At 61.0% G+C, this 55,096-nt stretch carries 61 protein-coding genes (1 of these 61 cut by a window edge); 24 read left to right on the forward strand and 37 right to left on the reverse strand.

Translation table 11 applies throughout. From position 1 onward, the window contains the following. From AC2VNM_RS09745 to cysM, 14 genes are all read right to left on the reverse strand, one after another. On the reverse strand, positions 1-332 hold a 332-nt coding region (locus tag AC2VNM_RS09745), incomplete at its 3' end, for a PqiC family protein (protein ID WP_486913238.1). A 2-nt stretch (positions 333-334) separates the two neighbouring features. Beyond that, positions 335-1,993 carry a PqiB family protein gene (locus AC2VNM_RS09750; protein WP_483165698.1) on the reverse strand — a complete coding sequence of 553 codons (1,659 nt, stop codon included), beginning with the start codon at positions 1,991-1,993 and terminating at the stop codon, positions 335-337. Continuing rightward, a complete protein-coding gene (locus AC2VNM_RS09755) occupies positions 1,953-3,260 on the reverse strand; it encodes a paraquat-inducible protein A (RefSeq protein ID WP_483165697.1) in 1,308 nt (435 codons plus the stop codon). The genes AC2VNM_RS09750 and AC2VNM_RS09755 overlap by 41 nt, the downstream gene beginning before the upstream one ends. 67 nt (positions 3,261-3,327) lie before the next feature. Continuing rightward, positions 3,328-4,689, reverse strand: coding sequence for a replicative DNA helicase (gene dnaB / locus AC2VNM_RS09760; RefSeq protein WP_483165696.1), 1,362 nt, complete (start codon positions 4,687-4,689; stop codon positions 3,328-3,330). 24 nt (positions 4,690-4,713) lie between these two features. After that, positions 4,714-5,160 carry a 50S ribosomal protein L9 gene (rplI, locus tag AC2VNM_RS09765; protein ID WP_486913239.1) on the reverse strand — a complete coding sequence of 149 codons (447 nt, stop codon included), beginning with the start codon at positions 5,158-5,160 and terminating at the stop codon, positions 4,714-4,716. Positions 5,161-5,184: 24 nt separating this feature from the next. Then, the gene (gene rpsR, locus AC2VNM_RS09770; RefSeq protein WP_483165694.1) at positions 5,185-5,457 is read right to left on the reverse strand and encodes a 30S ribosomal protein S18; all 273 of its coding nucleotides are present in this window, start codon (positions 5,455-5,457) and stop codon (positions 5,185-5,187) included. A gap of 10 nt (positions 5,458-5,467) precedes the next feature. Next, on the reverse strand, positions 5,468-5,851 hold the full coding sequence (gene rpsF, locus AC2VNM_RS09775; RefSeq protein WP_483165693.1) for a 30S ribosomal protein S6: 384 nt from the start codon (positions 5,849-5,851) through the stop codon (positions 5,468-5,470). Positions 5,852-5,952: 101 nt separating this feature from the next. Continuing rightward, positions 5,953-6,990, reverse strand: coding sequence for a beta-N-acetylhexosaminidase (gene nagZ / locus AC2VNM_RS09780; RefSeq protein WP_486913241.1), 1,038 nt, complete (start codon positions 6,988-6,990; stop codon positions 5,953-5,955). Continuing rightward, positions 6,974-9,046 (reverse strand): APC family permease, encoded by a 2,073-nt coding sequence (locus AC2VNM_RS09785; RefSeq protein WP_483165691.1) that lies wholly within the window; start codon positions 9,044-9,046, stop codon positions 6,974-6,976. Before AC2VNM_RS09785 ends, nagZ begins: the two co-directional genes overlap by 17 nt. After that, positions 9,047-9,589, reverse strand: coding sequence for a L,D-transpeptidase (locus AC2VNM_RS09790; RefSeq protein ID WP_483165690.1), 543 nt, complete (start codon positions 9,587-9,589; stop codon positions 9,047-9,049). After that, a complete protein-coding gene (rlmD, locus tag AC2VNM_RS09795; protein WP_483165689.1) occupies positions 9,558-10,880 on the reverse strand; it encodes a 23S rRNA (uracil(1939)-C(5))-methyltransferase RlmD in 1,323 nt (440 codons plus the stop codon). The genes AC2VNM_RS09790 and rlmD overlap by 32 nt, the downstream gene beginning before the upstream one ends. An 18-nt stretch (positions 10,881-10,898) precedes the next feature. Next, a complete protein-coding gene (locus AC2VNM_RS09800) occupies positions 10,899-11,576 on the reverse strand; it encodes a DUF1318 domain-containing protein (RefSeq protein ID WP_483165688.1) in 678 nt (225 codons plus the stop codon). A 3-nt stretch (positions 11,577-11,579) separates the two neighbouring features. After that, positions 11,580-13,562, reverse strand: a complete 1,983-nt coding sequence (locus AC2VNM_RS09805; RefSeq protein ID WP_483165687.1) for an intermembrane phospholipid transport YdbH family protein — start codon at positions 13,560-13,562, stop codon at positions 11,580-11,582. 2 nt (positions 13,563-13,564) lie between these two features. Beyond that, entirely contained in the window at positions 13,565-14,449 is an 885-nt protein-coding gene (gene cysM / locus AC2VNM_RS09810; RefSeq protein WP_483165686.1) for a cysteine synthase CysM, read from the reverse strand. 109 nt (positions 14,450-14,558) lie between these two features. Between cysM and AC2VNM_RS09815 the strand changes: the two genes are divergently transcribed. Continuing rightward, positions 14,559-15,278 (forward strand): VIT1/CCC1 transporter family protein, encoded by a 720-nt coding sequence (locus tag AC2VNM_RS09815; protein ID WP_483165685.1) that lies wholly within the window; start codon positions 14,559-14,561, stop codon positions 15,276-15,278. Then, the gene (pgl, locus tag AC2VNM_RS09820) at positions 15,275-15,976 is read left to right on the forward strand and encodes a 6-phosphogluconolactonase (RefSeq protein ID WP_483165684.1); all 702 of its coding nucleotides are present in this window, start codon (positions 15,275-15,277) and stop codon (positions 15,974-15,976) included. Before AC2VNM_RS09815 ends, pgl begins: the two co-directional genes overlap by 4 nt. Before the next feature lie 28 nt (positions 15,977-16,004). On the opposite strand, the gene AC2VNM_RS09825 is transcribed toward pgl, so the two are convergent. From AC2VNM_RS09825 to AC2VNM_RS09925, 21 genes are all read right to left on the reverse strand, one after another. After that, positions 16,005-16,955, reverse strand: a complete 951-nt coding sequence (locus AC2VNM_RS09825; protein WP_483165683.1) for an SPFH domain-containing protein — start codon at positions 16,953-16,955, stop codon at positions 16,005-16,007. Next, positions 16,919-17,386, reverse strand: coding sequence for an NfeD family protein (locus AC2VNM_RS09830; protein ID WP_483165682.1), 468 nt, complete (start codon positions 17,384-17,386; stop codon positions 16,919-16,921). The genes AC2VNM_RS09825 and AC2VNM_RS09830 overlap by 37 nt, the downstream gene beginning before the upstream one ends. 3 nt (positions 17,387-17,389) lie before the next feature. Further along, positions 17,390-19,576, reverse strand: coding sequence for a 1,4-alpha-glucan branching protein GlgB (gene glgB / locus AC2VNM_RS09835; RefSeq protein WP_483165681.1), 2,187 nt, complete (start codon positions 19,574-19,576; stop codon positions 17,390-17,392). A gap of 60 nt (positions 19,577-19,636) precedes the next feature. Beyond that, positions 19,637-20,461 carry a twin-arginine translocase subunit TatC gene (gene tatC, locus AC2VNM_RS09840; protein WP_483165680.1) on the reverse strand — a complete coding sequence of 275 codons (825 nt, stop codon included), beginning with the start codon at positions 20,459-20,461 and terminating at the stop codon, positions 19,637-19,639. Positions 20,462-20,518: 57 nt separating this feature from the next. Further along, positions 20,519-20,911, reverse strand: coding sequence for a Sec-independent protein translocase protein TatB (gene tatB, locus AC2VNM_RS09845; protein ID WP_483165679.1), 393 nt, complete (start codon positions 20,909-20,911; stop codon positions 20,519-20,521). A gap of 3 nt (positions 20,912-20,914) precedes the next feature. Next, a complete protein-coding gene (tatA, locus tag AC2VNM_RS09850; protein WP_483165678.1) occupies positions 20,915-21,148 on the reverse strand; it encodes a Sec-independent protein translocase subunit TatA in 234 nt (77 codons plus the stop codon). 69 nt (positions 21,149-21,217) lie between these two features. Continuing rightward, positions 21,218-21,901: a bifunctional phosphoribosyl-AMP cyclohydrolase/phosphoribosyl-ATP diphosphatase HisIE gene (gene hisIE / locus AC2VNM_RS09855; RefSeq protein ID WP_483165677.1), complete on the reverse strand. Its 684-nt coding sequence runs from the start codon at positions 21,899-21,901 to the stop codon at positions 21,218-21,220. 36 nt (positions 21,902-21,937) lie between these two features. Then, positions 21,938-22,699, reverse strand: coding sequence for an imidazole glycerol phosphate synthase subunit HisF (hisF, locus tag AC2VNM_RS09860; protein ID WP_483165676.1), 762 nt, complete (start codon positions 22,697-22,699; stop codon positions 21,938-21,940). Further along, positions 22,689-23,429, reverse strand: coding sequence for a 1-(5-phosphoribosyl)-5-[(5-phosphoribosylamino)methylideneamino]imidazole-4-carboxamide isomerase (gene hisA, locus AC2VNM_RS09865; RefSeq protein WP_483165675.1), 741 nt, complete (start codon positions 23,427-23,429; stop codon positions 22,689-22,691). Before hisA ends, hisF begins: the two co-directional genes overlap by 11 nt. A 16-nt stretch (positions 23,430-23,445) precedes the next feature. Then, on the reverse strand, positions 23,446-24,117 hold the full coding sequence (hisH, locus tag AC2VNM_RS09870; RefSeq protein ID WP_483165674.1) for an imidazole glycerol phosphate synthase subunit HisH: 672 nt from the start codon (positions 24,115-24,117) through the stop codon (positions 23,446-23,448). Then, positions 24,114-24,710 carry an imidazoleglycerol-phosphate dehydratase HisB gene (hisB, locus tag AC2VNM_RS09875; protein ID WP_483165673.1) on the reverse strand — a complete coding sequence of 199 codons (597 nt, stop codon included), beginning with the start codon at positions 24,708-24,710 and terminating at the stop codon, positions 24,114-24,116. Before hisB ends, hisH begins: the two co-directional genes overlap by 4 nt. Next, positions 24,707-25,777 (reverse strand): histidinol-phosphate transaminase, encoded by a 1,071-nt coding sequence (gene hisC, locus AC2VNM_RS09880; protein WP_483165672.1) that lies wholly within the window; start codon positions 25,775-25,777, stop codon positions 24,707-24,709. The genes hisB and hisC overlap by 4 nt, the downstream gene beginning before the upstream one ends. Further along, positions 25,774-27,072, reverse strand: coding sequence for a histidinol dehydrogenase (gene hisD, locus AC2VNM_RS09885; RefSeq protein ID WP_483165671.1), 1,299 nt, complete (start codon positions 27,070-27,072; stop codon positions 25,774-25,776). Before hisD ends, hisC begins: the two co-directional genes overlap by 4 nt. Further along, positions 27,069-27,716, reverse strand: coding sequence for an ATP phosphoribosyltransferase (hisG, locus tag AC2VNM_RS09890; protein ID WP_483165670.1), 648 nt, complete (start codon positions 27,714-27,716; stop codon positions 27,069-27,071). Before hisG ends, hisD begins: the two co-directional genes overlap by 4 nt. Beyond that, entirely contained in the window at positions 27,713-28,987 is a 1,275-nt protein-coding gene (murA, locus tag AC2VNM_RS09895) for a UDP-N-acetylglucosamine 1-carboxyvinyltransferase (protein ID WP_483165669.1), read from the reverse strand. The genes hisG and murA overlap by 4 nt, the downstream gene beginning before the upstream one ends. 9 nt (positions 28,988-28,996) lie before the next feature. Next, on the reverse strand, positions 28,997-29,317 hold the full coding sequence (gene grxD, locus AC2VNM_RS09900) for a Grx4 family monothiol glutaredoxin (RefSeq protein ID WP_483165668.1): 321 nt from the start codon (positions 29,315-29,317) through the stop codon (positions 28,997-28,999). A 27-nt stretch (positions 29,318-29,344) separates the two neighbouring features. Beyond that, the gene (locus tag AC2VNM_RS09905) at positions 29,345-29,587 is read right to left on the reverse strand and encodes a BolA family protein (RefSeq protein WP_483165667.1); all 243 of its coding nucleotides are present in this window, start codon (positions 29,585-29,587) and stop codon (positions 29,345-29,347) included. Between the two features lie 43 nt (positions 29,588-29,630). After that, positions 29,631-30,467: an ABC transporter permease gene (locus AC2VNM_RS09910; protein ID WP_483165666.1), complete on the reverse strand. Its 837-nt coding sequence runs from the start codon at positions 30,465-30,467 to the stop codon at positions 29,631-29,633. A 1-nt stretch (position 30,468) separates the two neighbouring features. After that, the gene (locus AC2VNM_RS09915) at positions 30,469-31,872 is read right to left on the reverse strand and encodes a peptidylprolyl isomerase (protein ID WP_483165665.1); all 1,404 of its coding nucleotides are present in this window, start codon (positions 31,870-31,872) and stop codon (positions 30,469-30,471) included. Continuing rightward, a complete protein-coding gene (locus tag AC2VNM_RS09920) occupies positions 31,872-32,792 on the reverse strand; it encodes an LPS-assembly protein LptD (protein WP_486913243.1) in 921 nt (306 codons plus the stop codon). The genes AC2VNM_RS09915 and AC2VNM_RS09920 overlap by 1 nt, the downstream gene beginning before the upstream one ends. After that, positions 32,678-34,012 (reverse strand): LPS-assembly protein LptD, encoded by a 1,335-nt coding sequence (locus AC2VNM_RS09925; RefSeq protein ID WP_486913244.1) that lies wholly within the window; start codon positions 34,010-34,012, stop codon positions 32,678-32,680. Before AC2VNM_RS09925 ends, AC2VNM_RS09920 begins: the two co-directional genes overlap by 115 nt. A gap of 53 nt (positions 34,013-34,065) precedes the next feature. On the opposite strand from AC2VNM_RS09925, the gene AC2VNM_RS09930 reads away from it, so the two are divergent. The 16 genes from AC2VNM_RS09930 to tal all read left to right on the forward strand — a co-directional run bounded on the left by AC2VNM_RS09930 (position 34,066) and on the right by tal (position 45,425). Beyond that, positions 34,066-35,067 carry an aminoglycoside phosphotransferase family protein gene (locus tag AC2VNM_RS09930; RefSeq protein WP_483166500.1) on the forward strand — a complete coding sequence of 334 codons (1,002 nt, stop codon included), beginning with the start codon at positions 34,066-34,068 and terminating at the stop codon, positions 35,065-35,067. Continuing rightward, a complete protein-coding gene (locus AC2VNM_RS09935; protein WP_483166501.1) occupies positions 35,019-35,714 on the forward strand; it encodes a nucleotidyltransferase family protein in 696 nt (231 codons plus the stop codon). Before AC2VNM_RS09930 ends, AC2VNM_RS09935 begins: the two co-directional genes overlap by 49 nt. Continuing rightward, entirely contained in the window at positions 35,714-36,151 is a 438-nt protein-coding gene (locus AC2VNM_RS09940) for a hypothetical protein (RefSeq protein ID WP_483166502.1), read from the forward strand. The genes AC2VNM_RS09935 and AC2VNM_RS09940 overlap by 1 nt, the downstream gene beginning before the upstream one ends. A 28-nt stretch (positions 36,152-36,179) precedes the next feature. After that, positions 36,180-36,443 (forward strand): EexN family lipoprotein, encoded by a 264-nt coding sequence (locus tag AC2VNM_RS09945; RefSeq protein WP_483166503.1) that lies wholly within the window; start codon positions 36,180-36,182, stop codon positions 36,441-36,443. After that, positions 36,436-37,422, forward strand: a complete 987-nt coding sequence (locus tag AC2VNM_RS09950) for a KpsF/GutQ family sugar-phosphate isomerase (protein ID WP_483166504.1) — start codon at positions 36,436-36,438, stop codon at positions 37,420-37,422. Before AC2VNM_RS09945 ends, AC2VNM_RS09950 begins: the two co-directional genes overlap by 8 nt. After that, on the forward strand, positions 37,419-37,949 hold the full coding sequence (locus AC2VNM_RS09955) for a KdsC family phosphatase (RefSeq protein ID WP_483166505.1): 531 nt from the start codon (positions 37,419-37,421) through the stop codon (positions 37,947-37,949). The genes AC2VNM_RS09950 and AC2VNM_RS09955 overlap by 4 nt, the downstream gene beginning before the upstream one ends. After that, positions 37,946-38,491, forward strand: coding sequence for an LPS export ABC transporter periplasmic protein LptC (gene lptC / locus AC2VNM_RS09960; RefSeq protein WP_483166506.1), 546 nt, complete (start codon positions 37,946-37,948; stop codon positions 38,489-38,491). The genes AC2VNM_RS09955 and lptC overlap by 4 nt, the downstream gene beginning before the upstream one ends. Beyond that, positions 38,481-38,984 (forward strand): lipopolysaccharide transport periplasmic protein LptA, encoded by a 504-nt coding sequence (gene lptA, locus AC2VNM_RS09965; RefSeq protein ID WP_483166507.1) that lies wholly within the window; start codon positions 38,481-38,483, stop codon positions 38,982-38,984. The genes lptC and lptA overlap by 11 nt, the downstream gene beginning before the upstream one ends. Then, positions 38,981-39,706 carry an LPS export ABC transporter ATP-binding protein gene (lptB, locus tag AC2VNM_RS09970; protein ID WP_483166508.1) on the forward strand — a complete coding sequence of 242 codons (726 nt, stop codon included), beginning with the start codon at positions 38,981-38,983 and terminating at the stop codon, positions 39,704-39,706. The genes lptA and lptB overlap by 4 nt, the downstream gene beginning before the upstream one ends. A gap of 3 nt (positions 39,707-39,709) precedes the next feature. Beyond that, the gene (locus AC2VNM_RS09975) at positions 39,710-41,131 is read left to right on the forward strand and encodes an RNA polymerase factor sigma-54 (RefSeq protein ID WP_483166509.1); all 1,422 of its coding nucleotides are present in this window, start codon (positions 39,710-39,712) and stop codon (positions 41,129-41,131) included. Between the two features lie 115 nt (positions 41,132-41,246). Continuing rightward, complete coding sequence (gene hpf, locus AC2VNM_RS09980; RefSeq protein WP_483166510.1) at positions 41,247-41,585, forward strand: ribosome hibernation-promoting factor, HPF/YfiA family; 339 nt, start codon at positions 41,247-41,249, stop codon at positions 41,583-41,585. A gap of 2 nt (positions 41,586-41,587) precedes the next feature. Next, complete coding sequence (locus tag AC2VNM_RS09985; protein WP_483166511.1) at positions 41,588-42,028, forward strand: PTS sugar transporter subunit IIA; 441 nt, start codon at positions 41,588-41,590, stop codon at positions 42,026-42,028. Positions 42,029-42,082: 54 nt separating this feature from the next. Next, positions 42,083-43,000: an HPr(Ser) kinase/phosphatase gene (gene hprK, locus AC2VNM_RS09990; RefSeq protein ID WP_483166512.1), complete on the forward strand. Its 918-nt coding sequence runs from the start codon at positions 42,083-42,085 to the stop codon at positions 42,998-43,000. Then, positions 42,997-43,893 (forward strand): RNase adapter RapZ, encoded by an 897-nt coding sequence (gene rapZ, locus AC2VNM_RS09995; protein WP_483166513.1) that lies wholly within the window; start codon positions 42,997-42,999, stop codon positions 43,891-43,893. Before hprK ends, rapZ begins: the two co-directional genes overlap by 4 nt. A gap of 5 nt (positions 43,894-43,898) precedes the next feature. After that, a complete protein-coding gene (locus AC2VNM_RS10000) occupies positions 43,899-44,309 on the forward strand; it encodes a PTS sugar transporter subunit IIA (protein ID WP_483166545.1) in 411 nt (136 codons plus the stop codon). A 27-nt stretch (positions 44,310-44,336) separates the two neighbouring features. After that, on the forward strand, positions 44,337-45,425 hold the full coding sequence (gene tal / locus AC2VNM_RS10005) for a transaldolase (RefSeq protein WP_483166514.1): 1,089 nt from the start codon (positions 44,337-44,339) through the stop codon (positions 45,423-45,425). Here tal and AC2VNM_RS10010 read toward each other — a convergent pair. Both AC2VNM_RS10010 and AC2VNM_RS10015 read right to left on the reverse strand, forming a co-directional pair. Beyond that, the gene (locus tag AC2VNM_RS10010; RefSeq protein WP_483166515.1) at positions 45,422-46,195 is read right to left on the reverse strand and encodes an enoyl-ACP reductase FabI; all 774 of its coding nucleotides are present in this window, start codon (positions 46,193-46,195) and stop codon (positions 45,422-45,424) included. The two genes, tal and AC2VNM_RS10010, sit on opposite strands and share 4 nt — an antisense overlap. 27 nt (positions 46,196-46,222) lie before the next feature. Next, on the reverse strand, positions 46,223-48,088 hold the full coding sequence (locus AC2VNM_RS10015; protein ID WP_483166516.1) for a LysM peptidoglycan-binding domain-containing protein: 1,866 nt from the start codon (positions 48,086-48,088) through the stop codon (positions 46,223-46,225). 280 nt (positions 48,089-48,368) lie between these two features. Here AC2VNM_RS10015 and gltX point away from each other — a divergent pair, with 280 nt between their 5' ends. The 6 genes from gltX to sucD all read left to right on the forward strand — a co-directional run. Further along, complete coding sequence (gltX, locus tag AC2VNM_RS10020) at positions 48,369-49,763, forward strand: glutamate--tRNA ligase (RefSeq protein WP_483166517.1); 1,395 nt, start codon at positions 48,369-48,371, stop codon at positions 49,761-49,763. 75 nt (positions 49,764-49,838) lie between these two features. Further along, positions 49,839-51,776, forward strand: a complete 1,938-nt coding sequence (locus tag AC2VNM_RS10025; protein WP_483166518.1) for an aconitate hydratase — start codon at positions 49,839-49,841, stop codon at positions 51,774-51,776. Beyond that, positions 51,773-53,041, forward strand: a complete 1,269-nt coding sequence (gene icd / locus AC2VNM_RS10030) for an NADP-dependent isocitrate dehydrogenase (RefSeq protein WP_483166519.1) — start codon at positions 51,773-51,775, stop codon at positions 53,039-53,041. Before AC2VNM_RS10025 ends, icd begins: the two co-directional genes overlap by 4 nt. A gap of 4 nt (positions 53,042-53,045) precedes the next feature. Further along, entirely contained in the window at positions 53,046-54,209 is a 1,164-nt protein-coding gene (gene sucC / locus AC2VNM_RS10035) for an ADP-forming succinate--CoA ligase subunit beta (protein ID WP_483166520.1), read from the forward strand. Position 54,210: 1 nt separating this feature from the next. Further along, positions 54,211-54,552 carry a hypothetical protein gene (locus AC2VNM_RS10040; protein WP_308387693.1) on the forward strand — a complete coding sequence of 114 codons (342 nt, stop codon included), beginning with the start codon at positions 54,211-54,213 and terminating at the stop codon, positions 54,550-54,552. Next, positions 54,549-55,096 carry the 5' portion of a succinate--CoA ligase subunit alpha gene (gene sucD, locus AC2VNM_RS10045; protein WP_483166521.1) on the forward strand. The gene runs 328 nt beyond the window's last position, so 548 of the gene's 876 nt are visible here — the first part of the coding sequence; it begins with the start codon at positions 54,549-54,551; its stop codon lies off the right edge, out of view. Before AC2VNM_RS10040 ends, sucD begins: the two co-directional genes overlap by 4 nt.

Here is a 55,096-nt window from a genome sequence, read left to right on the forward strand (position 1 = left end):
GAACCGGCAAGCAGCACGGTAAGATCGGGTAGACGCCGCCGCAGATCCTCCGTTAACACGCGCTGCGTCATGCCGCCCAGCGGCGCGATCCAACGCACATGCCCGGATACCTCCATGCCATTGTCGCCGCTACGGCGGGTAAGGTAGAGGCGATCGATACTGGCGGGCATCTGTACGTGATCGACTATCAACAGGCGGTGCTTCTCTGTCAGTGGCTGAGTGGGTAGGGGCGAGCCTTGCGCGTTCAGACTCAGGTACTGCGTTGGGGTGCTGGCGCAGGCACTGAGGAGCAGGGTGAAAACAAGAAGAAAACAGAGACGGATCCAGGCCATGGTCATTTCCCGATCAAAAGGGCATTGGGGTGGCTGTTGAGATAGTCAGTCAGGGAACGCAGCGAGGCAGCGGCGCGGCTGAGTTCATATAGTGCACGCGGCAGGGTACTGGACTCCGGTGCATTACCGGCGCTGCCCTCAGCTGCCAATAGGCCGTGTGCCGCCTGCAAGGCTTGCTCTGCCTGCGCGCTCGCGGCACGCAAATGCTGCAGTGTTTCCGGTAACTGCTTTTGGCCGGACGCCAGAATGGCATTCAGGTGCTGCGTTGCCGCAGCAAGGTGGCGGAGTGTCTCCTGCGTTTTTTCCGATTGGCTGAGGGCAGCAATCCGCTGCGTCGTGATTTGCAGATTCTTGGCGATCTCTGGTAGGGGCAGTGCATGGATTTCCCGCAGGATGCCATCGACCTGAGCCAGCGTTCCGGCGAGACTTCCACCCTCCACAAAAGGAATCTGAGGTGGGTTGCCAGCAGCCAGAGTCGCCGCTTTGGGGTGCTGAAGCATGACCAGGGAAATCTCCGGATTGCCTATGAGAGGCGGGTTCTGTTGCATTTCGGCCCGCAGCCCCTGCGCGATCAGAGCGCGCAGCATCGCGTCCATCTGGGGGCGTGGATTGCGTTCATCCCATTGAGCGTCGGCCAGAGGAATGCGCTGCGGTTCGAGCGCCAATTGCACATCGGTCTGCAGAGCCTTGCGCTGCGGGTCGTAGCGCATGTCGACGGCGGTAACCGTGCCTACCCGAGCTCCTTCCAGGCGCACGGCAGCTCCGCTCGCCAAACCCTTTGGTCCTCCCGGCAGTACCAACTGGTAGAACACGGCATTGCTGCGCGGTGCCCAGCGCGCTGCCTGTGCGCTGGGATAGAGATGGAATTGCATGTTTTCCGTAGCCGGTTTTCCCGACTCTGGCGTGAATACCGAGATGGCCCCAGAGAGGATGGCGTTGCTGGGCGGTAGATGCAGGCCTGGGTCTTTGCCAAGGAGAGCGAAGCGAATGTTGCCAGAGTTCCAGAAACGACTGCGGGCGTTGATCAGATGCAGATATTTTTGCGAGATGAAGGCATAAATACGGAAGCCGTCACCATCCGGGGCCTGCGCCTTGCCGCGCACCTCGCCAATCTGCATCCCCTGATAAAAAATGGGAGCCGCCCGCTCTACGACATTGAAATGATCGCTTTGCAGGATGAGCGTCAGACCTTTCGGCTCGCTTTTGAGCACCGGCTCCTGGCTCAGTCCCACCACCTTGTGCACCGTCGGGCCGGGATGTGGATCCACGCCAATATAGGGCCCGGCGATGAGGGATTTGAGGGAGCTCAGATCGCTGAAACTGACTTCCTTGCCAGCAATCCAGTAGCGCGTCCCCTTGCCCAGATGTCCGGCCATGTAGGGGTCGAAGCGGATGGTGACGGACATTTTGTCCAAGGACTTCGCCAGTCGGGTACCGGTGACCTGCCCAACCGTCACTCCGCGAAACTTTACCGAGGTATGATTGGCCTTGATCCCGCCGGTGGTGGGAAACTCCACGGTAACCGTCGGCCCTTGGTCGAGATAACTTCGTAACGCAAGCCAACCGACAATCGCCAGTGCGGCGACCGGCACTGCCCAGATCAGACCTGGCCAGCGGGGTTTACGATTCTGCGCTTGCGGTGTTGACGAAGACTGACTCATCTTGTTCCTGTTGTTCATCGACCTTTTGCCAGAGGAGGCGGGGATCGAAGATCTCGGTGGCAAACATGGTGATTACGACAACGGCAAGGAAGAAGGGTAACGCCTTTCCTACGTACACCGCCAGCAAGCCGGAGAGATGCATGAGGGGCAGAAAGACGGCGACGGTAAAGACATCGATGTGGGACCAGCGGCCGATCTGGCGAATGACCCGGAAAAGCATGGTCTTACTGCGCAGCCAGCGCTGCGAGTGGCCATGCACTGAGACAAGGAACCAGCTCAGGCCAAACAGTTTCAGAAAGGGGGTAAGCACGCTGGCAAGAAAGATGATGGCCGCAAATACATAAAAATTCGCCTGGATCAGCTTGTGCACCCCGGTCATGATGGTGTAGCCCTGTAAACTGCCGAGTTGGTAATTGCTCTCCATGGGATAGAGATAGGCAAAGGGATAGCAGAAGAACCCCGCAAGGGTCAGTGCCAGGACGCGTATCTCGGTGTCCGGCCGATAGCGCCAGACTCGTTCGCCACAACGGCGGCAATGTTGGCCATCCGCCTCCGCTCTGGGGTGCGGCAGACCACAAAAGGGGCAACCGACGTACTCCACCCCTTCTTCGAGATGCTGGCAGCAAGGGCCAATACGCCGCCAGATTTCGCGTCGATCAAGGCTCGCGCGGGTCAGCAAGGTGAGAAAAGAAACGGCGAGGACGCAATAACCGCCGATTCCGATACTGATGGGCAGAAACGGAGCGACCCGGCCATAGCCGATGACGCAGCCAATGAGAAAGACATCAGGCATGGCCCATTGATCGAGGCGTTCCGACCAGCGAAAGAGCTTGCCCAGATGAGGATGATGATAGTCGTGATAGATGCCGAGCAAGACAGCGGCCAAAAAGCCGAAGCGAAAAAAAGGCAGGATGATGAGTTCCAGTGCCAGGATCACGGCAACCACTGGCCAGCCCTGGGCCGCGATCCCGGCAATGCCGGAATAGACGATGCTGGTGTGGTGAACGCCAAAAATATCTACCGACAAAAACGGGAGAAGATTCATCGGCAGCAGAAGGAACAAGGCGCTCAGGCACATGGCCAGGGCAGCATTGATGCTGCGCCCGCGAGTGCGCTCCAGGGTGGCGCCACAGCGTCCACAGTAGGTGTTCAGCCCGCGGATACCGGTGCGTGGCAATTTTTGCAGCAGGCCGCAGTCGGGACAGCAAAGGTATCCATGCTCGGAATGCGGATCGACATCGGCGCTGCCCATGAGCACAGTGCTCATCGACTCACTCACTTTTCTTGATCACAAGTGCTTTGAGCATAGCAGAGGATCGGCTTGCCTGCCGGAATCAGGCCCCGCCATCCAGGGGCGCGTAGTTCTCGAAGCGCGTGTATTCGCCAAAAAAGCTCATACGCACGGTCCCGATGGGTCCATTACGCTGTTTGCCGATGATGACCTCGGCCAATCCCTTCACCTCTTCCTTGTCCTTGTGATACACCTCGTCGCGGTAGAGGAAAAGGATCAGATCGGCGTCCTGTTCGATGGCGCCGGACTCGCGCAGGTCTGACATCTGCGGACGTTTTTCGGTACGGTTCTCCAGACTGCGGTTGAGCTGGGAAAGGGCGATGATGGGCAGGCCCAGCTCCTTGGCCAGTGCCTTCAGTGAACGACTGATCTCAGAGATTTCCGCCACCCGGTTGTCGCCGCGTCCGGGCACCTGCATCAGCTGCAGATAATCGACGACAATCAGGGCGATATCATGCTCGCGTTTGAGACGTCGGGCGCGGGAGCGCAGCTCGGCAGGAGAGAGGGCGGCCGAGTCGTCGGCAAAGAGTGGAGCGGTGTTCAGTTCGCCGACGGCCTGGGCAATGCGGGGCCAGTCGTCGCGATTGAGACTGCCATTGCGCAGGCGGTGTTGATCGACCCGCCCGCGCGAGGAGAGTGCACGCAGGACGATCTCTTCCGTCGGCATCTCCATGCTGAACACCGCCACCGCGCGTTTTTCCACACAGGCAACGTGCTCGGCAATGTTCATGGCAAAGGCCGTCTTCCCCATACTTGGGCGGCCGGCAACGATTACCAGCTGACCTGGGTGCAGACCCGAGGTCTTTTCGTCAAGATCGACAAAACCGGTGGGCAGTCCGGTGATCTGCTTGCGTTCCTTGGCGATCTGTTCGATCCGATCGATGACCGCAGGCAAGACCTCCTTGATTTGCTGAAAATGGGCGCCGCCGCGATCTTCGCCTTGTGCCAGCTCAAAAATCTTGCGCTCTGCCTCGTCGAGCAGCAGACGCGCCTCCCGCCCTTCGGGGCGATAGGCCAGATCGGCGATCTCACGGCCGGCACGGAGCAGCGAGCGCAGGACCGAGCGTTCACGTACGATACGCGCGTAGGCCAGGATATTGCCGGCACTGGGGGTGAGGTTGGCGAGTTCGATCAGGTAGGTGAGGCCGCCCACCTCGGCAAGGAGCTCGCGGGCCTCGAGATGCTCAGCAAGGGTGACGGCGTCGAGTTCGCTGCCGGCATTACAAATTTCGGCAGACGCGGCGAAGATGGTTTGATGACGGCGCTCGTAAAAATCGTGGACGGCAAGGGCCTCGCTGACCGCTTCCCAAGCTTCCGGGTCGATCAACAAGCCCCCGAGGACCGACTGCTCGGCCTCCCGGGAGTAGGGGGTTGCCTTGACTTCCTGGTCCAGATGGGCCGCCATTGCTCTGCCTCTGGACTCGCGAAATCAGGCGCGTTCGACGACGACCTGGATGTCGATCTCGACTTCGGGGTGGAGATGCAGACGTACCGGATACTCGCCAGTGCGCTTGATGGGGCCTTCCTGCATACGGACCTCGCCATGACTCACCGTATGACCCAGTTCTTCGAGCATCCGGGCGACCTCATGATGACCCACGGAGCCAAAGAGGCGTCCGTCTTCGCCAGCCTGCAGGGCAATGCGCAGAGTGGTCTCTGCCAGGGCCTCGGCCCGTGCCCGCGCCGCCTGCCGGCGCTCGGCCTCGACTGCTTCCAGCTGCGCCTTGCGCTCGGCAAAATCGGCCAAATTGCTGGGCGTGGCGGCCACTGCCTTGCCCTGGGGGATCAGGAAATTGCGTCCGTAGCCGGGGCGAACCTCGACGACATCTCCCAGGCGGCCCAGTTTGTTGATGCGTTCCAATAAAATGACTTTCATGATCTTGTCCTTGTCGCCAGCGGGTTAGCGGATGACGTAGGGCAACAGTGCCAGGAAGCGTGCGCGCTTGATGGCGGTTGCCAGTTGCCGCTGGTAGAGGGCGCTGGTGCCGGTGATCCGGCTGGGTACGATCTTGCCCGTTTCGCCAACGAAAGCCTGCAAGGTTTTCAGGTCCTTATAGTCGATTTCCTTGACACCTTCGGCCTTGAAGCGGCAGGTCTTGCGCCGTCGCGAAAAGCCACCGCCGCCGCGACGATCACCATCATTATCTCTGTCTCTATCTTTATGAAATGCCATTGTCGGTTCCTTACTCTACGCTTGCTGGAATGCTGTCTGTCCGCTCTTCATCGCCGCTGCGCTCGTGGCGATCGCTTTCGTCGCGCGCCAGCGGCGATGCCTCGGTGATGGCTTCGTCGCGTGCCAGGGTCAGGTGGCGCAATACGGCATCACTGAAGCGGAAGGCGTCTTCCAACTCAGCCAGGGCGGCTGCGCTGCACTCCACATTCATGAGAACGTAGTGCGCCTTGTGGGCCTTTTTGATGGGATACGCGAGCTGACGGCGACCCCAGTCTTCCAAACGATGAATCTGCCCACCGTCGCCCTCGATCATGCCGCGGTAGCGCTCGATCATCTGGGGTACCAGCTCACTCTGGTCAGGGTGGACCAGAAACACAATTTCATAATGCCGCAATGCATTCTCCTTACGGATCATAGAGTCCGGACGCCCATCGTCCGAACAAGGAGTTAACCACCACAAGGGAGGAACGCGTATTCTACGCGCTGACAGAGGAATTACAAGGGCTTGCTGCAGCGCTCCCGGAGCTTGTCGATCTCGGCACGGTAGGCGGTATAGCGTTCGGGATCGAGCTGGCCTTCCTGACCGCGCAACAGATCAAGGCGTGAGGACGGCAAGTCGCGTGTCAGGCAGTGATGCATGGCCTGATCGGCGGCGGCCATATCATTGCAGATGAGCAGCATCTCGCAACCGGCGGCGAGGGCAGTATCGACGCGCTCGCTGATCGCGCCGACCCCGAGCGCACCAGCCATGCTGAGGTCGTCGCTGACAATGACTCCGGTAAAACCGAGATCGCCGCGCAATACCGTGTGCAGCCAGTAGGACGAGTACCCGGCCGGGGCCTCATCCACGGCAGAATAGCGCACATGCGCCGGCATGATGGCGGGAATACCGGCCGCGACTAGGCGCCGGAAGGGACGCAGATCGCTTGCCAACGCCTCTAGCGGGCGGGAGTCTATGGGAAGCTCATGATGGGAATCGGCTGCCACACTACCGTGACCGGGAAAATGTTTGGCTACACCGGTCAAGCCCTGACGGTCCATACCTTGCCAGAGATGGCTTGCCAGCTCACCAACAATGTGCGGATCGCTGTGCAAGGCACGATCCCCGATCACTGCAGAGACACCGGAGGCAAGATCGATACACGGCGTGAAGTCGATGTCGATGCCCAATTGTCGGAGTTCGTATCCCAACAGCTCGCCCCAAATTCCCGCAAGAGTGCGGGCACGATCCAGTCCCTCGCGATCGGCAACGAGTCCGAGGCTGGCCTGGGGCGGAAAACGCGTGACACCATCGCGCAGGCGTTGCACTCGCCCTCCTTCTTGATCGATGGCGACGAGGAGCGCCGGCTGGCGCAGGGCGTGAATTTCGTCGCAGAGTTCCCGTACTTGGCTATGGCTGACACAGTTGCGCGCAAAGAGGATGACGCCACCCACCGTTGGGTGCAGCAGCCGCTCGCGATCCTCCGCTCCAAGGGTTGGGCCGGGCATGTCGATCATCAGGGGGCCAAGGGGGAGTTCAGCTGGATTTAGCATTTTCCTCCCCCCTTTTTTCCGGCTGTATCAGTTCCATATCCGGCGGCATATCGATAGGCAGGGAAATGGATGGGAGTTTGTTGGGCATGCCGTGCACATGGACGGGGACGATCATCATGCTGAAGCCATCTTTCTGGAGACGATCCTGGATGATGAACGACACTTCATCGTGCAGGATGCTCCACAATGCACTGTTTTGACTGGAGTCGATGACCCGTCCGGCAAAAAAGATACTGTTGGGAAAATAGCGGATAGCCGCACTGGCGAGGTCTTCCATGGCCTGAATGCGGTCGGTGCCGTAGGTGGCAAACCAGGTGGCGGCCATGCCCTGCGCGCGACAGTAGGCGATGTATTGATTGGCTTCGGCTTCGGTGTACACCTTGAGCTGCTCGACCGCCTCCATGCCTTTGAACTCGCCCTGACCGACGATGCCCGCCACCAGGAATACATAGTTTTTGACAAAGCCCTTCACCATGCGGTGCGCGGTGAGCAGGGTATGCAGACCGACGCCATCGAATTTGTTCACGAAGAACACTGCCGTACTAGCACGCGGGTCGAGGGGCAGCGCCGGCCCAGGTTCCATGTTTTCCGGGACGACGTCGAGCATGGTTTCGTCCAGCTCGCGGGTACGCTTGCTGATGGAGCGGTAATGGCGATAAATGAAGTAACCGAGCAAGATGACAACGCTGGTGATGAGCAGGGTAAACCAGCCGCCGGCATCGAATTTCTCAAAGGTGGTAATGATCAGAATGGAGCCGGTGACGATCAGACCGAGTACGCTGATGATCAGTTTGCCCAGCCATGGCTTGTTGCCCTTGCGCTGAGCAAACCAATGGCGGCTGAGGCCCGCCATGGTCAGGGTGAAGGTGATGAACACGTTGATGCTGTAGAGCACCACCAGGATGCGCACATGGCCTTGGGTGGCCAGAAGAATGGCAATCGACGCGAAGCCGACGAGCAGGATGCCATTGCGCGAGACGAAGCGGTCGGACAGGTAGGAGAAACGCTCCGGCAGCCAGCGGTCGACGGCCATATTGGCCATGACGATGGGGGCGGTGATAATACCCGTGTTGGCAGCAATGAAGAGAAGCAGCCCCTCGGTCAGCAAAGCGAGCAGGGTGGCCCAGTTGCCCCAATGGATGCCAAAGCCCTGCCAGTTGGCGGTGATGCTGTGGAACAGCGCGGCATTCAGGGTTTCCCCGGCGCGGGCCTCGGCGTGGTAGAGCAGATAGAGAAATATCAGGCTGCCGGCAACCAGCGACAGCGAGGTGGCGAGCAGGGTCATGGTCCGCTGGCCGGTCTGTACCCGGGGCTCACGCATGATGTGCACGCCGTTGGCGACGGCTTCCAGACCAGTATAGGTGCCGCCGCCGAGACTGAACGCGCGCAGTAACAGGGCAATGATGAAGATCCAGCCATAGCTCATGCTGTCCTGTTGCACCCCATGGACGGTCGCCAGCGCAATGTGGGGGAAGTCGCCGGCATGGCTGAGCAGGCCCCAGGCCAGGATGATCCCGTTGCTGATCAGGAAGCCGACAAAGATCGGCAAGAGAATCTTGATCGATTCCTTCATGCCGCGCAAATTGAGGAAGATCAGGAAGAGCAGCACCAGCAGATCCAGTAATATGCGCTCCTGGTACCAGCTCGCGGGCAGGATGCTGAGCACTGCCTCGGTACCGGAGGCCACCGAGATGGCGGCGGTGAGGATGTAGTCGACAATCAGGGCGGCGCCGCTGACCAGGCCGGCGAAGGGGCCGAGCAAGGTGGTGGCGGTGTGATACCCGCCACCACCCTCGGGGAAGAGGGCAATGACCTGTTTGTAACCCGCCGCAATGATGAATACCGTAACCGGAATGGCTATCGCGAGGACTACCGACAAATATTCATGACCGTGCAGGGCATAATAGATTTCCGGTGGGCCGTAGGCCGAGGAGGAAAGGGCGTCGGATCCGAGGCCGACCCAGGCGAGAAAGGCGGCCAGGGAGAGATTTTCGAAGAGGTGCGGACTAAAGACATTGACCGCGCGCTGAAAGCGAGGAAAGCGAAAACGTGCCATTCAGGTTCTCCTGTTCGGCCGAGGATAGGACGCGAAGGTGTCAGCAATGAGCACGGGTAGGCCCGCGGGGGAGCGAGAAAAAAGATCGATGATGGCAGCGGGATCGAGGCGGATGCAGCCAGCCGAAACGGGTTGCCCCAGATGTTCGACGTCTGCCGTGCCATGTAGGTAGATATAGCGGCGAAAGGTATCGACTTGACCGCCCCGGTTGCGTCCCCGCTCCAGGCCGCAGAGCCAGAGCAGGCGGGCAAGAATCGGGTCGGTCAGGGTGGCGCCAGGTTGCCAGCGCTCGCCTTGCCAGCGCCGCCCGCGCAGCACCGCGTCTGCCGGCAGCCCTGCGCCCACGCGGGCGCGCACATAGTGCCAGCCGCGCGGGGTCTTGCCGCTGCCGATCTCCTCGCCGAGACCGGCGCGAGCGGTGGATACGGGCCACTCTGCCGTTGCTGCACTGCCGCGCAGCTCCAGCAGGCGTTGCCGGGTCGGCTGCACCCAGAGCCAGTGCGCAGGCGCCTCAGCGGGTAAAAAGGGCGACGGACTCGACATGGGCGGTATGCGGAAACATGTTGACGATGCCTGCGCTGCGCAAACGAAAGCCAAGCTGCTGCACCAGATACCCGGCATCCCGAGCGAGGGTATCCGGGTTGCAGGACACATAGACCAAACGCTCGATGGCGGGACCAATGTCCTTGAGGATCTCGATGGCGCCACTGCGCGGAGGATCGATGAGAAGTTTACGCACGGGGTGTCCGGCCAGCACTTCATCGAGACTCTCCTGGGCAAGATCCGCACAGCGAAACTCCACTCGCTCCGCCAGGCCATTGGCTGCCGCGTTGGCGCTGCCCAAGGCCGTCAGGCGACGCTCTCCCTCGATCCCCAGAACCTTCGCTCCGGCGCGCGCGATGGGCAGGGTAAAATTCCCCAGACCGCAGAAAAGATCGGCAATGCGTTCCCCTGCTTGGGGATCGAGCAGCGCCAGGGCGCGGTGGATGAGAACCGGATTGATGCTGGCGTTGACCTGGGTGAAGACGAGAGGAGAGAAGGCGAGGCGGACGTCATATTCCGGCAAGTCGTAGAACAATGCCGGGGGATCGCTCTCGCTGATGCAACGCAGGCTGTCGGGTCCCGCACTCTGCAACCAGATCTGCAAGTTATGGGTCTGCCCAAAGAGAGTGAGCAATTCCTCATCCGCGGGGGGCAGCGCTTCCAGATGACGGAACACCAGTGCCGCGACTTCGTCACTGCAAGCCACTTCGATTTGCGGAATGATGCGCGGATTGTGCAAGCGCGCGATCAGCGCTCGCAGGTCGAGAATCCGCTCACCGATGCGCGGGTCGAGTACCGCGCAGCTCTCCATTTCTGCCACATAGCTGGAATGGTATTCGCGAAAGCCCACCAACACCCCGCGCGTGGCCGGCACCCGGACCGAGAGGCGTGCCTTGCGGCGATAGCCGAAGCTCGGCCCGGCAATGGGTGGCAGGATGCGCTCCGCTCGCACCTTGCCGATTTGCCAGAGTTGTTCTTCCAGATGCCGTTGTTTGACCGCTATCTGTGCCGATGCTTCCAGGTGTTGCAGGCTGCAGCCGCCGCAGACCCCGGCATGGGGACAGCGTGGCGTCACCCGTTGCGACGCGGCCCGCTGCACGTCCAGCAAGCGGGCACGATCGTAACGCGGAGTACCTTCGTATACCTGCGCTACGACCTCTTCCCCTGGCAGGGCACCGGCGACGAAAGTGACTTTGCCGTCGACCCGAGCAACCCCCACACCTTCCCCATCCAGGGAGTCAATCCGCAGAGTACAAGGTGCTGTGCCGCGTATGGGCTTGGGACGAGTCATGAGCGGTAAAAGATGACGTTATTTGCGTTGCCACTGGCCACTGGGGCCTTGGTACCAGTAGCCTGCGGGGGCCTTCGCGATCCAGGCACGGGCAAAGCTATCCTGAATCTGACTGGCCCATTCGGGATGGCCGTTGGCATCAGCAATCTGCGCATAAAGATTTTGCAGGGCAGAGTTGTAGCCTGCCACCAAACCCGCCAGCGCGCCGCGCTGCGCCAGAGGCACCGCCGCGGCATCGTGGATGGCGACGAGTCCATTGCTGGTGTAGCCAATGGCGCCGCTGGCAAAGTACGGGCCCAAATTGCGCGCCTGATTTTCTACGTTGGCCTTGGCGGCAATTACGGCAGGGCTGGAGGCATCCAGATTGGCGGCAGCATGCGCTGTACTGCTGACAGAACGGAACGCGACATTGGTCATATATCCTAGAATTTGACCGGGATGCAGTTCTTGCGGCCGATGCCAGGCACTGGGTGCTGCCGAGGCTGCCGGCGCGGTGGTCTTGGCTTGGGGCTCGGTCTGGATGTCCACCCGTCCTTGCTGGGCGGCGTGGTAGACCTGGTCGACGACCTGATCGGCGAGCTTTTGTGCTGCAGCAGCCGGAAAATAGATGTTGACCGTCACGCAAGCCGCCAGGGTCAGAGAAAGACCCAAAACGAGAAGGACCCGAAGGCCGTGTCGAAATCGATAAGCGTTCACCCGTTAGTCTCCTGTGGCAACCTGGGCCTTACCTTCCATGACGGCGTGCAGGCGGCTGAGCAGCTCCTGCCAGTTACTGCGCCGATTGTAGCCGATGATGTTCACCTGCGGCAGTCCCTGGCCTCGGAGCAGATAAAATCCACCATCTTTGGCATTGGCTACCCCCGATAAGGTCGCGACTCCATCTCGCAAATCTACCCCGAAGCCCAGTTTGGCATAAGAAAACGTATGGAAAAACCGCAAGAAGATATTCTGGAAAAAGCCGCTGATGCCACCACCTCCCAGTTTGGTCAGCTTTTCGATGGCGGCGGCACTGATTTTTTGCGGGATGCCGGGAGCGCGACGGGTCGCGATGCGCGCATCAAAGGCCACCGGCTGCCAATCCAGCAGCGTGAGATGCTGGACGCTGCCATCGAGCACGCCGCTGATGTAACCCACCGGAAAGACATCGGTAAGCGGTTTGAGTTGTAGATTTTGCAGGCGAATGCTGGTCTGCAGGAGGGGAGCGGGGGTAAAGAGACCCGTCACGGAGAGTCCGTCGATGCTGATTTCGCCCCCAAAGGCATGGGCGCGCATCACGCTGCTGGTGCTAAGAGTGCCCTGCTGATAGCGCAATTGCGGAATCTCGGCATCAAGGGTGCCGGTGAAGTGCGGCCAGCCAAAAGTGCGGGTGAGAGAACCCAGCTGCATGTGATCGACCCCGCCACCAAGAACGAAGCTGGGCGAACCGCCCTGCCAGTTGGCCTGCAAATGCTGGATATGGACACGACCACCCAACACGGAAAGCGCGGCTGGTGCGCGCAGCTCGGCGACATGGCTGCGCAGCAGAAACTGCGCATCGAGGGGCCCGAAAGGGATGCCATAAAAGCCACCATAGAGCCACTGCAGTTCGGCCTTGGAGTCGCCTCCTTGTCGTTGCCAGGTGCCGCTGGAACGCAGGTCTTGCAGAGTGAATTGGCCCTGCGGATCGCGCAGGCCGCCATCCTCGAGCTGCCAGCGCAGCTTGTCGAGGCCAGCGGCATAGCTCCCGGAAATCTTCAGTGTGCCACTTGCCTCGAGTCGATGGGCCAAACCGCTACTCGGGAGTATTGGACGCAGCCAGGTTTGCCATAATGGCTGCACCGCCAAAGTCGCTTCCTGCAAGTGAATCTCTGGCGCTGCAGAGCTGGCTCTGGAAGCAGCAGAAAAGCGTGCCTGCCCCATCTCTGGCCAGCGCAGCGTGGCTTCTGCTATCCGCCAGTCCTGCGTTCCATATTGCCAGTTTCCTCGCAGCGTGACTCCTGCGGCGGGTGCGCTCGCGTACCATGGACTCCAGAGCGCCGCGCCAGCGCGCCACTGCAAGGTGGATTGGCCCCGCCAGATGCCCTGTCGCTGCTCGACCTGGGTACGCAGATGCAAGACGCCGTCCTGGGCCGCTTGCAGCCCACTGGGACTGCTGAACTGCAGCCTGTTGAGCGAGGCCTGCAGGGCTGCCTCGTGCAGCCTAGTCCAGTTCACTCCCCGCGCAGTGAGTTGTGCTTGTAGCGTTCCCTGGGGGTGCCAAGTTTTCGGGAGTACTGTTTGTAATAGGTACTGGGCATTGCCTCCTCCCATCAGCCGAGCCGACCAGCTCCCTTGCACTGCGCTTCGCCACCAGGCGTGCCAGGAACCGATCTGCTGGCTCTGGAGCTGTAGTCGCAGTTGCCCGCCGCTTTTGCCAACTTTTCCTTGGCCGCGTACCTGCAGGTTTCCCAGGGGACTGGCCTGAACGCTTGCCTGCACCTGCACTTCGTCGCCCCCAGCGCGGGACCGTAGTCGCCCCTGCGCCTGCAAGGTCTCCCAGTGCATTGGACTGGAACCCTGCTCGGCGCCAGTTTGGATTTGCCAGTGCAGGTCGCGAGGGCTCGTCCCCTGCGCCTGGATCTGCAAATTATGCAGCTGCAACTGCGGGCCGCTGAGGCTCGCCGCTCGGATTTCCAGGACCGTGGCCGGCGCCGGACCGATCATTCCTAGGCGGGGAAGACCCCGGTGGACAGATAACGGTCGCCGCGATCGCAGATGATCGCCACCAGAAAACCCTGCTCCAGAGTCTCGGCCACCCGCAAGGCAGCAGCAACCGCGCCGCCGGAGGAGATGCCGGCCAGGATGCCCTCCTCGCGTGCCAGTCGGCGGGTCATTTCCTCCGCCTCCGCCGTGCCGATATCGATGACCCGATCGACCAATTCGGGTTGGTAGATCTTGGGCATGTATTCCTTGGGCCAACGACGGATCCCCGGGATCTTGGCGCCGGCGGCAGGTTGCACCCCGACGATCTGGATAGCTGGGTGGACCTGGCGCAGGTAACGACTGGTGCCCATGATGGTGCCGGTCGTCCCCATCGCCGAGACGAAATGGGTGATCTGCCCACGGCTGTCGCGCCAGATTTCCGGACCCGTCGTCCGCGCATGTGCGTCAGGATTATCGGGGTTGGAGAACTGATCGAGCATGATCGCCTCGCCAGCGTCGACCATGGCGCGGGCACGGTCGATGGCCCCTTCCATGCTCGCCTCAGCCGGAGTGAGCTCGATATCTGCACCAAAGGCGCGCATCACCTGCCGCCGCTCAATGCTCATGTTTTCCGGCATGATCAGCGTGATTTTCAGGCCCTCGACAGAGGCTGCCATGGCCAGGGCGATGCCGGTATTGCCACTGGTGGCTTCCACCAGACGATCTCCCGGCCGGATCGTGCCCCGCTCCAGCGCGCAGCGGATCATGTTGAGAGCTGGGCGATCCTTTACCGAACCGGCGGGGTTGTTTCCCTCCAGTTTGCCAAAGATCCGCACCCGTGGATTGGGACTCAGCCGCCGCAATTCGCACAGCGGGGTATTACCAACGAAATCTGCAAGGCCGCTCATCGCATTTTCTCTCCTGTCTGCAGAGCCTAGGCTAGCACTGCCTGCCCGTAGACCCAAGCGCTGTGTCTGACTATGATGATTGTAAAGAGCAAGCGAGGGATCCATGCTAATGAGTACTAGTGCTGCGGTACAACCGGCGCATCACCACGAGCATCATCACCATACCCAAATCGGTTGGTTGCGCGCCAGTGTGCTGGGTGCCAATGATGGTCTGCTGTCCACCGCGGCCCTGCTGACCGGTGTCGCTGCTGGCCAGGCAGGCACACACGCTCTGCTTCTGGCTGGAGTTGCCGCCTGGGTGGCTGGGGCATTCTCCATGGCGGCGGGGGAGTACGTCTCCGTCAGCTCCCAGGCCGATACCCAGGCCGCCGACCTTGCCATTGAGGCTCGTGAGATTCACAAAAATCCGGATCTGGAACTGCAGGAGCTCACCCATATCTACATGCAGCGCGGACTGGACGAGCCTCTCGCGCGCCAGGTAGCGGAGCAGTTGATGCAGCATGATGCCCTGGCGGCCCATGCCCGTGACGAACTGGGCCTGACGGAGGTGGCCGCCGCCCGGCCGGTTCAAGCCGCTGCGGCTTCTGCGCTCTCCTTTTCCCTGGGTGCTATCTTTCCGATCTTGGCGGTTTTTCTGGCGCCAGCGGCCGCACTCCTGCCAGTGCTTTATATCCTGACGTTGCTCTTGCTTGCCATCTTGGGGGGAGTGGCTGCCTGGGCTGGCGGTGCATCGGTCTGGCGCGGGGCCATCCGCGTACTGATCTGGGGTGCGCTGTCTCTGGGTGCCACGACCTTGATCGGCCATTTGCTGGGTACCGCAGTCGCATGAGCGTCCCCGTCTGGCATCTGTATCCCGGCGCCGGCCAGCTCGCCGAACGTCTGGCGGCTGCCATCGCGCGCATGGCCGTCGAGGCCATCGCAGCTCGTGGAGCCTTTCACCTGGTCCTTGCCGGTGGGCATACACCCAAGGCCGTCTACGAAGTCCTGCCGCGTCTCGGCGCCAGCTGGCAGCATTGGCATCTCTACTATGGTGACGAGCGCTGTTTGGCGCCAGATGACCGGGAACGGAACTCGCGATTGGTACAGGACACGCTCCTGGCAAAATCTTCGATTCCTACCCGGCAACATCATCCCATTCCCGCGGAGTTGGGTGCGGAGGCCGCAGCGGCCGCCTACGCTCACATGCTCCCTGCGCAGCGCTTTGATCTGGTGCTACTGGGAATGGGCGAGGATGGTCACTGCGCCAGTCTCTTCCCCGGCCAGGAGCAGGGATTCGCGCCTGATGCCCCGGCTGTTCTGCCAGTGCACCACAGTCCCAAACCGCCCGCCGATCGCGTTTCTCTCAGTGCTGCGAGATTGCGCCAGACACGCGCCCTGTTCTTCGTCATAACCGGTGCCGCTAAGGCTCCCGCCATCCAGCGTTGGCGGGCCGGGGAAGATCTCCCTGCCACCCGGGTGGGCGCCGGCTTCGATGTATGGCTCGATGCGGAAGCCTGGGGCGCGCCTGCTGCGCGCTACGAAACCTAGCAAGCGCCCGAAGAGGGTTAGCGGGTCCTCAGCTCTTCCCCCCGGCGGGATTGGTCGCCGCTCCAGTGTTTTTCTGCACGATGGCAAGAGCTGTGGAGACCAGGGCACCGACGTTGCCGAGATCGGCAGGGATCACCAGGTTGGTGCTGGCCTTGGCCAGATTGCCCCATTTCTCGATGTAATCCTTGGCGAGCTGCATCTGCAGGGCCTCGATACCGCCCGGCTCGCGGGCGGCGGCGCCGATGGTGGCAATCGCCTTGGCGGTCGCTTCGGCCACCAGCGCAATGGCCTGCGCCTCGCCCTCGGCGCGCAGGATCTCCGCCTGCTTGCGCCCATCGGCGACGTTGATCTCCTGCTGCCGTTGTCCTTCGGAGGTATTGATCTGTTGCTGGCGCTGTCCTTCGGACTTGGCAATGATGGCGCGCTTTTCCCGGTCGGCAGTGATCTGCAGCTCCATGGCGCGAATGATTTCCGCCGGAGGGGTGATGTCCTTGATCTCGTAGCGCAGTACCTTGACACCCCAATTCAGGGCCGCCTCATCCACCGCTTCGGCCACCGCCGCATTCAGGAGTTGCCGCGACGAAAGCGCGGCATCCAGATGCAGCTTGCCGATCTCCGAGCGCATGCTCGTCTGCGCCAGTTGTACCACGGCAGTGAAGGGATTGCTGGAGCCATAGGCGGCCTTGACGGCATCGGTGATCTGCACGTAGAGCACCCCGTCGACGGTCATGGTCGTGTTATCGAGGGAAATGCAGACCTGGGCCGGCACCTCCATCGGCAGCTCACGCATATCGAAGCGGTAGGCGATGCGGTCGATGAAGGGAACGATGATATTGAGGCCGGGCTGCAAAGTGACGTGGTAGCGCCCCAGGCGTTCGACGACCCAGGCGCGCTGCTGCGGCACGACGCGAATCGTGGCCCGCAGTACAAAAAAGACGACGATCAGGACGACGACGATGCTGAGGAGGGTGGTGGGCATAGCGATTCCCTGGACGATGGCGGAACGACGGCAATGTGCAAGAGATTTCCCTCGTGCGCGACGATGAGCGCGGCGGCGCCGGGACAGGCACCATTGCCTTCTTCCAGCACTGCCGGCCACTCACTGCCACGATAGCGGACCCGGTAGCGGCCCTGGGCGTCGGGACCACGGAGCACCTCCACCGCCTGGCCGAGATCGAGGTCGTCGACGCCGCTGGCTTTGCGCGCCAGCCGATGGCGCAGCCAGGCGCTAGCGATAATGAGGAGCACACTGCTGGCGAGAAAGACCCAGTGCAGAGTGATATGTGGCAGGAAAAGCCCGGCAAGAAGGGCGATGAGGGCAGCGATGGCGACCGCAGCGAGGTAGAAGGTACCGGTAAAGAGCTCTGCCAGACCGGCGACCACGGCAATGATCAGGTAGAGCAGGAGCACGGCTCAGTCACCGCATCGCAGGTAGACCACCGCCAGCGGTGGCAGGGTCAGCGACAGGCTGGCCGGGAGCCCGGACCAGGACAATGCCTCACTGTCCCGCGGCGCATTGCCCATATTGCTGCCGCCGTAGGCAGCGGCGTCACTATTGAAGATCTCTCGGTAGGTCCCGGCGTGGGGTACGCCAATGCGGTACTGCTCGCGCGGCACGGGCGTAAAGTTGCAGACGACGACCACAAAATCACCGTTACGATCCCAGCGCAGAAAGCTCAGTACCGACTGCCGGGCGTCGTGGCAATCGATCCACTGAAACCCTTCGTGCTGAAAGTCCTGTTCATGCAAGGCGGCGATGTCTTGGTGCAGTCGATTCAGATCGCGAAACATCTGCCGAACGCCACGGTGCCAATCGACGTCCAATAGCCCCCAGTCCAGGGCAGAACTGCTATCCCATTCTCGTCCCTGGCCGAATTCGTTGCCCATGAAATTGAGTTTCTTGCCGGGATGGGCGAACTGGTAGCTGAACAGTAGGCGCAAATTGGCGAAGCGCTGCCAGGTATCACCGGGCATCTTGTCGAGGAGGGAACCTTTGCCATGTACGACTTCGTCGTGGGAGAGTGGCAGGACGAAGTTTTCCGTGTAGGCATAGAGCTGACTGAAGGTCAGGGCATCGTGATGATACTGGCGATGGATGGGATCGAGCTGCAGATAACTCAGAGTGTCGTGCATCCAGCCCATGTTCCATTTCATGGAGAACCCCAGACCGCCGAGGTAGGTGGGGCGGGAGACCATGGGCCAGGCGGTGGATTCCTCGGCAACGCTCAGGATTCCCGGATGCCGTTCGTGCAGGGCGACGTGCAGTTCGCGCAGAAAGTCGATCGCCTCCAGATTTTCCCGTCCGCCATACTGGTTGGGGATCCATTCGCCCTCCTTGCGAGAATAATCGCGGTAGAGCAGGGAGGCGACGGCATCGACGCGAAAGCCGTCGATGTGAAACTCTTCGGCCCAGTAGAGGGCATTGCTGAGGAGGAAGTTGCGCACCTCGTTGCGCCCAAAATTGAAGATATAGGTGCCCCAATCCTTGTGCTCGCCTTCGCGCGGATCGGCGTGCTCGTAGAGGGCCGTACCGTCGAAGCGTGCCAGTCCCCAATCGTCGCGTGGAAAATGCCCGGGTACCCAGTCGAGCAGCACGCCGATGCCCTGCTGATGGCAATGGTCGACGAAGGCACGGAACTCGTCGGGGCTGCCAAAACGACTGGTGGGGGCAAAGTAGCCGCTGACCTGGTAGCCCCAGGATTCATCCAGGGGATGTTCCATGACGGGTAGCAGCTCCAGGTGGGTAAAGCCCATTTCCTTACAGTAGGCCACCAGTTCTTCGGCGAGCTCGCTATAGCTGCAAAAGCTGCCATCGGCATGGCGCCGCCAGGAGCCGAGATGCACCTCGTAAATGCTCATGGGTGCTGCCTGCCAGTCTGCCTCGGCGCGCTCTTGCAACCATGCTTTGTCTTGCCACTGATGTTGGGATTCTACCACGCGCGCAGCGGTTTTTGGGCGTGCTTCGAAGCTCTGGGCATAGGGATCGGTCTTCACGAAGACATTGCCGGATTCGCGATGACGGAGCTCGAACTTGTAGAGAATTCCCGCGCTGAGCCCCGGCAGGAAAAGCTCCCAGAGACCACTCTGGCCGCGTGCGCGCATGGGGTGGATTCGACCATCCCAGGCGTTGAAATCGCCCACCACACTGACGCGTTCGGCGTTGGGCGCCCAGACGGCGAAAAAAACTCCGTCGATCCCTTCGCATTGGCGTCGATGCGCACCCAGGCTACGGTACGCATCCAGCCAGCGACCCTCGCCGAAGAGGTAGATGTCCATCTCGCCGAGCACCGGCTGGAAGCTGTACGGGTCATGCTGTTCGTGCCAGTTCCCGGCGCCATCCTGCCAACGCAAGCGGTAGGGTTGCGCCAGTCGCGTGCGCGATTCGCAGAAGAAGATCCCGCCCTCGGTTACGCAGTGCATGGGACGCGCCTTCCCGCGTTTGGGCAACAGTTCCGCCTGTTGGGCATGAGGCAGGTAGGCGCGTTGTACCCAACCATTACCCACAGGATGCTGGCCGAGGAAGGCAAAGGGATCGTGATGACGTGCAGCAAGAATGGCGTCTACGTCACTGGTGTTCATGCTCAGTATCTCGGTCACCATCACTCAGCTCCCTCGGGCATCTTCCGGTCAGCATAGCACAGGGGAAGGAAAAGTCTCGCGCTAGTCGTCGCGGAAACTATCCTCGGCGTCCTTCATGACGCGCTCGGGGTCGCTCTCCTCTTCCGGCGCCTTGCCGGCCATGCAGGCACGTCGACGTTCAAAATAGGCGGAAAATAGCAGCCCCATTTCAAACAGCATATACATGGGGATCATCAGCAGGACCATCGACAAGACATCCGGCGGACTGAGGATGGCCGAGGCAATGGCGCAGACGAGGAAGGCATAGCGCCGCCCACGCCGCAGGGTATCGAGCTGCAGAACGCCGATCTGTACCAGTACCACCACCAGAATCGGAATCTGAAAGGCGAGGCCAAAGGCCAGGGAAAACTTGACGATCAGCGCCAGATAATTGCTGACCTTGGGCATGGCGCTGATGTCGTTTCCGGAAAAGCTGGCAAAGAAGCGAAAGGCGTTGGGAAAGACGACGAAATACGCGAAGACGATGCCCGCCACGAATAACGCGAGGGAAGTGAACAGAATCGGAAAAAAAACTCGTCGTTCGTGGGTATAGAGACCGGGCGCGACGAAGGCCCAGAACTGGTACAGAATGACCGGCAGGGCGAGAATAAAACCGGAAATGAGCGATAGCTGCACATAGGTCAGAAAGACCTCGGGCAAGCTGGTGTAGATCAGATGGCTGCCTTTGGGCAGGACCGAAATCAACGGCTGGGCAAGAATGCCATAGATCTGCTGGGCGAAGGGATAGGAGACAAGGAAACCCACGAAGATCGCGATGACCGCAAAGAGGACTCTGCGACGCAGCTCCAGGAGATGGCCGATGAAGGTATTTTCTGCGGACTCGCTCAGTTTGTCTGCACTCGCCATGAAATTCCAGGGGCTATCGGTGTGTCGGCAGGGGTGGCAACACCCCTGGTTGGCTCGTCAGTGTAGGAGCTGCCCTTGAGGACGGGAGGAACCACTGCTCCCGGGCGGTAGCGTCACCTCTGGTTCGCCTTCTGCAACCGTGGAACCAGACTCAGCACTTACCGTACTTGGTTCCTCCGTTGCCAGCAGAGGCTCCTCGATGCTTGCCTTGAACTTCTCCACTTCCTGCAGTGGCTCATTGGCAAAGCCCTTGAGTTTCTCCGCCTCCTTGCGCATCTCGTCGAGCAGCAACTGCTGTTCCACTTCCGAGCGCACGTTGTTCACCGTGCGCCGGAAATAGCCCACCCATTTACCCGCAGTACGCGCCAACTCGGGCAATTTTTCCGGCCCTACTACCAATAGGGCAATGACTGCGAGAAGGGCGAGTTCGCCAAAGCTGAAATCAAACATGGCTTAGCCGTGGTGAATGCTTTCCTGTTCGGTCTTCGGGCTAACCTCGGCCTCGATGGTATGCCCGATGGCCGCATCTTTTTCTTTCTTTTTTTCCTCTTCTTCCTTGACCGCAGAGCGGAAGCCCTTGATGGCCGAACCTAGATCGGAGCCGACGTTACGCAGCTTGGCAGTGCCGAAGAGGGCCACCACGATCAACAGGATGATAATCAAATGCCAGATACTGAAAGCGCCCATACTGATCTCCTTCCCATGCGGGACGATGCGGCAATACTCTTTTGACCATAGTCAAGTAATGGGACAGCGTCAAGCCGACTTGCGCGATGCCTTTTCGACCAGACCAGACATCCCTTCGCGGCGTTGCAGCTCGCCCAATACTTCATCAATATGCAAATCTCGTTCCTCCAACGCCACCAAGAGGTGGAACAGCAAGTCCGCAGCCTCGCCAAGCACCGGTTGCGTCTCGGGATTCTTGCAGGCAATGAGGAACTCTGCCGCTTCTTCTCCCACCTTTTTCAGGATCCGATCGCGGCCCCCATGGAGCAGTTTGGCCACGTAGGACTGTCCTGGGTCGGACTGGCGTCGGCGATGAATGGTGGCCTGCAGCGCGTCGAGCACACTGCCCCCGGGTGGGCTGCTGTCTTGCCAACCATCTTCGCTAGCGTCGCGAAAGAAGCAGGTGACGGCCCCAGTGTGACAGGCAGCGCCCTCCTGCAGTACGCGCAAGAGCAGAGTATCCCCATCACAGTCCAGATGAATGCTTTGTAAATGCTGCACATGTCCAGAACTTTCACCCTTGCGCCACAGGGCCTGACGCGAGCGCGACCAGTAAATGCCACGCCCCTCCGCGAGGCTCAGGCGCAGGGCCTCGGCATTCATCCAGGCGAGCATCAATACCTGTCCGCTGCGCGCATCCTGGGCAATGGCAGGAACCAAGCCCTGCTCATTCCAGTGCACCGCAGCAAGCAGCTTTTCGTATTGACTATCCATAAATTTCTCTACGCAAACGGGCGCTTCGCGGATGCATCAGGCATCCAGACGCATGGGAATGCCCTGCAGCGCCAGGGTATTTTTCACTTCCGCGATGCGGAATTGGCCAAAATGGAAGACACTGGCAGCCAGGACGGCATCGGCATGGCCGTGCACGATACCGGCGGCAAAATCCTCGATCTTGCCAACCCCACCTGAGGCGATGACCGGCACGGGCACGGCATCGGCCACGGCGCGGGTCAGCTCGATGTCGAAACCTTCGCCGGTACCATCACGATCCATGCTGGTCAGCAGAATCTCGCCGGCGCCGAGGCTGGCCATACGTTGGGCCCAGGCTACGGCATCGAGCCCGGTGGGACGGCGTCCGCCATGGGTAAAGACCTCCCAGTGCTCGCCACTACGGCGCGCATCGATGGCCACTACGATGCAGGAATTGCCAAAGCGCTGCGCCGCCTGTTGCACCAGCTCGGGCTTGGCGACCGCCGCGCTGTTGATGCTGACCTTGTCGGCCCCGGCCAGTAGTAGGGTCCGGACGTCTTCGACGCTGCGCACGCCACCACCCACCGTCAGGGGAATGAAGACCTCGGCGGCGACCGCTGCCACCACATCGGCCATGGTCTGCCGCCCTTCGTGGCTGGCAGAAATATCCAGGAAGGTCAGTTCGTCGGCGCCCTCGGCGTTGTAGCGAGCAGCGGTCTCGACCGGATCGCCGGCATCGCGCAGGGAAAGAAACTGCACCCCTTTGACCACGCGTCCCTGGTCGATATCGAGGCAGGGGATGATGCGCTTACTGAGCATGACCTGCATCCAAGCGGCGCTGGGCACTGGCAAAATCGAGGGTGCCTTCGTAGATGGCACGCCCGCTTATGGCGCCGAGGATTCCGTCTTCTTCATGGGCCTGAAGCGCGAGCACCTGCTCCAGGTTGGCGATGCCTCCCGAGGCGATCACCGGCACCGGGATACTGCGCGCCAAGGCAACCGTGGCCTCGATATTGGGGCCGCTCAGCATGCCGTCGCGGCTGATGTCGGTGTAGATAATGGCCTCGACGCCATCGTTGGCAAAATGCTTTGCCAGGTCGATGGGGTCATGCCGGGAGAGCTTGGACCAACCCTCGGTGGCTACCTTGCCATCGCGGGCATCGATGCCGACGATGATATGTCCGGGAAAGGCCAGCGTTGCCTCGGCAACAAAGCCGGGCGCCTTGACCGCCTGCGTACCGATGATGACAAAGTTTACCCCGGCAAGGATGTAGCGTTCGATTTGCTCTTCCGTACGGATGCCCCCGCCCACCTGAATTTCCAGATCGGGGAAAGTGCGGGAGATTTCCCCGATGGTCTCGGCATGCACCGGTTCCCCGCTGACGGCACCGTCGAGATCGACAATGTGCAGGCGCCGCGCCCCGGCCTCCACCCAGCGTTGGGCGGTAGCCACAGGATCCTCGGAAAAGATGGTATCGTCATCCATGCGCCCTTGCCGCAGTCGCACGCAATGACCCTCCTTGAGGTCGATGGCGGGTATCAACAACATGCTCTTTTCTCCATGTTCACGCAATATTGCAGCCGCTGCCGCACTCGCCAGACCATTCCAGAAAATTGCCCAGCAAGCGCAGGCCAGCGGTGCCACTCTTTTCCGGATGGCACTGCAGGGCAAAGAGATTGTCGGCGGCAATCGCTGCACAGAAAGGAAAGCCGTAGTCGGCAAAGGCAGCGAGCAGGTCGGGATGCGCCGGCTCGACATAGAAGGAATGCACGAAATAGAAATGGGCATCCTGCGGGACGCCGGCAAAGAGGGGATGGGGTACCAGCTGGTGGAGCTGATTCCAGCCCATGTGCGGAACCTTCAGGGGCTGCCCCTGCGGAGTTTGCAGCGCCTCTTCAGGGAAGGGTAGGACCCGGCCTGGCAAAAGACTGAGCCCCGCGTGTTCGCCATGTTCGACGCTGGATTCCATCAAGGCCTGCATCCCCAGACAGATGCCGAGAAAGGGCCGGTTCTGCGCGGCAATCCGAAGAAATTCATCCAGTTCACGCTCTTCCAGAGCTGCCATGCAATCACCAAAGGCACCCACGCCGGGGAAGATGATGCGATCGCAGGCGGCCAACTCGTTGGGTTTGGCGCTGATCACTGCCTTGCCCCCCAGATGTTCGATCGCCTTGGCTACCGAATACAGATTACCCATGCCATAGTCAACGATACCGACGGAACTGCGATAACTCATCGATTCAGTGTCCCTTTGGTGCTGGGAATGCTGTCGCCAGCCCGTGGATCGGCGCTGACCGCCATGCGCAGCGCCCGCCCACAGGCCTTGAAGAGGGTCTCGGCAATGTGGTGGGCGTTGTTGCCGCGCAGGGCATCGAGATGCAGTGTGACCTGGGCATGATTGACGAAGCCCTGAAAGAATTCATGCAAGAGGTCGACATCGAAAGTGCCAATCTGGGCACGGGGAAACTCGACCGCGTAGACCAGCCCCGGACGTCCGGAGAGATCTACCACTACCCTTGATAGCGCCTCGTCGAGGGGGACATAGGCATGGCCATAGCGGGTGAGGCCGACCTTGTCCCCCAGCGCCCGGGCAAAGGCCTGTCCCAGGGTGATGCCGATATCCTCAACGGTATGGTGCGCGTCGATTGCGAGATCGCCGTGTGCCTCGATCTGCAGGTCAAAGAGTCCGTGGCGGGCGATCTGGTGCAGCATGTGCTCCAGAAAAGGCAGCCCGGTCTGCAATTTCACCTGACCTGAGCCGTCCAGGTCCAGACGCACAGCGATCTGGGTTTCGAGGGTATCACGACGGACTTCCGCAACACGGCTCATAGCAATTTTTCCAGGGCAGCAAGAAATGTGCGATTTTCGGCGGGTGTGCCGATGCTCACGCGCAAATAGTCACCGAGGCGGGGATGTCCTGTAAAGGCCTTGATCAGTACCCCGGCGCCTTTCAGTCCGGAGTGGATGGCAGCGGCGCGACCAGGTACGGCAAAGAGCAGGAAATTGGCACGGCTGGGCCAGACTTGCACGCCCAGCTCTTGCAGGCGCTGCAGGACGACCTCGCGCTGGGCGCGGATCTCTGCCGCCTGCAAAGCCAAGACCTCGGCGTGCTGCAGGGCGAAGGCGATGCTCCTTTGCGTGAGGATGTTGATGTTATAGGGCAAACGCAGCTTGTCGAGTTCCTGAATCCAGGCCCTCGGGCCAGCGAGATAGCCCAGACGTAGCCCGGCTAGCCCCTCTTTGGAGAGGGTGCGCAGGAGCAGCAGATTGGGCCAGCGTCCGAGATGCCTGGCAAAGCTCTCCTCACTGAAGGCGTGATAGGCCTCGTCGACCACTACCAATCCCGGCGCTGCGGCACAGATGACTTCAAGACTTTCCATGGGGTACATCTGTCCGCTGGGGTTGTTCGGCCAATCGAGGAAGACAATGGCCGGGTTGCGGCGCGCCATCTCGTCCAGAAAGGCTGGGAGATCCAACTGAAAGTTGTCATCCAGGGGCACGGAGTGATAGGCGAGCCCCTGCTGTTCGGCGATGACACGATACATGACGAAGCAAGGATCGACGGCTAGGATCGGTAGTCCGGCACCGGCTACGGCACTGATCAGAACCTGGATCAGCTCGTCGGAACCGTTGCCGAGCATGAGCTCCATGCCCGCAGGGATGCCACCGTGCTCGGCCAGGGCATGCAACAATTCCGTCGGGCGCGGCGCGGGATAGCGGTTGAGCTCGGCCTCCCGCAGGTTTTCCAGCCAGGCACTGCGCAGGCTGTCGGGCAGGCCGTAGGGATTCTCCATGGCATCGAGTTTGATCAAGCCCGCGCTCTCGGCAACCGCATAGGCCTGGCTTTCGAGTACCGCCGGGCGCAGCAGTCGTTCCTGAAGGGATCTTGTGCTCATTGGCCGCTCTGTATCCGTGCTGCGGCCGAACGTGCATGCGCCGTCAAACCCTCGGCCTCGGCCATGGTCTTGGCGAGGTTCCCTAATTCGGCCGCTCCCGCGGGACTGGCTTCGATCAGGCTTGTACGCTTGATGAAGTCATAGACCCCCAAGGGCGACGAGAAGCGGGCACTGCCACCGGTAGGCAGCACATGATTTGGCCCGGCCACATAATCCCCGAGGGCCTCGCAGGTATGGATGCCGAGGAAGATCGCGCCGGCATTAGTGATTTGCGGCAGCAGGGCACGCGCTTCCTCTACGGCCAGTTCCAGGTGTTCTGGCGCTACCTGATTGGCCAGGGTGCAGGCCTCCGACGCATCGCGGGCAAGGATCAGGGCACCGCGATTCTGCCAACTCGTGCGGGCAATGGGGGCGCGATCGAGTTCCGTCAGGGCCTTGTCGACGGCGCTGGCCACCGCCTCCAGGTGGGCGGCGTCCCAGGTGATGAAGATGCTCTGGGCGATCTCATCATGCTCCGCCTGAGACAGCAGATCCCAGGCCAACCATTCGGCGGGTGCCGAGCCGTCACTGAGCACGAGGATTTCACTCGGGCCGGCAATCATGTCGATGCCGACTTTGCCAAAGACCATTCGCTTGGCGGTAGCCACGTAGATGTTGCCTGGGCCGACGATCTTGTCGACTGCCGGCACCGACTCGGTTCCATAGGCGAGGGCGGCTATGGCTTGCGCGCCACCGACGCGAAAGACGCGATCGACCCCCGCTACGGCAGCTGCAGCCAGCACCCAAGGATTGATCTCCCCGCCTGGCGTGGGCACGGTCATGATGATTTCTTCCACCCCAGCCACTTTGGCGGGCAGGGCATTCATCAGTACCGAGCTGGGATAGGCCGCCTTGCCACCTGGCACATAGATTCCTACCCGCTGCAGGGGCAAAACCCGCTGGCCGAGCTGATTGCCGGCGGCATCGGTGATTTCCCAGCTCTGCACGAGCTGCTGCTGGTGATACTCCCGAATCCGCTTGGCGGCGGCTTGCAGGGCGGCGCGCCCCGTTGCCGGTAGGGCAGCCAGGGCAGCGGCGCAATCGCCCAGTGGGATTTCCAGGGCCGCGGCATCCGCCAGCTCCAGGCGATCGAAGCGAGCGCTGTACTCAAGCAGCGCGGCATTGCCGCGTTCGCGCACGGCGTGCAGGATCTCCCGCACCCGTTCTTCCACCTGCTGATCTCCGCTGGCCTCCCAGCCGTGCAGGGCGGCAAAGGCCGCTGCAAAATCCTCTTGCCGGGTGTCGAGACGCTTCATTGCTCAATCTCCGCTTCCAGTTTGCGAATGAGATCCTCGATGGCCTTGCCCTTGCGTTTCATGGCTGCCGGGTTGACCACCAGGCGGCTGGAGATCGGCATGATCTCCTCCACCTCGACGAGACCATTTTCCCGCAGAGTGCGTCCGGTAGAGACCAGATCGACGATGCGGTCTGCCAGACCGACCAGCGGCGCCAATTCCATGCTGCCATAGAGCTTGATGATTTCCGTCTGGATGCCGCGCGCTTGAAAGAAGCGCTTGGTGATTTTCGGATATTTGGTGGCGATGCGGACGCGCTCCCAGCTTTCCGGTCGGTCACCCGCAGCCAGGGCGGCAGGCTCCGCTACCGACATGCGGCAGACGCCAATGCGCAGGTCGAGGGGTTCGTAGAGGGCGAGATTCTCCTGCTCGAGGAGCACATCCTTGCCGGCAATACCAAGGTCGGCCGCGCCCCAACTGACATAGGTGGGTACGTCGCTGGCGCGGATCACGAGAAAGCGCACCTGCGGGTCAGTACTCGGTAGGATCAGCTTACGCGACTTGTCGGGGTCTTCGGCCAGCTCGATACCGGCTGCGGCAAAGAGCGGAATGCTCTCTTCGAGAATGCGCCCCTTGGACAGGGCAATGGTGAGACTGTCGTTCATGCCGCCTTTCCGCTCTGATTTCGTACCCGTCGAATATCTGCCCCCAGGGCGCCCAGCTTTTCTTCGATCACCTCGTAGCCGCGGTCGAGGTGATAGATGCGGTCGATGAGGGTCTCGCCTTCGGCAACCAGGCCGGCCAGGACCAGACAGGCCGAGGCGCGCAGATCGGTGGCCATGACCGGCGCACCCTGCAGGCGGGGCACACCGCGTACGACCGCCGTCTTGCCGTCGCTGTCGATACGCGCTCCCAGACGCTGTAGCTCAGAGACGTGCATGAAGCGGTTTTCGAAGATGGTTTCGGTAATCTTTGCACTACCCTCGGCGATGGCATCCAGGGCCATGAACTGCGCCTGCATGTCGGTCGGAAAGGCGGGGTAGGGGGCGGTGCGAATGTCCACGGCGCGTGGTCGCTGCTGCATGCGCAGACGAATGCCATCACCGTCCTCATAGAGTTCCGCGCCTGCCTCGCGTAGCTTGGCCAAGACGCTGTCGAGTAAACGCGGATCGGTACGTCGCAAAAAGACATCACCCCCGGTCATGGCCGCTGCGACGAGATAGGTACCGGTTTCGATGCGGTCGGGGAGGATCTGGTGCTCGCAGCCGTGCAGGGAATCTACCCCCTCCACCTCGATCACTGAGGTCCCGGCACCGTTGATTCGTGCCCCCATGGCATTGAGCATGCGCGCCAGATCCACAACTTCGGGCTCGCGCGCAGCATTTTCGATGCGCGTGTGTCCTTCCGCCAGAGTGGCGGCCATCAGCAGGTTTTCGGTGCCGGTCACGGAAACCATTTCCATCACGATGGAGGCCCCACGGAGTCGCTGCGCCCGCGCCTTGACGAAGCCATCCTCCAGGCGAATCTCCGCGCCCAGGGCCTGCAGACCGTTGAGGTGCACGGTGACGGGACGACTGCCGATGGCACAGCCGCCGGGCAGGCTGACCTCGGCGCTCCCGTGGCGGGCGAGTAACGGTCCGAGTACCAGGATCGAGGCGCGCATGGTCTTCACCAGTTCGTAGGGTGCCACCAGGGAATGCACGCTGCGCGGATCGATCTCCACCCCCAGCTGCTCGTCCACCAGTACTCGAGCGCCCAAACAACTCAGAAGCTCGAGAGTGGTGGTGACGTCGCGCAGGTGCGGGATGTTGCGCAGGCCAACCGGCTCCCGCGCCAGAATGCTCGCTGCCAGGCACGGCAGGGCAGCATTTTTTGCCCCCGAGATCCGCAACTCACCACGCAGAGGGCCATTACCACGCAGGAGCAGCTTGTCCACGGTGTTGCGTCAGCCCTGGGCCTTGCTGACCAGCTTCTGCAACTCGCCCTGCTGGAACAGATCGGCCATGATGTCGGAGCCACCCACGAATTCGCCATTGATATAGAGCTGCGGGATGGTCGGCCAGTTGGAGAATTTCTTGATGCCGTCGCGGATCTGCGGGTCAGCGAGCACGTCGACGGTGAAGAGCTCTTTCACGCCCGCCTGCTGCAGGAGCTGCACTGCGCGGGCGGAAAAGCCACACTGCGGCGCCCGCGGATTGCCCTTCATGTAGAGGGTGATGGGGTGTTTACTTACCTGATCCTGGATGATGTCTTGAATGTCGGCCATGACTGTACCTCGAATGAGAGTGAAAAATTAGGAACGAGCCGCAGCTTCGTCCGGGGACAAGGTGCGTAGCTGTAGGGCGTGGATTTCCTCACGCATGCGGTCGCCCAGACAGGCATACACCGCCTGGTGCCGTTTGACGAGGCTCTGGCCCTGAAATTGCCCAGCGATGACCACAGCCTCGAAATGGGCTCCATCGTCACCGAATACATGCACCTCGGCGCCGGGAAGACCAGACTCGATGAGGGAACGGATCGTATCTGCTTGCATCATCTCTTCATCTTACCTGAAATTGTCGTGTCTGTGATCCCGTCGCTCAGGGACGCAGCTTGTATCCGCTAGCCAAGAGGCGCCAGGCTACCGCCGAGCTGAGCAGAAAAAAGGCCAGAGCGACGGCGAGAGAAGCCCAGACCGAGACGTCCCCATCGCCAAAGAAACCATAACGGAAACCATCGACGATGTAGAGGAAAGGATTGACCATGGACAGGTGACGCCAGATCCCCGGTAACGACTGCACGGAATAGAATACCCCGGCAAGAAAGGTCAAAGGCATGATCAGAAAATTCTGAAAGCCGGCAATCTGGTCGAATTTTTCTGCCCAAAGCCCGGCGACGATGCCCAGTGCTCCCATTCCTCCCGCACCGAAAACGGCAAATAGCAATATCCAGACCGGATGTTGCAGGGGTAGGTGGAGGAACAGCAGGGCCAGCAACAGGATGGCCAATCCCACGGCGATGCCGCGGACAATGGACGCCGCGGTCATCGCCAAAAAGATCTCCGTCGGCCGCAGGGGACTGAGCAGAAGAAAAATGATGTTGCCCGTCACCTTGGCCTGAATCAAACTGGAAGAGCTGTTGGCAAAGGCATTCTGCAGCACCGACATCATCATCAGGCCGGGAACGATGAAGGCGATGTAGGAGACTCCGGGGTAGATATGGATGTGCCCCCCCAAGGCATGACCGAAAACCAGCAAATACAGCAGAGTGGTAACCAGGGGCGCGGCAATCGTCTGTAACCAGACGCGGGCGAAGCGCAAGACCTCTTTGCGAAACAGGGTCCAGGTTGGTGTCCAGGCGATGGCAGGTAAAGGCCGGTGTCCTAGGAGCGACTCTGGACTCTGTTGCGCCTTTCCAGTCGAAACGGGGCTATTCATCTCAGGTGTTGCGCAAGCGCAGATTCGGGTCGAGAATTTCGACATAGGCACCATCGCGGATGCGCCGCTGCCACTCCTCCATACGCTCGCGTACGGTGCGGTTGAAAAGCTGCATGCGTGCGACCGACTCCAGTTGCGTATCACTCAGGGCAGCCTCGCGCCGGCCTTGCGACTGCACGATGTAGATGGCATCGCCGATCTGGATGGGGGCACTTACATTGCCCATCGGCAAGCTCATCAACGCGCGTTCCAGCTCGTCTGGCAAGCTTCCCGGTGCCACCCAGCCCAATTCGCCACCATTGGCTGCGGTGGCACGATCCTGACTGTAGCGCCGAGCCAGCGCGCTGAAATTCACCCCCGATTGCAGGCTCGACTCGATGTCCTTGGCCTGGGATTGTGCCTCCTGCTCCTCGATCCCTTTGCCGGCGTGCAACACGATCATCGCTGCCTTGACCTCAGTCACCGACGGCTCTTGATGCTTGACATCGAGGAGCTTGAAAATGTGATAGCCGGTGGCGCTGGGGATCACCGGGCTGATATCGCCAGGCTGCAATTTGAGCAGGGCCTGGGTGACAGCGCTGGGCAGCTCGGCGGCCTTGATCCAGCCCAGGCGACCGCCCTGCAGGGCGTCGCGGGCAGCGCTAACCTCGGTGGCTAGACGGGTGAAGCTGGCGCCGTTTACCAGTTGCTGGTGCACGCGCTCGATATCCTGGCGCACCTGAGTCACGGCATCCGGGCTGGGGTCGCCGGGCAAGGGCAGGAAGATCTGCTGCAATTCAAAACTCACCCCTGCAGTTTGTTTGAGCTGGCGAGCAAAGGTCTGGATCTCGTCTTTTCCGAGATGCACCCGCGCCTCGACCTCCTGTTGCTGCAGACGGTCCACCAAGATCCGTTCACGTAGATTGTCCTCGAATTCCGACCAGGACTGTCCCTGCTGAGTCAATGCCTCGCGCAGCTGGTCGGGGGTCAGGTTGTTGCTGTGGGCGATATTGGCAATGGCTTGGTCCAGCGTGGCCTGATCGACGTTTATGTCCATGCGTTTGGCCATCTGCACCTCGATGTCCTGCAGGATCATCTGTTGCAGTACCTGACGGCGCAGGATCGCATCCGGTGGCAACTGGCCGGGATCCTGTTGCTGCAGTTGCGCCTTGATGGCGTCGACCTTCTGATTGAGTTGCAGCGAGGTGATGATCTGATCGTTCACCACTGCCACTACCTTGTTGAGGGTGTCGAGGTTCTGTGGCAGGGGCGCGGCTTGCGCTGCCACCGTGGAGCGGGCAGAAAAGACCCGCGACGGCGGGGGTGCAGCCAGGAGTGTCTCCCGGTTGACAAAAGGGGTTGTGGCCCAGGCAGAGCAACTGCTAGCCAAAGCAGCGAGGAAAAGGGCAGAGCGGTATCGAGACATCAGAACTCCATGCTGGCGCCGGGCACGTATTGATCGAGGAAACCGTTGGAACTATTGCCAATGCTGGTCAAACCGCGCAGCACGATTTCCAGGTAGACGGCGTTGTTCGTCTGCCCCCCCAGCAGAATCTGGTGGAACATCATCAGTTGAGCCGTCCAGCAACCGCCATCATAGCCGATCCCGACCAGCTCCTCCAAGGGCTTGTTATTCTGAACATCATATTGGTAGCTGCCCAGAACCCGCCACTGCTTGCCGATGGGAAGCGCTGCAGAGACGCCCGCCTGATCCACGTAGTTGCGCGTATAGCGATAATCGAGATTGAGCACCGTCCCATTGTGGGCCAACCATTGCGCGCGGAAATCCATGCGCTCGAAACGCCGCCAGTCGGAGTCGGTTTCGGAGCTGGCGAGGAAATTGAGATTGGCCCGGGGCGCGTACTGGGCCTGCCAGAAATAATTGGAGCGGCTGTTCTGCGCCACGATATTGCCGGCAAGGTCGATCTGCCGCCGGTTGAAATACTGGATCTGGCCGATGGCGGCGCTCCAGACTTCCCGTCCATTGGGATTGTAGCCCGATCCCTCCAGGCCATAGGCCAACTGATTGGCCGCGTTGATCCGATCGCTGCCGTCAAATAGCGAGTTGTCGGTAAAGATGGAATCATAATTCTGGAAGGGTGTGCTGGAATCGAAATTCGGGATCTGGTTCTGTGCCTGCAGGGGGATAAACAGGTATTTGAACATGGGATGCAGGACGATACTGCTGCCATCCTGGGCATCGCGAACGAAGTTGAGACCGCCGCGCAGGCTTAGGGCGGGCAGACTGCGGTTGCTGACGCGGGCGTAAGGGCCATTGCGCTGGATCTGGTAATGGCTGAAATAGAGCCGCCCTGCGGTTCCAGGTAGCCCCAGGCGCGACTCCATTTCCAACTGATGGTTGGGGTGAGGTCGAGACGCTGGCCAATAGGGCCGGTGCTGGCATAGAAATAATTGAAGTTGCTGCGCCAATCGAAATAGCCGGTTCTGCCCAGGCGCCAATAGCCATTGGCGTAGACATAGGGAAGTTGCGCATAGGGCGCAGCTTCTCCTTGGAGCAGTTCCTGATAGCCCTGCAGCATGACACCCGCCTGCAGATGCCGATTGCCATAGCTGATGGCGCCGGTGGAGGTCAGATATGGCGCATTGCCGACCCCGCCGATGTACCCGCCGTTGAAGCCGGTAACCCCGGAGAGATCAGCGAGGAAATTCCGATAGCTGACGCGATTGTAGTTGACCGAGAGCGCAAAACCATCGCCCAGATTCTGCTGGTGCTGCCAGGATACCGCCCAGACATTGCTGCCGGTGAGCTTGTCGTGGGGCAGCAAAGCGAGAAGCAACTGTCCGCTATAGTCGGGCTCCAGGTAACGGAACTGGTTTTGTAGCAATACGCCGCGCTTGGTCAGTCCTTCTACAGTGAGGGTGTCATCCAGATTGCTGGCGATGTCGAAATAGTAGGGAATGCCCAGGGTAAAACCATTGATGGTGGAACTGCCAATGGTGGGTGGCAGAAATCCGGAATGGCGCTGCAGCGGAAAACTGAAATAGGGCAGCCAGAGGACCGGAAGGCCGTAGACATTCAGGGTGCTGTTGTAGGTACTGATGTATTGGTCGTTCTGGTTGAGATCCAGCTGCTGACTGTAGATCTGCCAGGCCGGGACATGCCCGTGGCAGGTGGTGTAGCAGGCTTCGTTGAGGCGGTAGTGATTCTTGCCAAGCTCCTGCCCGCTGCTCGCCTGTCCATGGCCATCCTGACTCGGCAGCAGGAAACGCGGATGGAGAACGATACCCTGATTGCTGTGGATCTTCAGGGTTGCCTCCGGCGCATTGGTGACGATTCCGGGGCTGACCAGGCGTACCTGCCCTTTGGCGATGATCTCGTCCTTCTTCTCGTCGTAATGGGCCTGATGGGCATAGAGGCGACGATCGCCGTAGAGCACCTCCACATTACCCGAGGCCGTCCATTGGCCGCTGCCCAGGCCCTGAATCTGGTCGGCGTAGAGGGTCACCGGCCCATCCTGCGCCCAGGCCGGCGAGGCAAAAGCGCAGAAGACCGCTGCCGCGCAGGTCAGGGACCAGCGCCGCGGGCGTAACCGGCCGACGGCCATCGAGCATGTCCCAGGGCTAGGCATAGGCGCGTAAAATCGCACAGAATGCGCGTATGTCGCAATCTCCCAGCCACCTTCCTCAGCTCGGTGCCGCCGCCGAACGCTTCTTGCGTACCCATGGCGTCGAGCCGACCACTCTGCAGCCGATTCCTGGCGATGCCAGCGCGCGCCGCTATTGGCGGGCACCTGGTGAACGCGTCCTGGCACAGGTGCCCCACGCCGACGAGCTCTTACCCTTCTTGCGCGTGCAGCATCGCTTTGCCGAGGCGGGCCTGCCCGTGCCGCGCATCCTTGCGGTTTCTCTGCGGTATCGTCTGCTCCTGCAGGAGGATTTGGGTTCCCGTGACCTCAAGAGCGCGCTGGATGCGGGTGAGTCGCCGGATGCCATTATGGCCAGGGTATTCCCCCTGCTGCTGGGCTTGGCGGCGGCAGCGCAAGATAGGGTTCTCCGCCCGCCCTTTCCGCCCTATGATGCGCAGCGGCTGCAGCAGGAGCTGTCGCTCTTCCCCGACTGGTATCTCCGGCGGCATCTCGGTATTACCTTGTCGAGTGCCGAGCAGGATCAGATCGGCATGCTGTTTTCCGCTTTGCGGGACGGAGCGCGTCAGCAGCCCAGCATCTGGGTACACCGCGATTTCCATGCCCGTAATCTCCTGCTGCGGCCCGTCGGCGCGCCGGTACTGATCGACTTTCAGGACGCCGTGCTTGGGCCGTGGACCTACGATCTTGCCTCCCTGCTCTGGGATCGTTACTGGGACTGGGGACGGGCACGGCGCGATGGCTGGATCGAGCAATATCGCTGCCTGCTGCAGCGACACGGATTGGCCGTCCCCGACGGCGAGGCATTTCGCGTGCAGGTAGAGGTCATGGCGCTACAACGTAATCTGAAAATCCTCGGTATTTTTTGCCGCTTGGCGTACCGCGATGGCAAGAGCGGATATCTCGAATTGTTGCCACGCTTTTGGGCCTACGTCGAGGACCTGCTTGCCGGGCAGGAGGCCTGGCGGTGCTTCGTGCCCCTGTTCCAGGGCTGGTCGCCATGCGACAGGCGGTGATCCTCGCAGCCGGGCGGGGTGAGCGCCTGCGCCCGCGCACCGACTTTCTCCCCAAGCCGCTGTTGAGCGTTGCCGGGCGTCCGCTCATCGTCCGCCACCTGGACCATCTGGCCGCCGCCGGAGTGGAACGGATCTTCATCAATCTCTCGCATTTGGGAGCCCTGTTGCCGCGCTTCCTGGGCCGGCAGTGGCAAGGGATGTCGCTGGAGTATAGCGACGAAAGGGCGCAGCGCCTGGAAACCGGAGGAGCACTCATCGCCCTGCGCGAGCGTCTGGAAAATGCCCCGTTTCTTCTGCTCAATGGCGACATTTGCACGGAGCATCCCCTGGCGCAGTTGTTGGCCGGCGATCCGGGCCTGGTTATGGTGGATAACCCCGCGCACCATCCCGAAGGTGATTTCGCCATGGAGAAAGGACGCGTGACAGTGCCCGCTGCAGGGCCGCCGACCTACACCTATTCTGGCCTTGCCCTTCTGGACGCTGCCTGGCTGGCGAATTTTCCGAGCGGCCCCGCGCCCCTGGCACCATGGCTGCGACAATGGGTGGCGAAAGGTCTTCTCCGTGCTTATCTTCAGCAAGGATATTGGTGTGACGTTGGTACGCCGGAGCGTTTGCAGGCCGCCCGCCTGCACTATGGAGGAGCGTAGTGGCCTTTGACGAAGCGGAAGTGACCATCTGGGTGCAGCCAAGTGTTGCCCAGGTACAGGAGTGGCGCGAGCACTGGTTGGCGGCGATGGATCTGGCGCTGTGGGGCGAACTAAAGAGCAGCAAGATCGGCGCTCTGGGCAAGCTGCGGCGGCGTATTCTGGAGTGTGGAGAAAAAATACGCTCTTACAGTGCGGATCGTTCCTGGATCCCGCACCCGCGCGAACGGATCAAGAATTGCCTGAGTAGCGGTCTGCAGTTGCGGGAGAGTCTCGACAAGGTCGCCGAGCTCCTGCAGGAGATGGAAGCTGGGGCGGCACTCGTGCCTTTGCGCGGCTTGTGGGATAATTTGGCCGAAAATTTGCTCGCCGATCTCCAGAAACGTGAGGAGCGGCTGGTAGCGCTTCTGAATACACAGTATGGGGAAGAGATCGAGTGAGAAATGTGGTTCGCGGGTTTGCGCGTCGATGAAGATCGTTTATGGGCTCATTTTTCTAGGGGCAGTCGCCCTGTTCGTTCTACTGTTCTGGGCCGATCGCCCGCAGATCCTCAGTGGTAGCCCGGAGAGTGGATCGGTGGCCTGGTATCGTCAGCACCCGCGAGAGCTGGCCGCCGTCAATCTGAAATGTTGGGAACTCTTGCAGCAGAGCAGCTTTGCTGACGTCGACAAGGTGATGGGGGCGCATCCCGAGTGTCGGATTGCCTATGAGGCGAGTCGTAGCAATGACTGAAGCTTCCACCAATAGTGAACTCCTGCTGCGCACCGGCCGTGAAACCCTGCGTCTGGAGCGGGAAGCACTGGAGGGCCTCGAGGCGCGACTCGACGATGCCTTCGTCGCAGCCTGTCGATTGCTGCTTGCCTGTTCGGGCCGCATTGTCGTCAGCGGCATGGGAAAATCCGGGATCATCGGTAAGAAGATCGCCGCGACTCTGGCCAGTACGGGGAGTCCCGCCCTTTTTCTCCACCCTGCCGAGGGCAGTCATGGCGACCTTGGCATGCTCACCGCGTCCGATCTGCTCCTGGCCCTGTCCAATTCCGGCGAAACCGCGGAGCTGCTTGCCATTCTGCCGGTGGTAAAACGCATCGGCGTCCCCCTGATCGCCCTTACCGGCAAGGCGGACTCTACCCTGGCGCGACGGGCAGACGTGCATTTGGATTGTGCCGTAGCGCGCGAGGCCTGTCCGCTGAATCTGGCACCTACCGCCTCGACCACTGCCAGTCTCGCCATGGGTGATGCCTTGGCCATGGCCCTGCTCAGTGCCCGGGGTTTTTCCGCGGATGATTTTGCTCTCTCCCATCCCGGTGGCGCTTTGGGAAAGCGTTTATTGCTGCGGGTGGAAGACCTGATGCGCCGAGGTGAGCAGTTGCCGCGGGTCCGGCTCTCCACCCCGGTGCACGAAGCGATCCTGGAGATGAGTGGCAAAGGCATGGGCATGACGACAGTGGTCGATGACGATCATCACCTTTTGGGCATCTTTACCGATGGCGACTTACGCCGAGCCTTCGCCGAGCAACAGGATCTCTGGGGACGTCCTATGGCCGATTTCTATCGTCCCAAACCGTTATGTATCAGCGCCGACGCCTTGGCAGCAGAGGCGATGGCGCGGATGGATGCCGAACGGGTGGCGGTATTGCTGATCGTCGATGACGAGGATCGCCTGGCGGGCGCCATCAGTATGCATGATCTATTACATGCGGGGGTCGCATGACGGATTGCAGCGAGCGCTGTGCGCGGATACGCCTGTTGGTCCTGGATGTTGATGGGGTGCTCACCGATGGCCGCCTGCTCTTCGATGCAGAAGGGCGGGAAAGCAAGAGTTTTCATGTGCGCGATGGGCATGGCATCCGCCTCCTGCAGGATTGCGGCATCGAGGTGGCCCTGATCACCGCGCGCTATTCCCCGGCCCTCGCCCATCGGGCCCGTGATCTCGGCATCCAGCGTGTGTATCAGGGCAGTGTCGACAAGATCGTCGCCTACACCGAATTACTCTTCGCCACCCAACGGCGGGAAGAGGAAGTCGCCTACATGGGGGATGATCTGATCGATCTCGGTATTCTCGGCCGCGTGGGGCTCGCTACGGCGCCCGCTGATGCGCACCCCGAAGTCCTGGCGCGCGCGCACTGGGTCGCGCAACGCCCGGGTGGTATGGGCGCAGTGCGCGAACTGAGCGAGGAAATCCTGCGTGTCCAGGGGTATTGGAGCGGCATCGTGGCGCGCGCCCTGGGTCAGGTATGAACCTGCGTCTGCTTGGACTCCTGTTCCTCGCCCTACTGGGCGCAGGACTGTTGTGGCTGACTTGGCCAAAACAATCCATACCCTTCGTTGCCGTGGATTGGCATGGTGGCATTCGGCACGGTGATCAGGCCGCGAGCGATGTCGTTCTGCGCGAGTATGACGCGCAGGGACAACTGCAATTACTCGCCCATGCACAGGATGCCTACCATCTGCCCGAGGGCAACCAGACCTTTCTCAACGGATTTTCGCTGGAACGCTTCCGCCGTCAGGGGAACCTTGCCCTGCAGGCCGAGCATGGTCTTCTGCGTAACGGCGATCAGGAGCTCCTGGCCTGGGGACAGGTGCTTGCGACTTTGGGGGCTGACAGCACCCTGCGTACGGAAAGATTGCGTTATGACCCCAAGAGCGGCGTGATCGAGACCCGGGATCCGGTCTTTCTGACCCATGGGCGCAGTACCCTGCAGGGGGTTGGGTTGTTGGCGTCGGTAAAAACAGAGCAGTTCCGCTTGTTGCATCAGGTGCGAGGAACTTATGTACCGTAAGTGTTGCTTCGTTCTTCTGTCTTGTCTAGTTCCGCTTTCGGTCAGCGCGGCAAACGCGCCGGATACGGGACTCGGCAAGGGGCCCATCCACATTTCCGCTGACCGGCTGCAGGGCCAGAACAAACCCGTGCAGGTAGCCATCTATAGCGGTGATGTCGTCATGCAGCAGGGGGATCTCGTCATCCACGCCGCGCAGCTCACCATCCACGCCGCCGCCGGTAGGGTAGAGAAAGCGGTAGCCACGGGCAGCCCGGTGAGTTTCACTATGTCCAGTGCCGAGCGCCATGGCTATGGCCAGCAGCTGACCTATGAACCCGGCAGCGGCCGTATCATCCTCAGCGGCGACGCTCACCTTTGGCAGGGGAAAAACGAGATCAGCGGGAATCAGGTCACCTATCTTTTGCAGAGCCAACAGACGGCCGTGACGGCAAGCCCTGGCCAGCGGGTACGCTCGGTCTTCTATCCGGCCAAGGGTGGTAGTGCCAAGCCATGACGTCCCAGCTGCGCGCGGAATCCCTGGTCAAACGCTTTCGCCGACGCACCGTGGTGCGCGGGGTGTCGGTAGAAGTGAAGGCCGGCGAGGTGGTGGGGCTTCTGGGACCGAACGGCGCTGGCAAGACCACGACGTTTTATATGATGGTAGGCCTGATCCGCCCCGATAGTGGTCGGATCTACCTCAACGACCAGGATGTCAGCAAACTCCCCATGCATCAGCGCGCGCGAATGGGGCTTGGTTATCTTCCCCAGGAACCCTCGGTATTCCGTCAGCTCAGTGCCGCCGACAATGTCCTGGCAGTGCTTGAACAGTTGCCTCTGAGCAGCGAAGAACGGCAGGAGCGTTTGGAGCAGCTGCTCGCCGAATTGCGTCTGCAAAATCTGCGCAACACCCGCGGACAAAGCCTTTCGGGTGGTGAACGGCGGCGGGTGGAAATTGCCCGCACCCTGGCTATGAGCCCGCGCTTCGTTCTGCTCGATGAACCCTTCGCCGGCATTGATCCGATCTCGGTGATCGAGATTCAGCAATTGATTTCCGGCCTGAGTGCGCGCGGCATCGGCGTCCTCATCACCGATCACAACGTGCGTGAAACCTTGGGTATTTGCCAGCGCGCATATATCCTGCATGATGGTCAGGTGCTGGCCTCGGGCGGCCCGCAAGACCTCATCGACAATCCCGCCGTGCGCGAAGTCTATCTGGGAGAGCAGTTCAAGATCTGAATCATGAAACAAGGACTCGAACTCAAACTCGGTCAGCATCTGGCCATGACCCCACAGTTGCAGCAGGCGATTCGCCTTCTGCAGTTGTCGACCCTGGACCTGCAGCAGGAAGTGCAGATGATGCTCGACAGTAATCCACTCCTTGATGAGGAGGAAGGCGTGGAGCTGGCGGCGAGTGATGGCCTATCCCCCGCACCGGAGGAGCGTCAGCTCGATCTCGCGGCGGAAACCAGTCTGCCCGAAGAACTGCCCGTCGACAGCCAGTGGGAAGACGTGTTCGACATGGGCAGCAGCGCCGCAGGAAGCGCAATGGCCAATGATGAGGATCTGCCCGATTTCGAGGCGCGCAACAGCCGCGAACAAAGCCTGCAGGACTACCTCCGCTGGCAGGCTAACCTCACCTTTTTCCAGAGCGATGATCGCAATCTGGCGGAGTTGATCATCGATGCTATCGACGATACCGGCTATCTGGGCGCGGAGCTTACCGAGCTGGTGGAGACCTCTGGTCGACCACTGGCGGAGCTGGAAGCGATCTTGCGGCAGATTCAGGATTTTGACCCGCCAGGGGTCGCTGCCCGCAGTCTGGCGGAATGCCTTTCCTTGCAGTTGCAGCAGATCGAGGAAGAAGATGATGCCCTGCTCCTCGCCCGCCGCATCGTCGACGAGCAGCTCGAGCTTTTGGCCAAGCATGACTATGTCCGCCTGGCGCAGGCCCTGGATGCGCGCGAGGAGGAGTTGCGCGCTGCTGTCGCCCTGATTGCTGCCCTCAATCCCAAACCCGGCAGCGAAATTGGTGCTGGAGCCTCGGAATACGTCATTCCCGATGTCATAGTGCGTTGGGTAGGCAAACGGCTGCGGGTAGAACTGAACGCCGAGGCGATGCCGCGGCTGCGTATCAATCGTCATTACGCGGGCCTGTCCGGCGGCAAGGACGCCGCGCATCGGTACATCCAGGATCAGCTCAATGAGGCGCGCTGGTTCATTAAGAGCCTACAGAGCCGGCAGGAAACCATCCTCAAGGTAGCGACGGCGATTGTTGAACAGCAAAAGGATTTTTTCATGCACGGGCCGGAGGCGATGCGTCCCATGGTCCTGCGCGACATCGCCGAGGCCGTGGAGATGCACGAATCGACGATCTCCCGAGTCACCAACCAAAAGTTCATGACCACCCCCCGCGGTTTGTTCGAATTTAAGTATTTCTTCTCCAGTCATGTGGCTACGGACCAAGGGGGGGCGGCCTCCGCCACCGCCATTCGCGCCGTGATTCTCAAGATGGTTCAGGCAGAAGATAGCCAGCATCCATTGAGCGACGCCGAAATCGCCAAGGTACTCGCCGAGCAGGGCATTCAGATTGCCCGCCGTACCGTCGCCAAGTATCGTGAGGCCGCCAATATTCCGCCCGCCAGCCAGCGTCGCCGCTTATAGCCAACGTCTCCCGCTCTCTAGCTTTTGGCTTTTGCAAAGGCGGCCAAGGCGCTACACTGTGAGTGGAGCGGTAAAGCAGTGATGGACTCCCATAAACGAAAGCTAGGAGCTTGCCATGCAATTACACATCACCGGCCAACACCTGGACCTCACCGAGGCCATCAAGAACCGAGTGCACGAAAAACTCGGACGCCTTGATCACTACTTCGATCGCGTCATCGATGGGCGGGTCGTGTTGAAGTTCCTTCCTCACGAAAAACTCTCCAACGTGGCGGAGATCACTGTCAGCGCTCCCGGACACGATTTTCACGCCGAGGCGCGTGATGCCGACATGTACGTAGCCATCGACCAACTGGCCGACAAGATTGACGGTCAGGTGCGTCAATACAAGGAAAAACTGCAGCGCCATCGGAGCAGTCCGGTAGCTGCAGTCCTTGCCACCGAAAGCGAATGACCATGGCTGCTTTGCCGCTCCCCGCAAAGGCGATTCTTCTCGACAGTCCGGCCGCCAGTATGACGGAGGTCTTGCAGGCCCTGGCCGAGAGGCTCAGTGAGAGCACGGGAATCGTTCAGCAAAAAATTTATGACGCTCTTATGGCTCGCGAAATGCAGGGTTCCACGGCACTGGGCTTCGGAGTGGCGGTGCCACATACGCGTTTGCCGGATCTTGCCAGCGCTGCGGTCGCCGCGTTGCGCACTCGTACGGCAGTGGGGTTTGCTGCGCCCGATGCGGAAGGCGTGCATATCTTTGTGGCCGTGCTGGTACCCGCCGGAGAAGCTATGGAGCACCTGGAGCTACTGTCCCATATCGCCGCGCGTTTGGCGCAGGAAACCGTGCGGCAGCAGCTTGCTCAGGTCCAGGATGTGGATGCCTTTCGCGCTCTGCTAGTTGCTTGAGGCGTACCCGTTTTCGGTAGCGATGTTCGCGCCGTTTGCATGGGGTTGGACGGTATGGATCGCAGCGTCAGTTTTTCCCAGATGGCTTCCGACCTGGCTACTGAACTTGGCTGGACGATCCTGCATGCGGCTGCGCAAACGCTGCTGCGTGTGGACTCGCAGCACAGTAGTGATGGTGCGGCGCTAGTGGGATTTCTCAGCTTCATTCGCTCGCACCCGGTGCAGATCTTGGGGCAGGCAGAGCTGGACTACCTGCATAGTCATCCCGAGCAGATCTATCACGTGCAGCGATTGCGCATCCTCGTTCTGGCGGAAGGGGTACAGCCAGCTTCGGATTGGCTGGCGAGCTTGATGGACGAAGGGGTGAGTATCCTCGTCTCGGCGCTTCCCGCCCGGCGGATCTTGGTGCGCGTGCAGCAATATCTGCAACGCGAGCTGGCGCCGCGCTGTCTGCTGCATGGGGTGTTGGTTGACGTGCTCGGGGTGGGAATCCTCATTCAGGGGGAGGCCGGCATTGGCAAGTCCGAGCTGGCCCTGGAGTTGGTGAGTCGCCATCACCGCCTGATCGCCGACGACAGCGTGCTGTGCATTCGCGAAGCGCCGGGGGTGGTCACTGGCCATTGCCCCGCAGCCCTGCAGGATTTCATGGAGGTGCGTGGGCTGGGGATCATCAATATTCGCCATCTTTTCGGTGCCTCTTCCGTGATCGATTCCAAGCGACTGCGCTTGGTGGTCGAGATTCGTGATATGGCGGAAATGGAACTGGCCGACGTCGATCGTTTGCAGGGCCAGGTAGACCACTGGGACATTCTCGGAGTGCCCTTTCCACGCTTGCGCCTGCCCGTCAGTGCTGCACGCAATCTTGCGGTACTCGTGGAGGCGGCAGCACGAGCGCAGTACCTGCGTGAAGCCGGTGTGGATATGTTGGCGCTTTTTGATCAACAAACCCGTGCGGTAGGCCACAAGCTGTGAGCGCCGCTGGTGATTTTGTCATCATTACGGGGCTGTCCGGTTCCGGTAAGACGACCGTCTTGCAGGCACTCGAAGACCTTGGCTACTTTTGTGTAGACAATCTGCCCGCCACCCTCCTGGGTTCCTTGTTGCAGGAATTGGCGCACCACCAATTGGCTCCGCCGCGGGTTGCCGTGAGTATCGATGTGCGCAATCGCACCTTTCTCGACGCATTGCCCGAGGCATTACAGCAGATATCGCAGGAATGCGGTCTGCAACCGCGTATACTCTTTCTCGATGCGGATGAAGAAACGCTGTTACGCCGGTACAGTGAGACCCGGCGCCGCCACCCCCTCAGTGATCAGGAAGCAGCCCCAGGAGCCGCGCTGCATCAGGTCTTGTCGCGCGAGCGCATCCTTCTGGCTCCCTTGGCGCGCCTGGCCGATCGTGTGCTGGATACCTCGCAGGTTCGCAGTCACTCCTTGCGGCTGCGTGTGCAGGCCTGGGCTCAGGTGGCGCGGGTGCAGGGTCTGATCTTGCTGCTGCAGTCTTTTGCTTTCCGCAACGGGGTACCTGCCGATTCCGATTTTGTCTTCGACCTGCGCGCCTTGCCCAATCCCCATTACGAGCCCGAACTGCGGTCTTTGACCGGGCGCGACGCCGCTGTGCGGGAATTCCTTGACCATCAGGATGCCGTGCAGAGGGCGCGCAGCAGTCTGGAGGCCTTTTTGCAGGAGTGGCTACCGCCTTTTGCTCGCGACCACCGAAATTATGTCACCATTTCCCTGGGCTGTACCGGTGGCAAACATCGTAGCGTCTACATGGTCGAATCCTTGGCGCGATCCCTAGCGCGGGATGGGCAGGAGGTCTTGGTCGAGCATCGCGAGCTCGATATTCAGGAGCGCTATTCTTGAGCCTGGTGCAGGTGGCTTTGCTTACCCATGCCGGTCTTGGCGAGGCGCTGCTGGCAGTGGTCGAACACATCTATGGCGATCGTCCCGCGGCCTTGCTTTCCCTGTCCCCTGCTGGCGATGATCTTGCGCCCCTGCGTGCTCGCCTGCAGGAGCTGATCGATGCCGCCGGGCCGGACCGTCCGCTGCTGATTCTCTGTGATATTCTCGGTGCCAGCCCCGCCAACGCCCTGCCCAAGACTTGGACTAACCCCTGGGCACGGGTGATTTATGGGCTGAATCTACCGATGTTGTTGCGTGCCCTGTCGCGGCGCGAACAGTGGGAAGGCCTGCCGGAGCTCGTCGCCGAGGGTGGCCGCGCGGCAATTCAGTGTCATCCGCAATCCGTTGTCGAATCGGTTTCTGCGCTAGACTGGTAGGCATAGTGGTCCGCAAGGAGAAAGGTAATGGCTGATTTACGCGAAGTGCATGCACGCTTGGGGCAGAGTCTGTGGCTCGACAATCTCTCTCGTACTCTGATTCACGACGGCATTCTTGCCCGTTACATTGCCGAGGACGGTGTTTCCGGGGTGACCTCCAATCCCAGCATTTTCCAGAAGGCCATTCACGAGAGCCCATATTATCAAGAAGATTTGGCGCGTCCGGCGGAGTCGGCGGAGCGCCTTTATGAAGAGATGGTAAAGGTCGATCTGCAAATGGCCTGCGATCTGCTGCAGGCCACCCATGTGGCTACCCAAGGGGATGATGGTTGGGTGAGTTGGGAAGAGTCCCCCCGGCTGGCGATGGACGAGGCTGCCACCGTTGTCGAGGCGGAGCGTTTACGCAGCATCGTCCAGCGCGAAAATCTCCTGATCAAGGTTCCCGCTACCCCCGCAGGCATCGCTGCGCTGCGCACCCTCATCAGTCGCGGCATTTCTGTGAATGTGACGCTGATGTTTGGCCTGCGGCACGTGCGCGAGGTATTCGCTGCCTACCAGGAAGGTCTGGTGGCATGGATCGATGCCGGCGGTGAGCCTGGACGGGTGAAGGCCGTCGCCAGCCTTTTCCTGTCGCGCGTCGATACGCTGGTGGATCAGCAGCTGGAAAAAATTGGTACGGAAGAGGCATTGCGGCTGCGGGGCAAAACCGCAGTGGCGCTGGCCAAGAAAGCCTATGCGCTGTATCGGGAGACCTTCCACGGTCAGGGCTTTTCTCGCCTCAAGGCAGCCGGCGGGCGGCCACAATATCTGCTTTGGGCCAGCACCAGCACCAAAAATCCTGCCTATTCCGATCTGCTCTATGTCGAGCCCCTGATTGGGCCAGAGACCATCAACACCCTGCCCGATGCCACCCTGGCCAAGCTGCGAGAGCATGGAAAGTTAGGGCAGACCATCGCTCATGACCTCGATGCGGCAGAGCAGACTCTGGCTGATCTCGCGTCTCTTGGGGTCGACCTCGATGGCCAGGTCGCCCCCCAGTTACAGAAGGAGGGCTTGGAGGCCTTCTCTAATGCCTTCGAGGCGATGCTGGCCGAGGTGGAAAAGCGCCGCGCCTAGAAGCCGACGATGTTGTAGCCGGCGTCGACGTAGGTGATTTCCCCGGTGATGCCCGAGGCGAGATCCGAGCAGAGGAAGGCGGCGACATTACCGACTTCCTCTTGTGTCACGTTGCGTCGCAGCGGGGCATGCGCGGCATAGTGGTCGAGGATGCTGCGAAATTCGCTGATGCCGCTGGCTGCCAGGGTGCGGATGGGCCCGGCAGAGATAGCGTTTACCCGAATCCCCTCAGGCCCCAGGGAGTACGCCAAGTAGCGTACACCTGCCTCCAGACTGGCCTTGGCCAGTCCCATGATATTGTAATTGGCCATTGCCCGTTCGGCGCCCAGATAGCTGAGAGAGAGGAGGGCGCCGTGGCGTCCCTGCATCAATGGACGCAGGGCTTGGGCCATGGCGGTAAAGCTGTAGGACGACACTTCGTGGGCAATGCGAAAACCCTCTCGGGTAGTGACGTCCGCGTAGTTTCCGGACAGCTCGTTCTTGGGTGCAAAGGCCGCACCATGGATGGCGATATCCACGCCTCCCCAACGTTGCTGCAGGTCGTCGACGACGGTACGTACCTGCGCCTCGTCCATCAGATCCAGGGCCAGGGGTGCCGGCGCCTGGATCTGCGCCGCTAGGTCTTCCACCCGGCTTTTGGTGCGTTCGCTCTGGTAGGTCAAGAGGACCTCCGCCCCCTCCCGTGCCAGCGCCTGGGCAATGCCCCAGCAAATGGAACGTTCGTTGGCAACGCCGACTACCAAAGCCTGTTTACTCTGTAAAAAACCCATAGTCTGTGGATGCTCCGAGTGTCCCTGTCAACGCAGGAAAATGGTGAGATGTTTGCCGGGCTGCAGGTCGCTCGCCGAAGCCAGGCGATTCCACTGCACCAGGGCGTGGGGTGAGACGTGAAATTGCTGCGCAATCTGCCAGACGGTGTCGCCGGGGCGGACGACGTAGGTGGTAGCATGCGGGGCACTGGCCAACCGTTCTTGCTGCGGACTCAACGCAGCCACCTCCGTCCCGCGGGCGGGGAGGCGCAATACCTGTCCGGGATGCAACATGCTCTTGCTATGCAAACCGTTGTAGGATGCGATAGCGGATACGCTCACACCAGCTCGTTGGGCAATCTGCCAGAGGGTTTCACCGGGTCGCACGCGAATGCTGCCACCGCTTTGGGCGACGGTATAGGTAGCCTCTTGCAAATGCGTGCCAGGTAGCCGCAGTTTCTGCCCGGGGTGGATGATGCTGCGCGTGCTCATGTCGTTGGCGCTGGCCAGGGCGCTTACGCTGACTCCGGCGCGTTGTGCCAGCTGCCAGAGACTCTCGCCGGGACGCACGGTGATACTGCGTGGCGCGTACCCGCTGGCGACGGCCATAGGTTTGCCGCCATAGATGATGAGTCGTTGCCCCACCTGCAGGAAGCGGCCCGAGCGCAAATGATTCCAGTGTTCGAGATCACGCACGGAAACGCCAGTCCGAAGGGCAATCTGGGACAGGGTTTCGCCAGATCGTACAGAGGTGTAATGCACGGCGGGAGTAGGCCGTGCGGTCTGTACGGCGACGGCTGGCACTGGACTCGCTATCGGAGCGGGCGTCGGAGTTTCCGGTTCTGGCATCTGCAGCAGGGCAGTGCGCAGGGTTTTCGCCTTGTCCTTGGGGACGACCAGCGAGTAACCGGCTGGCGCCACCCCGTAACTCAGCCCGGCATTCAGGTGTTGTAGCTCGGTCACGGAAACGTTCATCAACTGCGCCGCAACCTGCAAATTGACCCGCCGCGGTGTATTCACCAAGGCGATATGCGCGGTGTTGGGGATGCTTGGCAGGGCAATGTGGTAAGCCTGGGCATTCTGAATCACTTGGGCCAGCCCGAGTAACTCGGCAACGTAGTTTTCCGTCTGGTTTGGCAGGTTCAGATCCCAGAAGTCGGTAGGTTGCCCATTTGCCACATTCTGCTGTATGGCCGCCGAGACGGTACCCTGACCGGCATTATAGGCGGCGATGGCAAGGAGCCAGTTGCCGCCAAAGTAATTGTAGAGATAGGAGAGATAATCGAGGGCGGCATTGGTGGAGGCCGTAAGGCTGAGGCGGGGGTCGCCCCAGCGGGTATTCTGTAGACCGAAGTTTCTAGCAGTGCCGGGGATGAACTGCCAAAGCCCCGCTGCGGCTGCCGGAGAATACGCCTTGGGGTTGTAGCCGCTCTCGATGGCAGGCAGCAACGCCAGCTCCATTGGCAGGCCGCGTTCGTGCACCGCATTGGCAACGTAGTACAAGAAGGGGCTGGAGTTGTGGAGGATCTCCTCTAGCTTGCCCTGATGCTGCAAAAACCAGCTGCGCCACTTGGCTACCCGCGGACGGGAGACATCGCTGATACGAAAACCATCCACCAGGTCGGCCCAGATGCTCTCCTGCGCGCTTTGCAGCTCCACGTCGCTGCGCTGCAGGCTGCGGAATTCCTGCAGGAGCTGCGAGCTGTCACCAACCGTCTCTGGAACGGCTCCCTGCGCATTCGTGTTGGGCTCTTGCAGGGCTGGACTGCTGCTTTGCAGTTTGGCGATCAACTGGGAAAGGGATTCTTGCTGATCATGATTGGCTGGTGAGGAGGCCGCGCTGTTGCTGGCCCAGGTGAGTGGTGACCCCAGCAGCGCGCAGCTCGTGGATAGGACGATGACCGACTTTCGCATACTACTCCTTCTTTGGTGAGGAGGCCCCGGTTGTGCATCCTTACCAAATCTGCAGATTTTTCGCAAATGTAAACAAAAAGCTGGGACGATCCCCGCGAGGACCATGCGGCTGATACTAGGGGGTCCATCGATGCTCGTCAATGCTAATTATGGACTATCAAAATTTCCTATCGATGCCCGGCAAAATGCGGCAATTCTGTCGCGCAGTGTGGCGCAGGGTACAAGCCTGATATGATGGGCCCCGCTACTCGTACAGAAGCAAGATAAGGATTCAGACTCGATGACCGTGCGTACCCGTTTTGCCCCCAGTCCCACTGGTTACCTGCATATTGGTGGAGTGCGTACCGCGCTCTTCTCCTGGTTGCATGCGCGTCAACAGCAGGGCCAGTTCATCTTGCGCATCGAGGATACGGACCTCGAACGCTCGACGCCCGAAGCCACCGCCGCCATCCTGGAGGGGATGCAGTGGTTGGGTCTGGATTGGGACGAAGGTCCGTTCTATCAGACGCAGCGGATGGAGCGTTATCGCGAGGTGCTGGCGCAGATGCTGGCGGCCGGTACCGCCTACCATTGCTATTGCAGCAAGGAAGAACTGGATCTCATGCGGGAAGAGCAGCGGGCACGCGGCGAGAAACCTCGCTACGACGGTCGCTGCCGGCAGCGTCAGGAGGCCCGTCCGGGCGTCTCTCCCGTCATCCGCTTTCGCAGCCCCGACAGCGGCGAAACCGTGGTCGAGGATCTGGTGCACGGGCGGGTGGTGTTCCAAAATAGCGAGCTGGATGACTTGGTCATTGCCCGCTCGGATGGTACCCCCACCTACAATTTCTGTGTGGTCGTGGATGACTGGGATATGGGTATCACCCAGGTCATCCGCGGTGATGATCACCTCAACAATACCCCGCGGCAGATGCAGATCCTGCAGGCCCTGGGTGCCAGTGTCCCGCAGTATGCCCATGTGCCAATGATTCTCGGGCCGGACAAACAGAAGCTGTCCAAGCGCCATGGCGCGGTCAGCGTGCTGGAATATCGCGAGCAGGGTTTTCTCCCGGATGCCCTGCTTAACTTCCTGGTGCGCCTGGGATGGTCCCATGGCGATCAGGAAGTCTTCAGCCGCGCGGAGATGATCGAGCATTTCCGTATCGGGGAGGTACACAAGGCCGCTTCTGCCTTCAATCCCGAAAAGTTGCTATGGCTCAATGCCCAGCATCTGCAGACCCTGTCGGCCGAGGAGCTGGCGCGGCAGCTGCGTCCCTATTTGGTGGGATTGGACGACGCGGCAATCGCCGCTGGTCCTGCGTTAGCGAAGGTCGTCCCTCTTTTGCAGGAGCGTGCGAAGACCCTGGTGGATATGGCCGCTGCCGCAAAGATGTTTTATGTGGCACCGGAAACGGCAGAGGAAAAGGATCGCAGCAAACATCTCGCTGGGCAGGGGGCGTTGCTGCAGGCGGCGCGGCACGCCTTGGAGCAGGTCACGGACTGGACGGCTGGCGCCGTGCATACGGTGTTGCAGGCGTTGGCGCAAGAACATGCAGAAGGTAAGTTGGGCAAGGTGGCGCAACCGCTGCGAGTGGCGGTTGCGGGCTGCGCCGTCTCCCCGCCCCTCGATCAGACCTTGGCGGTGTTGGGGCGAGAAGAGACCTTGCGGCGCCTGCGGCGGGCGCAGGATTGGGTATGATTGCCCCTTGGCGTAGGCGGCCGCTTTTGTCATTATCGTTTCTTATGGATTGCCGCCTTGAAAAGGAGTTTCGCTATGGCCCACAACGTCACGCAGAAAATCATCGCCGCTCACCTCGTTAGTGGTGAGTTGCAGGCCGGCAGTCCCATCTCGATCCGCGTCGACCAGACCCTGACCCAGGATGCCACGGGTACCATGGCGTACCTGCAGTTCGAGGCGCTGGGACTGCCAAAGGTGCGCACCGAACTGTCGGTATCCTATGTCGATCATAATATGTTGCAGTCTGGCTTCGAGAACGCCGATGACCACCGCTTCCTGCAGAGTTTCGCTGCCAAGTATGGAATCCATTTCTCCCGTCCCGGCAATGGTATCTGCCATCAGGTGCACTTGGAACGCTTCTCCAAGCCGGGGCGTACCCTGCTCGGTTCCGACTCGCACACTCCTACCTCCGGCGGCGCCGGCATGCTCGCCATTGGCGCCGGTGGGCTCGACATCGCCCTGGCCATGGGCGGTTTGGCCTTCAATCTCAACATGCCGCAGGTGATCGGCGTCAAACTGACTGGCCGCCTGCAGCCTTTCGTCAGCGCCAAGGACATCATCCTCGAAGTGCTGCGCCGCAAGACCGTTAAGGGCGGCGTGGGCAAGGTCTTCGAGTATTTTGGCCCGGGCGTCGCCAGTCTGTCGGTGCCGGCACGTTCCACCATTACCAATATGGGTGCCGAACTGGGGGCCACCACCAGCGTCTTCCCCAGCGATGGGGTTACCCGCGCCTATCTCAAGGCGCAGGGCCGGGAGGCCGATTGGTCGGAGTGGGTGGCGGATGCTGGCGCCAGCTATGACGAGATCCTGGAGATCGATCTCGATACCCTGGAGCCGCTGATTGCCTGTCCGCATAGTCCGGACAACGTCAAGACCGTGCGCGAGGTAGCCGGTACGCCGGTGGCGCAGGTAGCGATCGGTTCCTGTACCAACTCGTCTTATACTGATCTGATGACGGTGTCTGCCATGCTCAAGGACAAGGTGGTTGCGGAAGGGGTGAGTCTGGGAATCTCGCCGGGTTCCCGGCAGGTCATGGAGATGGTTACCCGGGATGGCGGCCTGCTCAATTTTATTAGCGCTGGTGCGCGCATCCTGGAATCGGCTTGCGGTCCCTGCATTGGTATGGGCTTCGCGCCGCCCAGCGAAGGGGTCTCTATCCGCTCCTTCAACCGCAATTTTTACGGTCGTTCTGGCACCAAGAATGCTTCGGTGTACCTCGCCAGTCCCGAGACCTGCGCTGCCTGCGCCCTGACGGGCGTGATCACCGACCCCCGCGATCTGGGTATGGCGCCCATCCAGGTGGATTTGCCTGGGCAGTTCCTGGTGGACGACCGCATGATCGTGGCTCCCGCGGGCGAGCCGGACAAGGTGGAGGTGCTGCGTGGCCCCAATATTGCCAAGTTGCCGGTGAATCATGCGGCACCCGACGAAATTCGCGGTTCCGTTCTCATTCGCCTGGGTGATGACATCACCACCGATCACATCATGCCGGCAGGGGCCAAGGTCCTGCCTCTGCGTTCCAACCTGCCAGCCATTTCGGAGTATGTCTTTCATGTGGTCGATGAAAGCTTTCCCAGTCGGGCTAAGAGTTCCGGCGGCGGCTTCATCGTTGCTGGGCACAACTATGGTCAGGGCTCCAGCCGGGAACATGCGGCCCTGGCGCCCCGCTATCTGGGGGTGAAGGCGGTATTGGTGCAGTCCTTTGCGCGCATCCACCTCGCCAACCTGATCAACTTCGGCATTCTGCCGCTGACCTTCGTCAATGCCGCCGACTATGAGAAGGTGCAGGCCGGTGACGAGCTGGCATTAGACATCCGTGGCTTGGGCCTGGGCCAGACACGGCTGTTGCAGGACCTCAGTCAGGGCATCGAGATTACTGTACAGCCGCAGTTGGCCAGCGAGCGTGACCTGGAACTGATTCGCAAGGGTGGCGCCTTGTCCTGGGCCAGTGAGCAATTGGAGAAGACGGCATGAGTGGCACGGCGATCCGCTACGAAAAGGGAAAAATCGTGGTTCCCAACGAGCCGGTCATTCCCTTCATTGAGGGGGACGGAATTGGGGTCGATGTCACGCCGGCCATGCGCCAGGTGCTCGATGCTGCCGTTGCCAAGGTATATGGCGCTGCACGTCGTATCGACTGGCAGGAGCTCTATGCGGGGCAGAAGGCCGTCGCGAAATTTGGCGCGGGCGTGTATCTGCCCGAGGAAACCATGGCCGCTATTCAGCGCTACCATGTGGCCATCAAGGGCCCGTTGGAGACACCGGTGGGCGGTGGCATCCGCAGTCTCAACGTCGCCCTGCGTCAGGATCTCGATCTCTATGTCTGTCAGCGGCCGGTGCGCTATTTTGCCGGCACGCCGAGCCCGATGAAGCGTCCGGAAGATGTCGACATGGTGATCTTCCGGGAAAACTCGGAAGACATCTACGCCGGTATCGAGTGGGCCGCAGGAAGCTCCGAAGTGGCCAAGGTCATCGCCTTTCTGCGAAACGAGATGGGGGTCAAAAAGATTCGCTTCCCGGAGAGTTCGGCCATTGGCATCAAGCCGGTATCGCAGGCGGGATCGGAGCGCCTCATTCGCCGCGCCATCGCCTATGCCCTGCAACATGGGCGCAAGTCGGTGACCCTGGTGCACAAGGGCAACATCATGAAATTCACCGAAGGTGGCTTCCGCGATTGGGGCTATGCCCTGGCCGAGCGGGAGTTCGCCGACCAGGTATTCACCGGGAGGCAGAAAGCGGCCATCGCCAAGGCCGAGGGCAAGGACGCCGCCATGGCCGCGGAAGGGGCGGCGCTGGCAGCCGGCAAGCTGATCATCAAGGATGTCATCGCCGACAATTTCCTGCAGCAGATCCTCCTGCGCCCACAGGATTATGACGTGGTCGCCACCTTGAATCTCAACGGCGACTATATCTCCGATGCCCTGGCAGCGGAGGTGGGGGGGATTGGCATGGCGCCCGGGGCCAATCTCTCCGATACCCACGCCATCTTCGAGGCCACCCATGGTACCGCACCCGATATCGCCGGGCAGGGCAAGGCCAATCCCAGCTCGCTGATTCTTTCCGGGGTGATGCTCCTGGAGCATCTCGGCTGGACGGAGGCGGCGCAAGTCATCACGGCGGCAATGGAAGGTGGTATTGCCGCAGGAGAAGTGACCGGTGACCTCGCCAGTCTGCAGGGCCAGGCGGGGCTGTCCACCAGCGAATTCACCGCGGCGCTCTGTCGTCGCATTGAGGCATGACCCATTGAATCTGCATGAATATCAGGCCAAGCGTCTGCTGGCTGAAGAAGGGGTGCCGGTACCCAAAGGGATACCGGCGTTTTCCGTCAAGGAAGCCGTCAATCAGGCCCGCGCCCTGGGTGGTGGTGACTGGGTGCTGAAGGCACAAGTGCACGCCGGTGGCCGGGGCAAGGCCGGTGGTGTGCAGCGGGTACACAGCATCGCGGAAGTGGAGGCGGCGGCCCAGTCCTTGTTGGGAAAACGCCTGGTGACGGTCCAGACTGGCCCGGAAGGGCAGCATGTCGCCGCTCTGCTCATCGAGGAACCCAGTCAGATTGCGCGCGAATTCTATCTTGCCTTGCTGGTGGATCGGGCGGCAGCACGCCTGACCTTCATCGCCTCGGCCGAGGGAGGTATGGAGATCGAAACGCTGGCAGCAACGCGTCCCGAGGCAATCCAGCGCATCGTCCTTGATCCCGGTATCGGCTTCCTGCCCTACCAGGCGCGGGACCTGGGCTTTGCCTGGGGTTTGCCGGCGGCGGCGGTGCAACAATTGGTCAAGGTCATGCAGGGCATGTACCAACTGGCGCGGCGGCTGGATGCGCAGATGGTGGAGGTCAACCCGCTGGCCCTGACGCAAGAGGGCAAGGTTCTCGCGTTGGATGCCAAGGTGGTGATGGACGATAACGCCCTTTACCGCCACCCCGAGTCCGATGAACTTTTTGATTCCACTCAGCAGGACCCGCGGGAGATCACGGCGCGGCAGTTTGGTCTGAATTACATCTCCCTCGATGGCAATATCGGTTGCATGGTCAATGGCGCAGGGCTGGCCATGGCTACCATGGATCTGATCAAGCTGCATGGCGGGGAACCGGCCAATTTCCTCGATGTTGGTGGGGGGGCGGCCGCCGACAAGGTGACCCAGGCCTTCAAACTTATCCTCTCCGACCAGCGGGTAAAGGCCATCCTGGTCAATATTTTTGGCGGCATCACTCGCTGCGATCTTCTCGCCCAGGGTATCATCCAGGCCGCCAGCGAGGTGGGTATCCACTTGCCGGTGGTGGTGCGTCTGGAAGGCACCAAGAAGGAGGAGGGGATGGCGATGCTGCGGGAGAGCGGGCTGCGCATGATCGTCGCCGAGGGCTTGACCGATGCGGCGTGCAAGGCGGTAGAGGCCGCCCAGGCTTGATGTGGACATCAATGTCGTCTGGTTGCAGAAGCTCTGGCCCCTGCTGCGGCACTCCGGGCCGCTGATCTCGCGTCTGGCGGAAACCTATGTCAAACGTGGCGCGGATCGCAAAACGGCAGAAAACCTGGCAGGAACGGCGGTCATTGTCGATCAGGTCCTCGAAGAGCGCCTCAAGGATCTGGCCCAGGCCGATGATCTGCATGCCCTACGCCGCGAAGTTGCAGAATTGCGGGCGCTCATTGAGCAACGTGGGCTGCCTCGGCGCCGACCCCTGCTCCTCTTTCTGGTTATCGGCGAGTTGATCATCATCGCCTTGCTACTCTATTTCGGGATTCACTCATGAGCATTCTTCTTCGCCACGATACCCGCGTCATCTGCCAGGGCTTTACTGGTAAGCAGGGTACCTTCCACTCGGAACAGGCCATCGCCTACGGTACGCGCATGGTGGGCGGCGTGACGCCGGGCAAGGGGGGCAGCGAGCATCTGGGTCTGCCGGTCTTTGACACCGTGGCGCAGGCGGCAGCTGCGACCGGGGCCGAGGCGACGGTGATCTATGTGCCTTCGCCCTTCGCTGCCGATGCCATCATCGAAGCAGCGGCAGCCGGGATCGAACTGATCGTTTGCATCACCGAGGGCATTCCGGTGCATGACATGCTGCTCGTCAAGCAGTATCTCGCCAAGCATCCGCACGTCCGTCTGATCGGCCCGAATTGCCCGGGAGTTATCACCCCGGGGCAGGCCAAGATCGGCATCATGCCCGGCTCGATCCATCTCCCCGGGCGGGTGGGCATCGTCTCGCGCTCCGGTACCTTGACCTACGAGGCGGTGGAGCAGACGACGCGTCTGGGCCTGGGACAGAGCAGCTGTGTGGGAATCGGCGGCGATCC

The sequence above is a fragment of the Acidithiobacillus sp. TH-A67 genome (genome assembly GCF_057473545.1).

What these genes read in the sequence shown, in the direction of transcription:
- AC2VNM_RS09750 (WP_483165698.1), bottom strand. Translation starts at nt 1,993, where the DNA reads ATGAGTCAGTCTTCGTCAACACCGCAAGCGCAGAATCGTAAACCCCGC.
- AC2VNM_RS09755 (WP_483165697.1), bottom strand. Translation starts at nt 3,260, where the DNA reads ATGAGCACTGTGCTCATGGGCAGCGCCGATGTCGATCCGCATTCCGAG.
- dnaB (WP_483165696.1), bottom strand. Translation starts at nt 4,689, where the DNA reads ATGGCGGCCCATCTGGACCAGGAAGTCAAGGCAACCCCCTACTCCCGG.
- rplI (WP_486913239.1), bottom strand. Translation starts at nt 5,160, where the DNA reads ATGAAAGTCATTTTATTGGAACGCATCAACAAACTGGGCCGCCTGGGA.
- rpsR (WP_483165694.1), bottom strand. Translation starts at nt 5,457, where the DNA reads ATGGCATTTCATAAAGATAGAGACAGAGATAATGATGGTGATCGTCGC.
- nagZ (WP_486913241.1), bottom strand. Translation starts at nt 6,990, where the DNA reads ATGCTAAATCCAGCTGAACTCCCCCTTGGCCCCCTGATGATCGACATG.
- AC2VNM_RS09785 (WP_483165691.1), bottom strand. Translation starts at nt 9,046, where the DNA reads ATGGCACGTTTTCGCTTTCCTCGCTTTCAGCGCGCGGTCAATGTCTTT.
- AC2VNM_RS09790 (WP_483165690.1), bottom strand. Translation starts at nt 9,589, where the DNA reads ATGTCGAGTCCGTCGCCCTTTTTACCCGCTGAGGCGCCTGCGCACTGG.
- rlmD (WP_483165689.1), bottom strand. Translation starts at nt 10,880, where the DNA reads ATGACTCGTCCCAAGCCCATACGCGGCACAGCACCTTGTACTCTGCGG.
- AC2VNM_RS09805 (WP_483165687.1), bottom strand. Translation starts at nt 13,562, where the DNA reads ATGATCGGTCCGGCGCCGGCCACGGTCCTGGAAATCCGAGCGGCGAGC.
- cysM (WP_483165686.1), bottom strand. Translation starts at nt 14,449, where the DNA reads ATGAGCGGCCTTGCAGATTTCGTTGGTAATACCCCGCTGTGCGAATTG.
- AC2VNM_RS09815 (WP_483165685.1), top strand. Translation starts at nt 14,559, where the DNA reads ATGAGTACTAGTGCTGCGGTACAACCGGCGCATCACCACGAGCATCAT.
- pgl (WP_483165684.1), top strand. Translation starts at nt 15,275, where the DNA reads ATGAGCGTCCCCGTCTGGCATCTGTATCCCGGCGCCGGCCAGCTCGCC.
- AC2VNM_RS09825 (WP_483165683.1), bottom strand. Translation starts at nt 16,955, where the DNA reads ATGCCCACCACCCTCCTCAGCATCGTCGTCGTCCTGATCGTCGTCTTT.
- glgB (WP_483165681.1), bottom strand. Translation starts at nt 19,576, where the DNA reads ATGGTGACCGAGATACTGAGCATGAACACCAGTGACGTAGACGCCATT.
- tatC (WP_483165680.1), bottom strand. Translation starts at nt 20,461, where the DNA reads ATGGCGAGTGCAGACAAACTGAGCGAGTCCGCAGAAAATACCTTCATC.
- tatB (WP_483165679.1), bottom strand. Translation starts at nt 20,911, where the DNA reads ATGTTTGATTTCAGCTTTGGCGAACTCGCCCTTCTCGCAGTCATTGCC.
- tatA (WP_483165678.1), bottom strand. Translation starts at nt 21,148, where the DNA reads ATGGGCGCTTTCAGTATCTGGCATTTGATTATCATCCTGTTGATCGTG.
- hisIE (WP_483165677.1), bottom strand. Translation starts at nt 21,901, where the DNA reads ATGGATAGTCAATACGAAAAGCTGCTTGCTGCGGTGCACTGGAATGAG.
- hisF (WP_483165676.1), bottom strand. Translation starts at nt 22,699, where the DNA reads ATGCTCAGTAAGCGCATCATCCCCTGCCTCGATATCGACCAGGGACGC.
- hisA (WP_483165675.1), bottom strand. Translation starts at nt 23,429, where the DNA reads ATGTTGTTGATACCCGCCATCGACCTCAAGGAGGGTCATTGCGTGCGA.
- hisH (WP_483165674.1), bottom strand. Translation starts at nt 24,117, where the DNA reads ATGAGTTATCGCAGTTCCGTCGGTATCGTTGACTATGGCATGGGTAAT.
- hisB (WP_483165673.1), bottom strand. Translation starts at nt 24,710, where the DNA reads ATGAGCCGTGTTGCGGAAGTCCGTCGTGATACCCTCGAAACCCAGATC.
- hisC (WP_483165672.1), bottom strand. Translation starts at nt 25,777, where the DNA reads ATGAGCACAAGATCCCTTCAGGAACGACTGCTGCGCCCGGCGGTACTC.
- hisD (WP_483165671.1), bottom strand. Translation starts at nt 27,072, where the DNA reads ATGAAGCGTCTCGACACCCGGCAAGAGGATTTTGCAGCGGCCTTTGCC.
- hisG (WP_483165670.1), bottom strand. Translation starts at nt 27,716, where the DNA reads ATGAACGACAGTCTCACCATTGCCCTGTCCAAGGGGCGCATTCTCGAA.
- grxD (WP_483165668.1), bottom strand. Translation starts at nt 29,317, where the DNA reads ATGGCCGACATTCAAGACATCATCCAGGATCAGGTAAGTAAACACCCC.
- AC2VNM_RS09905 (WP_483165667.1), bottom strand. Translation starts at nt 29,587, where the DNA reads ATGATGCAAGCAGATACGATCCGTTCCCTCATCGAGTCTGGTCTTCCC.
- AC2VNM_RS09910 (WP_483165666.1), bottom strand. Translation starts at nt 30,467, where the DNA reads ATGAATAGCCCCGTTTCGACTGGAAAGGCGCAACAGAGTCCAGAGTCG.
- AC2VNM_RS09915 (WP_483165665.1), bottom strand. Translation starts at nt 31,872, where the DNA reads ATGTCTCGATACCGCTCTGCCCTTTTCCTCGCTGCTTTGGCTAGCAGT.
- AC2VNM_RS09920 (WP_486913243.1), bottom strand. Translation starts at nt 32,792, where the DNA reads ATGGAGTCGCGCCTGGGGCTACCTGGAACCGCAGGGCGGCTCTATTTC.
- AC2VNM_RS09925 (WP_486913244.1), bottom strand. Translation starts at nt 34,012, where the DNA reads ATGGCCGTCGGCCGGTTACGCCCGCGGCGCTGGTCCCTGACCTGCGCG.
- AC2VNM_RS09930 (WP_483166500.1), top strand. Translation starts at nt 34,066, where the DNA reads ATGTCGCAATCTCCCAGCCACCTTCCTCAGCTCGGTGCCGCCGCCGAA.
- AC2VNM_RS09945 (WP_483166503.1), top strand. Translation starts at nt 36,180, where the DNA reads ATGAAGATCGTTTATGGGCTCATTTTTCTAGGGGCAGTCGCCCTGTTC.
- AC2VNM_RS09950 (WP_483166504.1), top strand. Translation starts at nt 36,436, where the DNA reads ATGACTGAAGCTTCCACCAATAGTGAACTCCTGCTGCGCACCGGCCGT.
- AC2VNM_RS09955 (WP_483166505.1), top strand. Translation starts at nt 37,419, where the DNA reads ATGACGGATTGCAGCGAGCGCTGTGCGCGGATACGCCTGTTGGTCCTG.
- lptC (WP_483166506.1), top strand. Translation starts at nt 37,946, where the DNA reads ATGAACCTGCGTCTGCTTGGACTCCTGTTCCTCGCCCTACTGGGCGCA.
- lptA (WP_483166507.1), top strand. Translation starts at nt 38,481, where the DNA reads ATGTACCGTAAGTGTTGCTTCGTTCTTCTGTCTTGTCTAGTTCCGCTT.
- lptB (WP_483166508.1), top strand. Translation starts at nt 38,981, where the DNA reads ATGACGTCCCAGCTGCGCGCGGAATCCCTGGTCAAACGCTTTCGCCGA.
- AC2VNM_RS09975 (WP_483166509.1), top strand. Translation starts at nt 39,710, where the DNA reads ATGAAACAAGGACTCGAACTCAAACTCGGTCAGCATCTGGCCATGACC.
- hpf (WP_483166510.1), top strand. Translation starts at nt 41,247, where the DNA reads ATGCAATTACACATCACCGGCCAACACCTGGACCTCACCGAGGCCATC.
- AC2VNM_RS09985 (WP_483166511.1), top strand. Translation starts at nt 41,588, where the DNA reads ATGGCTGCTTTGCCGCTCCCCGCAAAGGCGATTCTTCTCGACAGTCCG.
- hprK (WP_483166512.1), top strand. Translation starts at nt 42,083, where the DNA reads ATGGATCGCAGCGTCAGTTTTTCCCAGATGGCTTCCGACCTGGCTACT.
- tal (WP_483166514.1), top strand. Translation starts at nt 44,337, where the DNA reads ATGGCTGATTTACGCGAAGTGCATGCACGCTTGGGGCAGAGTCTGTGG.
- AC2VNM_RS10010 (WP_483166515.1), bottom strand. Translation starts at nt 46,195, where the DNA reads ATGGGTTTTTTACAGAGTAAACAGGCTTTGGTAGTCGGCGTTGCCAAC.
- AC2VNM_RS10015 (WP_483166516.1), bottom strand. Translation starts at nt 48,088, where the DNA reads ATGCGAAAGTCGGTCATCGTCCTATCCACGAGCTGCGCGCTGCTGGGG.
- gltX (WP_483166517.1), top strand. Translation starts at nt 48,369, where the DNA reads ATGACCGTGCGTACCCGTTTTGCCCCCAGTCCCACTGGTTACCTGCAT.
- AC2VNM_RS10025 (WP_483166518.1), top strand. Translation starts at nt 49,839, where the DNA reads ATGGCCCACAACGTCACGCAGAAAATCATCGCCGCTCACCTCGTTAGT.
- icd (WP_483166519.1), top strand. Translation starts at nt 51,773, where the DNA reads ATGAGTGGCACGGCGATCCGCTACGAAAAGGGAAAAATCGTGGTTCCC.